Genomic DNA, 57671 nt, shown 5'->3' with positions numbered 1-57671 from the left:
GAGCCTGCAGGACGGCCGTCTGCAAAAGACCATTCTGGCTAAACGCCGCCCGGTGGCCGGTCAGGGCTTCGTGTTCAATCTCGACAAGCCGATGTTCCAGGACCGGCGTGTCCGTGAGGCCCTGGCGATGCTCTGGGATTTCGAGTGGGTCAACGGCCAGATCATGCGCAACTTCTATGTGCGCGAACAAACCTACTTCCCGAAGAGCGAGATGGCCGCTACCGAGCTGCCCGACGCCCAGGAGCTGAGCCTTCTGGAGCCCCTGCGCGGGCAGATCCCGGACGAAGTCTTCGATCAGGTCTGGCGCGCACCGAAGACCGACGGCAGCGGCTACATCCGCGACAAGCAGCTCAAGGCCCTCAAGCTGCTGGCCGAGGCCGGCTGGCACGCGAAGAACAACCGGCTGGTGAACGCCGCCGGTCAGCCGCTGGAGTTTTCCTTCCTCGACGGCCAGGGCGGTTTCGAGCGGTTGGTGCTGCCGTACAAGCGGGTGCTGGCGCAGATCGGCATCACCCTGAATTTCCGTCGCGTGGACTCGGCGCAGTACATGAACCGATTGAACGCCCGGGACTACGACATGATCGTGGTGACGCTGCCGAGCAACGGCAATCCGATCCTCTCCCCCGGCCGCGAGCTGTACAACCTGTTCGGCTCGCAAAGCGCGCGGCAGGTCGGCAGTTCCAACGCCATGGTGCTGCGCAATCCGGCGGTCGATCGCCTTATCGATGGTCTGGTGGCGGCCAACAACCGCAACGACATGCAGCACTACGCCCGCGCCCTGGATCGGGTGCTGCTCTGGGGTTTCTACATGATTCCAAACTATTACTCCCAGGGCACGCCAGTGGTGTTCGCCAACCGCTTTGGCCGGCCGGCAATCGAACCGATCTATGACGTCGGTCTGGAAAGCTGGTGGGAAGTCAGCCGCGTGCCGCTGACCGATGCGCAGATGTCCGCACAGCTGGCGACACACAGCAACAGCGCTAATAGCCGTGCCGCACCAACAACGGAGGGCCAGTGACATGCTCGCCTACACCCTGCGTCGACTGCTGCTGATCATTCCCACGCTGCTGTGCATTCTGGTGGTCAACTTCCTCATCGTGCAGGCCGCCCCGGGCGGTCCCGTCGAGCAAGCCATCGCCCGGGTTCAGGGCATGGGCCCGGCGGGCGGCATCGGTGGCGGCGGTGGCGAGGTCGCGGCCACCGGCGGCATCAGCCGGGGCGCCCAAGGCCTGGACCCGGAGGTGGTCGAAGCGATCAAGCACCAATACGGTTTCGACAAACCGCTGCACGAGCGCCTGTGGCTGATGCTCACCCATTACGCGCAGCTGGATTTCGGCAGCAGCTTTTTTCGCGGCGCCACGGTGACCGGGTTGATCCTGCAAAAGCTGCCGGTGACCCTATCCCTCGGGCTCTGGGCGACGCTGATCACGTACCTGATCTCGATCCCGCTGGGCATCCGCAAGGCCGTGCTGCATGGCAGCCGCTTTGATGTCTGGAGCAGCACGCTGATCATCATCGGCTACGCCATCCCGGCATTTCTGTTCGCCATTCTGCTGATCGTGGTGTTTGCCGGCGGCAGCTACTGGAGCTGGTTTCCGGCCCAGGGGCTGTTCTCGGACGACTTCGCCAGCCTCTCGCCGCTGGGCAAGCTGCGCGATTACCTCTGGCATTTGGTGCTGCCGGTCAGTGCGCTGGTCATCGGCGGCTTCGCGACCCTGACCATCCTCACCAAAAACAGCTTCCTCAACGAGATCGGTCGCCAGTACGTGGTCACCGCACGGGCCAAGGGCCTCAGCGAGCAGCGCGTGCTCTACGGCCACGTGTTCCGCAACGCCATGCTGCTGGTGGTGGCGGGCATTCCCCAAGCGCTGATCGAGGTGTTCTTCGCCGGCTCGCTGCTGATCGAAACCATCTTCGGCCTCGATGGCATCGGCCGCATGAGCTACGAAGCGGCGGTGTCCCGGGATTACCCGGTGGTCTTCGGCACGCTGTTTCTGTTCACCCTGTTCGGCCTGTTGATCAAGCTGGTGGGCGACCTGTGCTACACGCTGGTCGACCCGCGCATCGACTTTTCCGCGAGGAGCGCCTGATGTTCGAGTTTTCCCCGCAAAACCGCCGCCGCATCGCCAACTTCAAGGCCAACCGGCGTGGTTGGTGGTCGCTGTGGCTGTTCGTGGCGCTGTTGGTCATCTGCCTGTGCGGCGAACTGATCGCCAACGATAAGCCGTTGATCGTCCGCTATCAGGGCGAGCTGTACTTCCCGGCCGTGCATCAATACCTGGAAACCGACTTCGGCGGCGAACTGCCCTTCGAGCCGGACTACTCCAGCGATTACGTGCGCAAACTGATCGTCGACAAGGGCGGCTGGATGCTCTTCGCGCCGATCCCCTTCAGCTACGACACGGTCAATTACGAACTGCGCGAGCCCTCGCCCAGCCCGCCCAGCGCGCGCAACTGGCTGGGCACCGACGATCAGGCCCGGGACGTCATGGCGCGGGTGTTGTTCGGCACCCGCGTATCGATTCTGTTTGCGTTGGCGCTGACCGCCATCAGCACGGTGATCGGCGTGTTCGCCGGGGCGATTCAGGGCTATTACGGCGGGCTGGCGGATTTGATCGGTCAGCGCTTGCAGGAAGTCTGGTCGGGGCTGCCGGTGCTGTACCTGCTGATCATTCTGTCGGGCTTCGTCGAGCCGGACTTCTGGTGGCTGCTGGGAATCATGTCGCTGTTTTCCTGGCTGGCGCTGGTCGACGTGGTCCGCGCCGAGTTCCTGCGCGGGCGCAATCTGGAATACGTCAAAGCCGCCCGCGCCCTGGGCCTCAGCGACGGCGCGCTGATGTGGCGACACATTCTGCCCAACGCCATGACCAGCACCCTCACCTACTTGCCGTTCATTGTGACCGGCGCCATCGCCACCCTCACCGCGCTGGATTTCCTTGGCTTCGGCATGCCCGCCGAAAGCGCGTCCCTGGGCGAACTCATCGGTCAGGCCAAACGCAACTTGCAGGCGCCGTGGCTGGGCGTCACGGCGTTCTGCGCCCTGGCGCTGATCCTCACGCTACTGGTGTTCATCGGCGAAGCCTGCCGTGACGCCTTTGACCCACGGACTTGAGCGCTGCCATGACTGACCCTCTGATCCAGATCCGCAACCTGCGCGTGGCTTTCAACGGCGCCGAAGTGGTGCACGGCCTCGACCTCGACATCCAGCCCGGCGAGTGCCTGGCGCTGGTCGGTGAGTCCGGTTCGGGCAAATCGGTGACCGCGCACTCGATCCTGCGGCTGCTGCCGGCCAGATCCGTGAGCACCCAGGGCAGCATTCGCTACAAGGGTGTGGACCTGCTGCACGCCAGCGACAAGGTGCTGCGGGGGCTGCGTGGCAACCGCATCGCCATGATCTTTCAGGAGCCGATGACCTCGCTGAACCCGTTGCACACTGTGGAGAAACAGATCGGCGAAATCCTCGCCATGCACAAGGGCCTCAAGGGCAAGGCCGCCCGCGAGCGCACCCTGGAGCTGCTCGGGCTGGTGGGCATTCAGAACCCGCCGCAGCGGCTCAAGGCCCTGCCCCATCAACTGTCCGGCGGCCAGCGCCAGCGGGTGATGATTGCCATGGCGCTGGCCAATGAACCCGAGCTGCTGATCGCCGACGAGCCCACCACGGCGCTGGACGTGACGGTGCAGCTGAAGATTCTCGAACTGCTCAAATCCCTGCAACAACGGCTGGGCATGTCGCTGCTGCTGATCAGCCATGACCTCAATCTGGTCCGGCGCATCGCCCAGCGGGTCTGCGTGATGCGCGCCGGCGAAATCGTCGAGCAGGCGGATTGCCAGACGCTGTTCGCCGCTGCGCAACACCCCTACAGCCGCCTGCTGATCAATGCTGAACCCGACGGCGAACCGGTGCCCGGCGAGCACACCCAGACCCTGCTGTCGGTGGACGCGCTGAAGGTCTGGTTTCCCCTGCCCAAGCCGTTGTTGCGGCGCGAGCGGCAGTACATCAAGGCGGTGGACGGGGTGAGTTTCGAGCTGTTGAAAGGCCAGACCCTGGGCATCGTCGGCGAGTCCGGCTCGGGCAAATCGACCCTGGGCCAGGCGATCCTGCGGCTGATCGATTCCGAAGGCAGCATCCGTTTCGCCAACAAGGAGCTGAGCCTGCGCAGCCAGCAACTGATGCGGCCGTTGCGCAAGCGCATTCAGGTGGTGTTTCAGGACCCTTTCGGCAGCTTGAGTCCGCGCATGACGGTGCAGCAGATCATCGCCGAAGGGCTGCTGACCCACGGCATCGGCACACCGGCCCAACGTGAACAGACGGTGATCCGCGTGCTCGGCGAAGTCGGTCTCGACCCGGAGAGCCGCCACCGTTACCCCCATGAATTCTCCGGCGGTCAACGCCAGCGGGTGGCCATCGCCCGCGCGCTGGTGCTGGAACCGGAGCTGATCTTGCTAGACGAGCCCACTTCCGCGCTGGATCGCACCGTGCAAAAACAGATCATTGCCTTGCTGCGGGATTTGCAGATTCGTCACGGCCTCAGTTATCTGTTCATCAGCCACGACCTGGCGGTGGTTCACGCCCTGGCCCATGAGGTGCTGGTGATCAAGGACGGCAAGGTGGTCGAGCAAGGCCCGGCGCGGGTTATCTTCGGTCATCCGCGCCAGCCCTACACCCAGGAACTGCTGCGCGCCTCCGGGCTGGATTTCGGCGGACGGGCGTGAGCCGACATACCTTGCGACACCTACTATAATGCCCGGCCACGGCGTATCATCCCGCCCCCACGATTTCCTGCTCTGGTGCCTGTCATGACTGCCCTCCCGCTCACCTCCGAACGCCGCGGCTGGTCGTTCTGGTGGAAACCCCTGGCGTTCCTGCTGGTGGCCGCCATCGGCTTGTACTACGTCAAGTGGTCGCCGTATTACCTGAAATCCTTCATCGCCGCCGACACCCACACCATCGGCGGCTCGATCATCAACGACAACCCGGCCACACCATGGGCCGCCGCGCTGGCCTACGCCCAGGTCTATTTTCTGGCCATCTGGAAGGCCGCCGTGCTGGCAGTCATCCTCGGCTCGCTGTTGCAGGTGCTGATTCCCCGGGACTGGCTGCTGAAGATGTTCGGCCGCGCCGGACTCGGCTCGACCATTCGCGGCGGCCTGTTCGCCCTGCCGGGCATGATGTGCAGCTGCTGCGCGGCGCCGGTGGCTGCGGGCATGCGCAAGCAGAACGTGTCGGTGGGCGCGGCGCTGGCCTTCTGGATCGCCAACCCGGTGCTCAACCCGGCCACGCTGGTGTTCATGGGCTTTGTGCTGGGCTGGGGTTTCACGGCGCTGCGACTGGTGGCGGGCCTTGTGCTGGTGATCGGCGTGTCCCTTATTGCACAACGCATTTCCCGCCCGGAAGCCGTGCCGGAGCAGGCGCTGGAGGCCGTGGCCAATGCCGAGCGGCCAGAGGAAGGCAGCCTGCTGGTGCGCTGGGGCAAGACGATTTGGCAGTTGTTCTGGACGACGATTCCGATCTACGTCCTCGCGGTGCTGATCCTCGGCGCCGCGCGGGTCTGGCTGTTCCCTCACGTTGACGGCGCGATGGGCAACAGTCTGTTGTGGCTGGTGCCGCTGGCGATTGTCGGGACATTGTTCGTGATCCCGACGGCGGCCGAAATCCCGATCGTGCAGACGCTGCTGGCGTTGGGTCTGGGCACTGCGCCGGCGGTGGCGTTGCTCATGACCCTGCCGAGCGTGAGCTTGCCGTCGCTGTTGATGCTGCGTAAATCCTTCGACGCCAAGGTGCTGGTGATCGTGGGGGTGCTGACCATGCTGGTCGGGGTAATCAGTGGGCTTGTTGGCGCTTTGCTTTTGTAAGGCTTAGATCAAGATCAAGAGCGCCTGCCTGGGGGCAGACTGTTTCGCCTTCGGCGAGTTACTTTTAAAAAGCACTAAAAGTAACCAAAAGTGCCTGCTCTCGGCTGGGCCCGACTTCGTCGGGTTCCCTCACTCCGACGACGCTCCGTGGGCCCGCGCCGAACGGACATCCATGTCCTGACGGCGCTCTCGCGGCATCCATGCCGCTCGGCCCACTCCGCGTCGTCTGCGTTCGGCCTGCACCCAAGTCGCGTGTTGCGGTGTCTAGGCTCTTTGCGTTTGAAGATCAAGAGCGAAGGCAAAAGCAAAAGCTTCCCGGCTAAAGCCGGTCCCACTGAAAGCACCGCGTACGCATCGTAGGACCGGCTTCAGCCGGGAAGCCCTTGATGGGCTTTTGATCTTCGTACACAAAATGCCCAGTCACCGCCAATCGCGACTTGGGTGCAGGCTGAACGCAGGTCTCGTGGAGTGGGCCGAGCGGCATGGATGCCGCGAGAGCCGCCCCCCGCCATGGATGGCGGATGGCGGCGGGCCCACGGAGCGGGACCGGAGTGAAGGAACCCTGAGGAACGAAGGGCCAAACCAGGAGCAAGCACCCTTGGTTACTTGGGGTGCTTTTCCAAGTAACTCGCCGAAGGCGAAACGTCTGCCCCCAGGCAGACGCTCTTGATCTTGATCTTGATCTTCAACCGCGGTAGTTCAGTTTCCGCTGTTTCAGATATTCGACAACCGCCCTCTGATCTCCGGAAAACTCGATCCGGGGATTCTTGCTGTCCCGCTGGAACGCATACATCGGATCGTAATACTCGCTCAACATCCCGCTGATCCAGCCCCGGTGCAGATCCACCGCCCCGCTGCGCGCCTGCTCGGCCAAAGCACTGTCCATAATCGCCGCCAGCCGCTGATAACGCTCACCGCCCAACCGCCGAACGATACTCGACAGACTCTGCTTCAGCCGCTCGGCGTAGGCCGCAAAGCCCGTTTCAACGCCCTGCACCGCAACGAACTCCGCACACAGATCGGTCACATAATCCTTCAGAATCCGCTCGACGCGACTCTCGAAACTGTCCTCCAACCACACCAGCGGCGCGTCCTGCATGATCCGGTACAACTCAAGGGGCACCGCACGACTGCCGACGATCCGCCCTTCATCCTCGACCACGAACTGATTCACATGCCGCGCGCGCTTTTTCAGAATATCCACGGCGAGCAGGTTCTCGAAATCGATCTGCCCCGGCTGCGGCGTCGCGTGTTTGCCAAAGCTCGAACCGCGATGGTTGGCATGGCCCTCCAGATCGAGACCGTTGTCGAGTTGCTGCAGCACCTCGGTCTTGCCACTGCCAGTGAGCCCGCCAATCAGCACGAAATCGCACTCGGCCACGGCCTGATCCGTCACCTCAATCAAAAAGCTGCGCATCGCCTTGTAGCCACCGATGACCCGGGGGTACTCGATACCCGCCTCGCTCTTGAGCCACTGCTGAGTGATCTGCGAACGCAGGCCGCCACGAAAGCAATACAAAAAACCCTCGGGGTGGTTGCGGGCAAAACTGGCCCACGCATCGACTCGCGCCTGTTTCACGTCGCCGGACACCAGCGTGTGGCCCAACTCGATGGCGGCCTGTTGACCGTCCTGCTTGTAGCAGGTGCCGACCTTCTGCCGCTCGACGTCGTTCATCAGCGGCAGATTGATCACGCCGGGGAATGCGCCCTTGGTGAATTCCACCGGCGCGCGGACATCCATCATCGGCACGTCGCTGAGGAAAATCTCGCGCAGGTCGACGCTGTTGTCGCGCATCAGAACACCTCGACCGCGAGCGGCTGTCGCTCGACCAGTTCGCCGATCGGCGCAAGACTCAGGCCCAGTTCATCGGCCATGGCCAGGAACGCCGCCTCTTCAGCGGGCTCCACGGCAATCAACAGGCCGCCGCTGGTTTGCGGATCGCACAGCAGCAACTTCTGCGCCTCGGTCAGGGGGCCGATGCGCTCGCCATAGCTGTCGTAATTGCGGTGGGTGCCGCCGGGGATGCAATCCTGCTCGATATAGAAGTCGACGCTGCCCAGACGCGGGACGGCGGCAGCGTTCAGCCGTGCAGTGACCTGACTGCCGTCGGCCATCTCAACCAGATGCCCGAGCAAGCCGAAGCCGGTGACGTCGGTCATCGCGGTGACGCCGGCCAGTCGGGAGAAACGGCTGCCCGGCTTGTTCAGCGTACACATCACGTCACGGGCCAGGCCGATGTCTTCGTCGCGCAGCAGGCCTTTTTTCTCGGCGGTGGTGAGGATGCCGATGCCCAGGGGTTTGGTCAGGAACAGCTTGCAGCCCACGGTCGCGGTGTCGTTGCGCTTCATGAAGCGCTTCTCCACCAGGCCGGTCACGGCGAGGCCGAAGATGGGCTCCGGCGCGTCGATGGAGTGGCCGCCCGCCAGTGGAATGCCCGCCGCGTCGCACACCGCACGTCCGCCACGAATGACTTCGCGGGCAATCTCCGGGGCGAGCACATTGACCGGCCAGCCGAGAATGGCGATGGCCATCAACGGATCGCCGCCCATGGCGTAGATGTCGCTGATGGCGTTGGTCGCGGCAATGCGGCCGAAGTCGAACGGGTCGTCGACGATGGGCATGAAGAAATCGGTGGTGGACACTACGCCCTTTTCGTCGTCGATGGCATACACCGCTGCGTCATCGCGCGATGCGTTTCCGACCCACAGGCGCGGGTCGAGGTTCTGCGCGCCGCTGCCGGCGAGGATGGTTTCCAGCACCTTGGGCGAGATCTTGCAGCCGCAACCGGCGCCGTGACTGTATTGGGTAAGACGAATCGGGTCGGTCATGGGAAGCCCCTGAGTTTCAAGGCGCCGAAGTCTAACAGACGCGCCAGTGGGTTGAAGAGTGGCTGGATGGTTGGACACGCGATTGTCGTGGGACCGGCTTCAGCCGGGAAAGCATCGGATGCCACGCCGCAAAACCGAGGGTGTCCACACCGGCCCCTTCCCGGCTAAAGCCAGTCCTACCGTCAACACCGCGTGCTGTCAGCAGGACCGGCTTCAGCCGGGAAGGCGCCAGCCTCAGCGCTTCGCCATACGCCGTGCCGTGAGCACCTGCGCCAGCATCAGCGCGCCGACGCACAACAGTGCTTCGCGCAGGCCGACCACATGGGCAGCGAAACCAATCAGCGCCGGCCCCAGCAGAATCCCGCAGTAGCCGATGCCGGTGATCACCGCGATCGCCAGCCCCGCCGGCATCGCGGTCTGTGCACCGACCACCGAGCAATACACCGGAAACGTGTTCGACAAGCCCAGCCCGATCAGCGCAAAGCCCAGCAGGAACAACGGCCACGGTTCCAGCAGGATCGCCATGGCAAACCCGACCATCACCAGCAGCCCGCCGCCGATCAGCAGGTTCACGGCGCCGAAGCGGTTCCTTAACCAGTCTCCGGAAAAACGCCCGGCCGCCATGGTCAGGGAGAACACCGCGTAAGCGCCGCCAGCCACCGACACATCGATCTGGTGCATGCGGTTCAGGAACACCGCGCTCCAGTCGAGCATCGCGCCCTCCACCAGCAGCGCGATGAAGCAGAGAATCCCGACGATCACCACGTGGGGGGTCGGCCAGGCGAAGGGCGCTGAGGGATCATCCGCGCCGTGGGGCACCAGGTAGCGCGCGTGCCACAACAGCATCCCGCCGATCAGGGCCACCACCACGGCCACGGCCAGCAACGGCGACGCGCCCAGCCACAGCAGCAAGGTCATCAACAGCGCACTGCTGATGCCGCCGAGGCTGAACAACCCGTGAAACCCCGACATCATCGGTCGCCCGTGATCGCGCTCGACCATCAGGCCCTGCACGTTCATCGCCACGTCGATACTGCCCAGCCCGGCGCCGAACACGGCGAGGGCCACTGCCAGCGCCGGCAGTGAAGACAGCGTGGCGAGCAGCGGCAACATGCAGCAGATCAGGGTCCCGCCGATCATCGAGACAAACCGGCACCCCTTGCGCGTGGTCAGCATGCCCGCCAGCGGCATCGTGAGCATGGAACCGAGGCCGAAGCACAACAGCAGCAAGCCGAGCTGGGCTTCTTCAAGCCCGGCGCGGTCGCGAGCGAAAGGCACCAACGGCGCCCACGCCCCCAGGGACATGCCGGACAGCAAGAACGTCAGGCGATAACTCCACAGATGAACGAAGACAGGGGGACGAACGGATTGAGCGATAGACACAAGCAACGACCTGAACAGGTCTGCGCGAGCGGCAGACGGTGAATAAAAAAGCGATCCCTCGCTGAACGCATTCCTTCGTAGGACCGGCTTCGGCTGGGAAGACGCCGGCCTGTACACCCTCATTTCCAGGGCGTTACCACTGGCGCTTTCCCGGGTGAAGCGGGTCCCAAAGAGGCGCGATTACATCATCGGTGCCGCCATGCTGACCACGCGCAGCGCCAGGCCTTCGTAGGCGTCCAGCGTAATGGTGAATTCACCTTCTTCGGTCAGGTCGCCTTCGACCCGCTCGTTGATGATGTCCACCACCGGGCCCGGCGCGATGCCCGGCAGGTGCAGGGTCTCGACGATGGCTTCGGCACTGAAGTTCAGCGCGGTGATCTGCGTGCCCTTCCCGGCTGGCAGTTCGTGAACCATGATCAGCAGCCCCGGGTGCTCGACGTCCGGAATCAGAATCTGCCGGCTCGCGGCGATGTCGTAGGCACGGCGCACCGCCAGCAGTTTTTTAAGCTGCGAGGCGAACGAATCCGGGCGCTTCAACTGCTCAGGGAGGCTGCCGTACAGCGCGCGAGCACGGGGCATGCCGCCTGCGGAGACTTCGCAGTCCGGGTCCATGTCGACCAGGTCATAGCCCCCGCGATGGATCCAGCGGGTATCGCCGTCACCCATCAAGTGCTCCACCTGCTCGGCCGGCAGCGGCAACGCGCCCACCAAGTCCCAGCCGGACAACGCGAACACGCCCGGCTGCATGGCGTTGAACATCACCAGCAGCAAGTGGATGTGCTGGATCTTGTCGATGTCGGCGGCGGTCATGCTGTCCAGCTCGCGAATGCCCAGCGCCGCGGTGATGATGCTCGCCGTAGTGCACGACACGCCGTTGGTGACGAACTTCAAGTTGTAAGGCGCGTGCTCGCCCGCCAGACGTTCGTACATCTCCTCGCGAATGTGCTCGCGCAGGATGTTGCCCGGGAACGTCTGGCCCTGATACAGGTACTGATCGTGGGCGTGCAGGGTCCAGAAATGCACCAGTTCCAGGGTCAGCTCGTCGTGGTTCTGCAGCGCGTGAATCAGCGATGCGGGGTCGATGCCGAACTCGTGCACCTGACGCAGCATCAGCCGCAGAAACTCGGTGCGACCGGTCAGCAACGCATGCTGATAGGCCGGGCGGGTGACGAAGTCATAGGACAAGTCGGCACCGCCGTGGGACATCGACGCGATGTCGTCGATGGTCAGGTTCAGCTCCTGAAAGCTGAAACCGCCCGCCTTGCGAATCGCCCCGGCGAGCAACTGGTTGCCGGTGATCGACAGCGGATGGCTCTCGGACCACGCGGTGCCATCGGCCTTGCGCTCGACGCCAAGGAAACCGTTGGCATCCAGACGCAACACCCGCGCGCCCATAACGTCAATGGCGTGCAGGGCGTCGCCGATGATCATCTGCTGCGCGGCAAAACTCGGGTCGAGCCAGTTCAGCGACGGCTGGCCTTCCTTGAAGTAATGCAGGTAGACCCAGCGCCGGTCCTTGCCGTCAACGCCAGTGACCACTTGGGTGGCACTCCAGTCGGTCTCTTTCACACCGGGCTCGAAGAAGATCACCCGCTGCAACTGGCCGACGATGTAGTGCTTGTCGCGCAGGGCATCGACGGTGGCGGGCAGCAGGTTGACGGCATCGCGGCCGGCCGGGACGTCCGGCAGCAGCGACCAGTCTTCCTCCTTGATCTCCACCATGTGATAGAGGCCCGGGTACTCTTCGTAAGCCATTTCGGCCAGGCCGAAATCCGCGCCCTTGCCGGTGTGGGACGGGATCACGTCATCCACGACGATCGCGTTGTGCGCGGCGGCGATGCGGCTGAGGTTGAGAAACTGGGCGTCGGTGCCGAGGTCCGAATCCACTTCGAAGCTGATGCGGTCGAAGTTGCCGTCGATGCTCGGGGTGCGCTCGCGGCCTTTCAAACCGCCGGAAGCTTTCAGCGGACCGTTATGAATGCCCTGGATGCCGATTTCGGACAGCGCGTGCCAGAGTTGCTCATCGCCCAGCGCTTCGAGCACCGAACTGCCATCGCGGGTAATGATCGACGCCGGGTAGGCGGTGAACCAGACCGAGCCGATGGCCGAAGCGTCCCTTGGACGGGCCTGGGCGTAAGGCCGCTGCCAGAGACGGCCCTGGCCGCCATACAATTTTGCGCGTTGCTTTGCGGCGTTGAGCATCGATTGCTCAACCAGCCATTCCACGTACTGCTTGTCCGGGGTGGTCATGTGTTCGGGGTTCCATCTTCAAGTGGATGGGAGCGGCGGCCAACGGCGCTGCGAGCGCTGTGCGGACCGTCCTGCCTGTGGGTATCCAGGTTTATGCCTAACTCTAAGAGCACCCTGGCGCGCAAACGTTGCATCGGTTGCTATGCCATGGACTGCCGCGCTGGCTAAAATCCACCCGCGTGCGTCCGCACCGCCAGCGCTGTTCAGGGGTTTGCGTGGAATTACACATCGTTATCGAGGGCCGCAAGGACCTCGCCCATCAAGTCTACGAACAGCTGCGCGACAGTATCGTGTCCGGCCGGCTGGCGGCGGGCGTGCAATTGCCGCCCAGTCGCCTGCTGGCGGCACAGTTGGGGTTGTCGCGCAAAACCATCTCCGACACCTACAGCCGGCTGACCTACGAAAACTACCTGGTGGGCAAGGTCGGCAGCGGCACGTTCGTCAACGCTTTGAGCGCCTCTTCCGCACCTCGGCCGGCACCTTCGCAGCTGGCCAGCGCCCACATCGTGGCGAAATGGGAATGTATCTCCCTGCCCCTGCGCCACCCTACCCGCGCGGGCACCCTGCGCTACGACTTTCTCGGCGGCGCGACAGCAAAAACCCAATTCCCCCATGACGAATGGCGGCGCTGCGTGCATCACGCGGTGCGGCAGATGTCCACCGAGCGCGGCTTTTACAGCCAGCCCGAAGGCCTGCCCGCCCTGCGCGCCGCGATTGCCGGGCACATTGCCTTCGCCCGCGGCGTCCGCTGCGGGGCCGATGACGTGGTGGTGTGCAATGGCGCGCAACAGGCCCTGGACCTGATCGCCCGCGTGCTGATCGAACCCGGCAGCCGCGTGGCGATGGAAGACCCGGGCTATACGCCGGCGCGGCTGCTGTTTGCTGCCCAAGGCGCCGACGTCGCCAGCGTGCCGGTCGACAGTGAAGGCATCATCGTCGACCAGATTCCGGACAACGTCTGCGCCATCTACGTGACCCCGTCCCACCAGATGCCGCTGGGCATGCCCATGAGCCTGGCCCGCCGCCACGCCCTGCTGGAAAAGGCGCGGCGAATCGGTGCGATCATCATCGAGGACGATTACGACAGCGAATTCCGCTACGAAGGGCGCCCGACTGACTCATTGCAGAGCATGGACGAGCACGGCGTGGTCGCCTACGTCGGCACCTTTTCGAAAACCCTGCTGCCGGAATTGCGCCTGGGTTACGCCGTGCTGCCGGCGGCGATCGTCGAAGCGGTGATCAAAGCCAAGCAACTGACCGACTGGCACACCTCGACACTGCCGCAATGGGCCCTGAGCAAATTCATCAGCGAAGGCCTGCTCAACAAACACATCCGCCGCTGCCACAGCACCTACGCCGGGCGCCGCGAGCGCATCCTGTCACGCATCGCCGGCGACCTGTCGCCCTGGCTGGAAACCATCCCGTGCACGGCGGGCTTCCACATGGCCGTCATGCTCAAAGCCTCCCTCGATCCGGCGATCGACCTGCACCTGCTGGTCGAACGCGCGCGGGACAAGGCCCTGGGCCTCCACCCCCTCCACGGTTTCTACAGCGACGCGACACCGCGCGATGGCTTGATGCTGGGATTCGGCGCCATCGACCTCCTCGACATCGACCCCGCGCTGGACCGGTTGCGGGATCTGCTGATGGGGTTTGGTTAACCCGGTAAGTCGAGAACGCTCACCCCGCCCCTTCCCGGCTGAAGCCGGTCCTACTAAAGCAGCGCGTGCATTCAATAGCAAAGGACGCGGAGCGTCCCGGGATGCATACCGGTCGATCAAAAATCGATGGCGCCTCCACCGGCCCCTTCCCGGCTAAAGCCGGTCCCACTAAAAGCAGACCCCGCACACCCCGTAGGACTGGCTTCAGCCGGAAAGCTTTTGATCTGCTATTGATCTTCCTACGCAAAAGGCTCAGTCACCGCCAATCGCGACTTGGGTGCAGGCTGAACGCAGGTCTCGTGGAGTGGGCCGAGCCGCATGGATGCGGCGAGAGCCGCCCCCCGCCATGGATGGCGGATGGCGGCGGGCCCACGGAGCGAGACCGGAGTGAAGGAACCCTGAGGAACGAAGGGCCCAACCGAGAGCAAGCACCCTTGGTTACTTGGGGTGCTTTTCCAAGTAACTCGCCGAAGGCGAAACAGAGGCCGTTAGGCCGACGCTCTAGATGTTGATCTTGATCTTGAGCGCGATCTTGATAAGCCCCACCACCTCCAGCCGCGATTGGATTGAACTTCTGCCCCATACATCTGCCGACTACACAGCTGCCGGACACACCGTCCGCTGAGAAATGGAGGCTTATACATGCCAGACGCAAACGGCAAAATCCGCTACGCAGTGGTCGCTGGAGGCTGGATCTCCCAAGGCGCCTTCATGCCCGGACTCGAACAGACCGACAACTCCGTCATGACCGCCCTGGTCACCGGCGACCCGGTCAAGGCCGACAAACTGGCGGAACTGTACGACCTCAAGAGCTACCACTACAACGAATTCGACACCCTGCTGAAATCCGGCGAAATCGACGCCATCTACTTGGCAACCCCCAACTTCCGCCACCGCGAATTCGCCGTCCCCGCTTTGAACGCCGGCATCCACGTGCTGCTCGAAAAGCCCATGGCCGCCAACGAAGAAGACTGCCTGGCCATCGCCGAAGCCGCCAAACGCTCGGGCGCCAAACTGATGGTCGCCTACCGCCTGCACTTCGAGCCCGGCACCGTCGAAATGGTCCACCGCGTACGCGCCGGCGACCTCGGCGACCTGCGCCTGTTCACCGCGACCTTCGCCCAGACCACCGACCCGGCCAACCACCGCATGCAGAGTGGCTTCGACGCCGGTCCCGTGGCAGACATGGGCCCCTACCCGATCAATGCCGTGCGCAACCTGTTTGCCGCCGAGCCGATTGAAGTCCACGCCGTCGGCATCAAAACGCCGGGCCGTGAAATCAACACATTCGACACGGTCAACGTCACGCTGCGCTTTGCCGAAGAACGCCTGGCGACCTTCACCGTCAGCTACAGCCTGCCGTCCACCGAGCGCTTCCAGCTGATCGGCACCAGGGGCGAGTTCGAGGCGTCACCGTGCTTCGGTTTCGGCGAAGGCGTGGCAATTGGTTACCGGGCCATCATCGACGGCCAGACCACTGAGCACACCCACCCGGTGGTCGACCAGTTCGGCGGCGAAACCCAGTACTTCTCCGACTGCATCCTGCAAGACCGCGAGCCAGAGCCGGACGGCGACGAAGGCTGGCGCGATGTGCGCGTGGTCGAGGCCATCGAGCGCGCGCTGACCACTGGCCAGCCGCAGAAGCTCGAGCCACTGCCGGAGCGCCCGGGCATCGGCATCGAGCAAGCTCGTCGCCTGCCACTGGCCAAGGTGCCGGAATACATCAATACCGACGAGCCGAATGCATGATCGTGCGGATTGATCACGCGTGGCCCCACGTCAATCAGGCATGGCTTCACGCCGCACGTTGATCACAACTCAAAGCCCGGCTATTTTGATGGCCGGGCTTTGCTCGGCAGCTCATTGCCGCGCGCCTTGCGGCTGAAAAAATGCAGTTGTATGATGACTGTCGACTTTTGCGACGAGCCCTTCAGCCCGTTGCCGCTACGCTTCAAACGATCTCGAATTCCCCATCAGGCGCCACGCCTGATCGATTCGCCCCAAAAATAACAGGAGAAGCAGATGCCTACCGTTCTCGGTCAGAACTTCATCGGCGGCGCCCGCAGTGGCCTCGGCGAAGCACGCCATAAAAGCCTCGACGCCACCACTGGCGAAGCACTGCCTTACACCTTCCATCAGGCCACCGACGCGGAAATCGACGCCGCTGCCTCGGCCGCCAAAGACGCCTTCCTCGAATTTCGTCAACTGAGCCCGGCGCGCCGCGCTGAGTTCCTCGATGCCATCGCTGACGAACTCGACGCCCTGGGCGATGACTTCGTTGCCCTCGTTTGCCAGGAAACCGCGCTGCCGGCCGTTCGTATCCAGGGGGAGCGTGGCCGTACGTCCGGCCAGATGCGCCTGTTCGCCAAAGTCCTGCGCCGCGGTGATTTCCTGGGCGCGCGCATCGATCAAGCGCTCCCGGATCGCAAACCCCTGCCACGTGTCGACCTGCGTCAGCAGCGCATCGGCGTTGGCCCGGTGGCCGTGTTCGGCGCCAGCAACTTCCCGCTGGCCTTCTCCACCGCCGGCGGCGACACCGCTTCGGCACTGGCCGCCGGTTGCCCGGTGGTGGTGAAAGCCCACAGCGGCCACATGGCGACCGCCGACCTGGTGGGTAACGCCATCGTTCGCGCCGCCGAGAAGACCGGCATGCCAAAAGGCGTGTTCAACATGATCTTCGGCAGCGGCGTCGGCGAAGGCCTGGTCAAGCACCCGGCCATTCAGGCCGTCGGTTTCACCGGCTCTCTGCACGGCGGCAACGCCCTGTGCAAACTGGCGTCCGAGCGTCCACAGCCGATCCCGGTGTTCGCCGAGATGTCGAGCATCAACCCGGTGGTCCTGCTGCCTGGCGCCCTGACGGCACGTGGCACCGCCATCGCCGGCGAACTCGCGGCTTCCGTGGTCATGGGTGCAGGCCAGTTCTGCACCAACCCGGGCGTGGTGATCGGCATTCGCTCCCCTGCCCTGACCGCCTTCACCGAGCAACTGATCGAACACATGGGCGGTCAGGCCCCGCAGACCATGCTCAACGAAGGCGGCCTGCGCAGCTACAGCAGAGGCGTGGAAAAACTGCTGGCGCACAAAAGCGTCACGCACCTCGCCGGCAAGCCGCAGGAAGGCAAGCAGGCCCAGGCTCAACTGTTCAAGGCCGACGTCAGCATGTTGCTCAACGGCGACGAGTTGCTGCAGGAAGAAGTGTTCGGCCCGACCACGCTGCTGATCGAAGTGGCGGACGACGCTGAACTGAAAGCCGCACTGCTCGCCCTTCGCGGCCAATTGACGGCCACGCTGATTGGCGAAACCGCTGACCTGCAGAAGTACCAGTGGCTGGTGCCGGTGCTGGAAGAGAAAGTCGGCCGCATCCTGGTCAATGGCTACCCGACCGGTGTTGAAGTGTCTGACGCCATGGTTCACGGCGGTCCTTACCCGGCGACCTCCGACGCGCGCGGTACCTCGGTAGGCACCCTGGCCATCGATCGTTTCCTGCGCCCGGTCTGCTACCAGAACTACCCGGACAGCCTGCTGCCGGCCGCTCTGCAAAACGCCAACCCGCTGGGCCTCAAGCGCCTGGTGAACGGCGAGTGGAGCACTGACGTCATCGCGTGATGATGGGGCCTGATTCGTCAGGTCCGACGCGCTGGGTCTGATGCCTTGGACCCACGAAAACGGCGCGGCCCTGTGAGGGCCGCGCCGTTTTTTTTGCCCTGTGACACGCCTGGAGCGTTGGCACGGCTGGATTTAGCTATGAATGGAGGGGTTAGTCTGGTGGATAAAAAGCAGATTGAAATGGCCAGTCAGAGCGGTGAAGCGTCAATGTGGCAGGCTGCTAAATGGCTGAACCGGCCGAGCCGCTGCCAAATCTCTACTGACCACAGGTTGGAGGTTTTCACTGACCTCCAGACCGATTTCTGGCGTGAAACCCATTATGGGTTCATTCGAGACAGCGGACATTTCCTAGGGTTTGAGATCACTGGAGGTTTCACCGCTCAAGTCAGAGTGAATGCCGATTTTCGTGAGCTCTATGACCAGGCGGGAATCATGGTCAGGCTTAATGAGGAGACCTGGCTCAAGGCAGGCATCGAATATAACGATGGAATGCCCATGATCAGCAGTGTGTTGACACGAGGCACGTCGGACTGGGCGCCCAGCCGCTTTCCTGGCGACCCCACCGATTTCTGGCTTCGGGTGACCGTTTCCGGCGGAGTGCTGCGCTTGCAATACTCCACAGACGGACTGACTTGGCCGCTGCTCAGACTTGCTCCCTTTCCAGAGGCGGAACGCTACACGGTAGGCCCTATGTGCTGCACACCGGAGCGGCAAGGCTTGAGGGTACAGTTTTCCGAATGGTCGCTGAGCCCACCTCTCGGGCGAGACCTGCACGATTTGACCTAGCCAATCCGCCAGCCAGGCCAGTCAGGCGCCTGGCCGACCCGCATCCCGCCCCTCTCTCTGTGGACACCTGAACATGAATGAAGAACTGAGCATCCTCGATCTGCTGGAAGGCACCGGCAAGGCCGTCGTCAAAGGCGCGCTGATCACCACCCAATACACCGGTACCCTCGAAGACGGCACCGTGTTTGATTCCTCCTGGGCGCGCGGCAAGCCGTTTCAGTGCGTGATCGGCACCGGGCGGGTGATCAAGGGCTGGGACATCGGGCTGATGGGCATGAAGGTCGGTGGCAAACGCAAGCTGTCAGTGCCGGCAGCGCTGGCGTACGGCGAGCGCTCGATGGGGGCGCACATCAAACCCCATTCGAATCTGATCTTTGAGATTGAATTGCTGGAAGTGCTGACGCGGGATGATTGAGGTGGTTTGCGAGCGATATTCATCCGACGCTTTGCGGTATGGCAACCGACGCATTCCCGGCCAAAGCCGGTCCCACAGTTTGTGGTCGCCAACAGTTAGATTGGTTGCACGCAATGCTTTCAGTGGGGCCTGCCTTCGGCCCCACCATTTCGGACCTACGCTTTCATCAAGACCCGGGCCAGTTTCTTGGCCAGCTCTTCTTCCTTGTAGGGCTTTTGCACGATCAGTTTCGGGTCGACGTCGAGGATGTCGATATCGGCGAAGCCGGTGATGAACATGATCGGCAGTGCCGGGTGGTCACGGCGGACAATTTCTGCCAGCTCGCCACCGGTCATGTTGGGCATGGCGAAGTCGGTCAGAAGCAGTTCGATGCCGGGGTCGAGCTTCTTCAGCGCTTCGTCGCCGCTGTCGGCTTCGACCACCGAATACCCCAGCGACACCAGCATCATCGAGGTCACCGACCGCACGGCCGGGTCGTCGTCGACCAGCAGAATCGTGCGGTGCTTGTCATCGGCGTCGGCGCGGCCGGGCATGTCGGACGCGCTGACCACCGGGACCGCCATGCGGGCAACGCTCGGGAGATACACCCGCAGCGTGGTCCCGGCGTTTTCAGCGGTGTCGATGCTGACGCCGCCACCGGACTGCTTGGCAAAACCGAACACCTGCGCCAAGCCCAACCCCGACCCCTTGCCCACCGCCTTGGTGGTGAAGAAGGGTTCGAAGGCCTTGGCCAGGACCTCCGGGCTCATGCCGCAGCCGGAGTCGCTTACCGACAACACCACATACGCGCCGGGCTCCGGATCTTCGGGACGCTGAGGCAGGCGATAGACCATCTCGTTCCAGGTGCTCAGGCGCAATTGCCCGCCCTGGGGCATGGCGTCCCGGGCGTTGATCGCCAGGTTGAGGATGATCATCTCGGTCTGCGTCGGGTCCACCAACGCACTCCACAGGTCCTCGGCCAGTTCGGTTTCCACCCAGACGCTGCCGCCCAGGGCACGACCGAGCAGCTCGCGCATGCCGTCGATGGTGTCGTTGAGGTTCAGAGCAACGGGCTCCAGACGCTGGCGACGGGAGAACGACAGCAGCTGACTGGTGAGCTTGGCGCCCCGCTCGCCCGCTTCGCGGATGTTCTGCAAGCGCTGCGGAGACTTGGTAAACACGCCTTTTTCCAAGTCCCGGCTGAGGAAATTCGCGCTGGTCAGGATCACCGTCAGCAGGTTGTTGAAGTCGTGGGCGACGCCGGCCGTCAACTGGCCGACCACCTCCAGCCGCTGCATCTGCTGCAACGCGGCCTCGACGCGTTCGCGCTCTTTGATCTGATCGCGCAGACGCTTGTTGGTCGCCGCCAGTTCGTCCACCACGGCGCGCTCGCCGGTGATGTCGCGGACCGCGGCGTACATCAGGCCGTCGTCCGGCACGATGGTCCAGGACAACCAGCGGAATCCCCCGTCGGCGTGGCGCATGCGGTTGACGAAACGAGTCGAGACATGGCCTTCGGCAATACTGGCGGTCTCGCGCAGCGTGGCCGCCAGATCATCCGGGTGAATCAGCTCGCTCAACGGCTGGCGACCGACCTCGTCGCGGCTCCAGCCGAGGGTCGACTCCCACGCCGGGTTGAGCGCGATCGGCGTCATGTCGAAATGCAGCACGCCGAGCAACTCCCGGGACAGCTCCCAGGTGCGGTCACGCTCGCGGGTTCGCTGGACGACGCGTTCGCCGAGAATGTCGTTGAGTTGATGCAGCGCCTCGGTGGCGTGCTTGCGTTCGGTGATGTCTTGGATGACGCCGGTAAAGCGCACGCACTGGCCATCTTCGAAAAGCGAGCGGCCGTTGGAGAACACCCAGCGCTCCTCGCCGTCGTCGGTGATCAGCCGGTGCTCGATCTGGAATGAGGTGTCCACCGTCAGCGCGGCCATGACCTTGCTGTGCAAGTGATCGCGGTCGTCCGGGTGACAGAGCAGAAACATGAGGGCCAGGCTGACGGTGGTGTCGGCGCCAACGCCATAAAGCGCTTTGCAGCGCTCGTCCCACAGCAGCGTGTCGGTGCGCGGATCGTAGGTCCAGACGCCCATGTCGGCCGCTTCGATCGCCAGGTGCGCGCGCACTTCCGCCACTTGCAGCGTCTTCTCCGCATACAGGCGCTTTTCCCGCTCCTGCACCTCCGACACCGCGCGCATGACCGCCTTGGGCAGCATTTTCATGTTCTGCTTGAGGACGTAATCGATGGCGCCCATGCGCATCATCTCGACCGCATGCTGCTCGCCGAAAATTCCGGAGAGAAAAATGAACGGGGTCTTCGGCGCCAGGCGCAGCGCGCTGTTGAGCACGTCGGCGCCGGACGAGCCGGGCAACAGGTAGTCGCTGAGAATGAGGTCAAAACGCGCGGCGGCCAGCTCGCGCTCAACGTCCTGATGGTTGTAGACCAACGTGGCGTCGATCTTCAACCCGCTGTTTTCGAGGGTGAGCAGAATCAGCTCGGCGTCGAGCGAACTGTCTTCGACCAAAAGCAATTTAAGCTGCGATAACGACATGGATAAAAGTCATTGTTCCAGTAAGGGCTTGCGCGAAGCGGGTTTACGCAGGCCAGCAGAAGCCGGATTCAGGAGCCCGGGCGGCGTGCGAGTCGCAGGGAACCCGGTGGTGGCTCGTTCAATACTGCCCAGAACACGCCAAGGTCCGAGATCGCCGAGACAAATTCCTTGAATTCGACCGGTTTGACCACGTAAGCGTTCACACCCAGCGAATAGGCGCGATCCAGGTCGGGTTCTTCGCGCGAAGACGTCAGCATCACCACGGGAATGCTGCGCAGTTCCTCGGTTTCGCGAATGAGCTTGAGCACTTCAAGGCCATCGACTTTCGGCAGTTTCAGGTCCAGCAGCATCACCGCCGGATTGCCGACCACACGATCATGATGGTGGTTGCGGCGCAGCAGGTAATCAAGGGCTTCGGCACCGTCGCGCAGCACGATCACTTCATTGGCCAACTGGCTGCGTTCAAGGGCGACGAGCGTGAGCTCGAGGTCGTTGGGGTTGTCTTCCACCAGAAGAATGGGCTTTAGCACTGGGCGTCTCCTTCGACACTCAAAGAGTTACGGTCAAACCGCGCTTGGGCAGCGCAAAGTAAAAAGTGGCGCCATGGCCCAGCTGGCTATGGGCCCACACGGTGCCGTCATGGCGTTCGATAATCCGGCGGACACTGGCCAGGCCAATGCCGGTGCCTTCGAATTCCTCCATGCGATGCAAGCGCTGGAACACGCCAAACAACTTGCTGGCGTAGGCCATGTCGAAGCCGACGCCGTTGTCGCGGATGTAGACCACGATCCTGTCGTCTTCCTCGTAACTGCCCACCTCGATCACGGCCGGGTCCTGTTTACGGGTGTACTTGATCGCGTTGGACAGCAGGTTGCGCATCGCCAGGTGGAGAAAGGCGGCGTCGGCGATCACCACGGGCAACGACTCTAGGACTTTCCACTCCAGCGCGCGGCCTTCGTAGTCGGGCAGCATTTCCCGGCGAATCGACTCGACCATGGCATTGAGGTCGACGTCGGAAAAGCGCATCGCCGACCGGCCCATCTGCGAAAAGCTCAGCAGGTTGTCGACCAGCGTACCGGCGAACCGCGCCGAATCACTGATGTTTTCGAGGAAGCGGACGCCTCGGTCGGACAGCTTGCTGCCTTCAATGTCGCTCAACAACTCAGCGTAGCCGGCAATGTGGCGCAACGGCGCGCGCAAATCGTGGGACACGCTGTAGGAAAATGCTTCGAGCTCTTTATTGGATTTCTTCAACTCATCGGCCAGGGCAGCCATTTCTTCAGCCTTGCGCAGGACGATGCCCAGCACCGCCGCACGCAGCTCGACCACGGCCTCGCAATCCATGTCGTCCCAGGGCCGGGAAAACCCACGCACCGTCTGCTGCCACATGGCGAAGCTGTGGCGTGGGCTCAGCGACCCGCTCGGGGTGACACTTTTTTCCAGTTTGCCGGCCCAGTTCACGACACGGGTCTGTTCGGGGCGGAACCAGATAATGAAGTTGGAATGCAGCTCGGAGATCGCCGTCGCCAGCACACCGCTGACCGATTTGGCCAGCACCGGCAGCTCGGGGATGTCGCGACTAACGTTGTCGGAGCGGAAGACCTCGTGGGGATCGCGACCGCTCAACCAGCCGGCGAGCTTGACGATCTGTTCGCGCTCGGGGGTTTCGCCGTAGACATCGACGCTGGCGCCGGAAATCACCGCCGCGCCGCTCGCACCGACAAAACCCAGCAACACGTCAGGCATGGCGCGCAGGCCGCCGGTCACGCTGTCGAGGTCGGCCATCGCCGCGAGCATCTGCACGATCTGCCGACGCAGGCTGAGCATGCGCTGGTTGTCGGCGTGGGCTTCCTTGCTCTCGAGCTGCAGGGACAAGACGCTGCCCAGCAACTCACACGCCGTGCGGGTCTGGAAGCTGACCCGCCGCGGCGTGGCGTGGTGGCAGGAAATCAAGCCCCATAACTGCCCGCGCACCACGATGGAGATCGACATCGAGGCCATCGTCTGCATGTTGCGCATGTACTGCAGATGCACGGGGGATACGCTGCGCAACGTGGCGAAGGTCATGTCCAGCGGCGCGCCCGTCAGCGGGTTGTAAGCGGGTATCAGCGGTGATGCCTGGTAGTCGACGTCTTCGATCACACGGATACGGTTGGCCAGGTACATCCTTCGAGCTTGGGTCGGTATGTCGGACGCCGGGAAGGTCAGGCCAAGCATGCTCTCATAGCCCTGATCAGCCACTTCGGCGTTGACTAGGCCGTTGCCGTCGGCGTCGAAGTTGTAGGCAAGAATCCGGCCGAAACCGGTGATGCGCTTGACCTCGGCCACCGAACGCTGGCACAGCGCTTCAATGCTTTCGTCAACGCTCATCTGGCTGATGAACCCGCGAATCAGCGGGTACACATTGCCATAGGCGGTGCTCATGTCGCCGGCCGGCTCGAACTCGGCCATCAGCACCTGATCATGACGATGCACCATTATGGTCATCGGCTGACCGGCTCTTGAGCCCTGCAGAAAGCGCACTTCACCCAGGTGAAAGGGGTTTTGCTCTTCATCCGGCAGCGCCCGCAAGCGCTCGAGCAGCAATTCGTGTTCGGCGAACACATTGGAAAGCGCCACGCCAATCAACGACTGTGGATCAAGGCCAAGCCAGTCACTGACATTGGCGCTGACCTGAATGACCGTCGAGGCCGCTTCATTGATGACCAGCAAAAAACCCTGAGGCTGAATGCTTCCGGGGATCTGGATCGGTTCCTGGGCGCACTGGTCTATCGCGCTCTGGAGGAAATCGTCGGTGAGGGTCAAGGTTTGGCTCCTTCAACCTTCAGCGTTTGGGCAAACGGCGTCGGCAATATGTGCCCCGGAGGGCGGCACGGGTGGGAATGGCGCTCACGGTAACAAAAACCGGCCCGGTCAAATACTCCGAATTGGGTGTTTACGCCAAAAAAACCCACCCATTCGCGTCAGGAATCGAGCATCGCGCGCACTTTCGACAAAAAATCCGCCAAGTGGAAAGGTTTCAGGACCATATCCATCCGTTCGCCCAGGAAATCCTGCCGATTGAGCGCGTTCTCCGCATAGCCGGTCATGAACAGCACCGGCAGATCCGGACGCCAGACACGCCCCCGCTGCGCGACCTCGCGACCGTTCATCTCAGGCATTCCGACATCGGTCAGCAGCAGGTCGATGGTGGCGTCGTTTTCCAGACACGACAGTGCCGTGGTCACATCCGCCACCGGGGTGCAGCGATACCCGGCATCGGTGAGCACTTCATTGACGAACATGCGCACCGACGCCGTGTCTTCGACGATCAGCACATGCTCCCCTGCCCCCGGCGCCGCCACGGCAGCGGGCTGCTGAGGTTCGACGCTCTGTACGTCTGCCGCCGGCAGCATCAGGGTCACTTCGGTGCCGTGGCCGACGACGCTGCGAATCTGCACGTCGCCCCCCGACTGCCGGGCGAAACCGTAGATCGTCGACAGGCCCAGGCCGGTGCCTTGGCCGATGGGCTTGGTGGTGAAAAAGGGGTCGAACACCTTGTCGATCAGGTGGTGCTCGATGCCGACGCCATCATCGCGCACGGTCAGGGCAATGTAGGCACCATCCGCCATGCGCGAATGGCCCTGGGAATAGGTTTCGAAGGTGCTGATCCAGATATTGCCGCCCGCCGGCATGGCGTCACGGGCATTGATCACCAGATTGAGCAAGGCGCTTTCCAGCTGGCCTGCGTCGACCATGGCCACAGCGCTGCGCGAGGTCAGCTCAAGGGTCAGGGAGATGCCCTTGCCGATGGTGCGGCCGAGCAAGTCCTCAAGGGAGCGCACGTACTGATTGACGTCGGACGCGCGGGTGTCGAGGGGCTGCTGGCGAGCGAAGGCCAGCAGACGGTGGGTCAGCGCCGACGCGCTTTTTGCCGAGGCCAGTGCGGCATCGGCGTAGACCAGAACCTTTTCCGTGCGGCCGTCTTCGGTGCGCTTCTTGACCAGCTCAAGGCCGGTGACGATGCCGGTCAACAGGTTATTGAAGTCGTGGGCGATGCCGCCGGTGAGCTTGCCGATGGCGTCCATTTTCTGCGCCTGCAGCAATTGCTCTTCGGTCCGCGCACGCTCGGCCACTTCGTGGGCGAGCCGACTGTTGACCGAGTCCAGCTGCTGCAAATGCGACTGTTCGCGGCGGCGGTGCTCGGTCACGTCTTCGATGAACACCAGGCTCATGCCGGTGACCCGGTACGGCGAAACCTGCCATTCGGTCTCGCGCAGTTCGCCCTTGACCCGCATGCTCAGGGTGCCCATCCAGCGCTCGCCCGTCGCCAGCGCCTCACGCAGCCCGTCCAGCGCAGAGCCCTGATCTTCACTGAAGCTGCGCAGCACCGAATGGTCCCCGGCGTCCTGCCCGAGCAACTGAGCAAAGGCGTGGTTGGCTTCGTGGACTTTCAGGTTGCCGTCCATGACCGCGATCGGGGCCGAGACGTTAGCGAAAATCTCGCGAAAGCGTTCTTCGCTGTCGCGCAGGGCGTGCTCGGTGTCACGCACCCGCAACAGCGTGCGCAGTGTCGCCAGCAGCACGTCGGGGTCCACCGGGTGCACCAGATAGGCGTCGGCGCCCGCTTCCAGTCCGGTGACGATATCGCCGGTCTGGATCGATGCGGCCGACACATGCACCACCGGCAAAAGGGCCGTCCGTGGTGCAGCGCGGAGCTGGCGGACAATGTCGAAGCCGCTCATGTCGGGCAGGTTGACGTCGAGAATCAACGCGTCCGGCAAGCGCTCTTCAAGCAGCGCGAGTCCTTCGGTGCCGGTGCCCGCCTCCGACACCACGAAACCCTGACGCTCCAGGCGGCGACGCAGGGCATAGCGGGTCGCGGTGTTGTCATCGACGATCAGCAGCCGGGTTTCAGGCTTCATCGGCAGGCTCCTGAGTCAGCGCCAGCGGAATCACCACATAGAATGTCGAGCCCACACCGGGCTCGCTGTCCACACCGACGCGGCCACCGAGCAATTCGGCGAAGCGTTTGCACAGGGACAAGCCCAACCCTGTTCCGCGCAGGCGTTTTTGCAGCGGCGAGTCGACCTGAATGAAGTCTTCGAACAGCGCGCCATGAAGTTCCTGGGGGATGCCGATGCCGGTGTCAGTCACGGCAAAGCGAATCGAGTCCTCGGACTCCAGCCGCGCCGACACGCGCACTTCACCGCGCTGGGTAAATTTCAGGGAATTTGAAATGAAGTTGCGCAGGATCTGCGCGAGCTTCTGGTCATCGGTATAGAGCCGTGGCAGGCCCACCGGCTCTTCGAAGATCAGGTCCACGGCGGAGGTGTCGACGATGGGCCGAAACATGCCGCGCAGTGCCGAAAACAGATCGAACATGTCGAACCACGCCGGCGAAATGCTGATCCGCCCCGCTTCGATCTTCGCCAGGTCAAGGAGGTCGTCAACCATGTCGCTCAATTCGCGGGCCGCCGTACTGATGAACGCCACCTGCTTGTGCTGTTCCGCGCCCAGCGGACCGTCCAGCTCGTCGGACAGCAGGCTGGCGATGCTGAGGATCGAGCCCAGGGGCGTGCGGAACTCATGGCTCATGTACGACAGAAAACGGCTCTTCAGGTCCGACGCCTCGCGCAGCTGGTCGGCCTGATCTTCAAGCTCGGCGTACAGCGCAAGCACGCCCTGATTGGTTTCATCGAGCTCGGCACGCAGCGAGTCGGTTTCAGCGCGCAAGCGTTCCAGCTCGCGTCGGGTCTCGATTTCGACCCCGGCTGAGCCCTCAGGGGTCTCGCGGGCATTGTTGTCAGTCATCGAGCGTCTCCAGAGCCATTACCAAGACCGTTACATCGTCCCTGCCCCGGTTGTAATCACGCTGCAATACCGCTGCAATCACCGCCGGGTGTCGGTACATCAGACCTGGATAGTCGCGAAGATTCCAACGCGATTGCAGGCCATCACTGAACATGATCAACAATTGCCCGGTGCACTCGGTGTAATCGATCGGCGCAGTCTTGCGGTACTGCAGGCCGACGATGCCGGGGTGCGAGGGGATGCCGCGGGTTTTGTCCTGGCCGATCAGCGACGCACCGATATTGCCGATACCGATGAAGCGCAGCTGGCCCGTCGCGCCATCGAACTGCGCCAGCGCAGCGGCACCGCCACGGCTGCCGCGCATGTCGAAGTGCAAGTCATCCAGCAGCACCCCGGGGTCGGCAAAGGGGTTGCGAATGAACGCGCGGGCGCCCGCCATGCCGGCGTTTTCGGCTTCCGGGCCGTGTCCCAGGCCATCGATCATCATGATCGAGACCTGCTGGCCCTTGATCGCGACTTCCCAGACATCGCCGCAGGCCGGGTCATCGTGCAGCGAATGTTGCGCGATGCCCATGCGCAGGTCCTTCACCACGCTTTTGCGCGGGAAGAAGCGCGCCAGCAGCACGCTGCCACGGGGGTCGCTGTGCACGTCGAAGACTTGCGCCTGACGCAGCACCGAACCCAGGCCAATGCCCTGGGTGCCACGGGTGGAGAAGCCATCGGCCATGCAGTTCTGCACGTCGAACCCCTTGCCCCGGTCGATTGCGATCACCTCAACGCCTGCCGCTGCACCCGAAACGTCGCCCGGCAGCGCGCGCACGTGCAGCTCACCGCTCTGCGCATGCTTGAGGATGTTGCTCGCCAGTTCAGTGACGACCAGCGCCACCCGGCCGCAATCGGCCTCGTCGAAGCCTGCCTGTTCGGCCAGCTTCTGGGTCGTGCGTCGGGCGTGACCGACCTGACTGACGTCCTCCACGGACAAGACCTGGGTCAGGTGGCTGTGCAGGTTCAGGTCCATTTACAGATCGTCACGCGGGTGCCGGCGCCGGGCGCGGTGTCCAGCTCGAAATCGTCCACCAGGCGCTTGGCACCGGTCAGGCCAAGCCCCAGGCCGCCGCCCGAGGTCCAGCCGTCGGTCATCGCCAGTTTGAGGTCAGGGATGCCGGGGCCTTCGTCACGAAAGGTAAGACGCAGGCCGACGCGCAGGCCGTCCTCGACAATCTCCCAGTCCATGTCACCGCCGCCGCCATAGACCATGGTGTTGCGCGCCAGCTCGCTGACCGCTGTGACCAGTTTGGTCAGGTCGATCAGGCGCATGCCGCATTCCTGGGCCAGCTTGCGCGCGGTCTGCCGGGCCAGCACGACATCCTGCTCGATGCGAATGGGTTGAGTGCCGCTGCTGCGCACGGTCATTGGGAATAGGCTCGCTCGCGCAGCAGTTTCATGCCGCGCTCGACGTTCAGCGCTGTGCTGACGCCGGGCAGGGTCATGCCCAGTTCGACCAGGGTGATCGCCACCGCAGGCTGCATGCCGACCAGCACGGTCTCGGCGTCCATGATCCGCGACAGGCCGGAGATCATGCCGATCATGCGGCCAATGAACGAATCCACCATGTCCAGCGCGGAGATGTCGATCAGCACGCCGCGGGCCGAGGTGCGGCTGATGCGTTCGGACAGGTCGTCCTGCAGTGTCAGGGCCAGTTGGTCATGCATGTCCACTTGGATGGTGACGAGCAGAAAGTCGCCCATCTGCAAAATCGGGATGCGCTCCATGGGCTCATACCGCCTTGGTGAGGGTGACGCCCAGACGGCGCAGGGCCAGTGCGAGGGCATCGGCCAGATTGGCTTTGGTCACGACGCCTTGCAGGTCCAGACCCAGGTGCACGATGGTCTGGGCAATCTGCGGACGCACGCCGCTGATGATGCAATCGGCGCCCATCAGGCGGATCGCGGTCACGGTTTTGAGCAAATGCTGGGCGACCAGGGTATCGACCGTCGGCACACCGGTGATGTCGATGATGGCGATTTCAGCGCCGGTGTCGACGATGCGCTGCAACAGCGATTCCATGACCACCTGGGTGCGTTGCGAATCCAGCGTGCCGATCATCGGCAGCGCCAGAACGCCGTCCCACAGTTTGACCACCGGCGTGGACAGCTCGAGCAGTTCTTCCTGCTGACGCTTGATCACCGCTTCACGGGACTTCTGATAGGTGCGGATGGTGTGCAGACCCAGACCATCGAGCAGCTCCGACATCTGCAGCACTTGCTCGGCAATCAGCAACGGCTGATCAGCGAAGGCATTTTGCAGTTCGGTGAAGAGCGGGCCCTTGAGGGCGAAGATGAAACTGGCGGTCTGCTGGGAATCCTGACCGGCCAACGCGCGCTGACTGGACAGTTTTTCCAGAAAGTGGCGAACGTCATCCCATTCGGTGGTGGTGATGTTGGCGGAGCCACCCTTCTCCAGCGTCGACGTCAGCAGGCGCAGGAAGTCGGCAACTTGCTGGCGGATTTCCTCGGGCTTGAGATTGCGCGTCGCACCGCTGGCTTCCAGATCGGCGTGCCATTGAACGGCCAGCTGGGATTCGGAGCGCTTGAGCGCGTCTACGGTGATTTGTTGCAATGCTGCCATGAGGGTGGCTCCAGTGAGTGCAGGTCGAGAATTAGAATTAGTCGACGTGAGCAGGCCTGTGAAATACGCGAAAGGGTCAAAAAAACGGCGCAGAACGTTGCGCGGCAGGTTGTTGCAAGGTGTGGACCAAGAAGCTGTCTGACCCTGGGATTGCAGCCGCCGCAGCGGGCGTGCACCGGGCAGACGAGATACGCCTGCCGCGACTAGGTGTCAAGGTAACATCACCCCGCTTTCTTTGTTTCTTTATCAGCGTCGTCCTTGCGGACTTAGAAAACGCTGTCGACGACCTGCACGTAGATCGAAAACGCCCCCAGCAAAAACCAGAACACGGTGAACAGCCACGGCGTGCGCATGGAAAACATCAGCGACTTGCGATAGCCCTTCTCGCTGGACTCGTGTTCGCTGAACAGCGGCGAGTCGTCGTACGCCAGGCCCATGGCCGGCTGGCTGCTAAGCAACTGGGCCTGCTTGAAATGCCAGTGATCGATGATTTCGTACGCCGCGCGAATGCCCGGCCAGGCGTGCATGGAGCTGATCAGCCCGAGCAACGTCAGAAAAGGCGGCACCACCAGGGTGAACATCTTGCCCCACTCCGGATTGAGGTTGGCCATCGACGAGGCGAAGGCGATCACCAGAAACGATTGCGCAGACAGGTAGGCGTTGGTGCGGTTGGACAGGATGGCCGTCTCGTACTGGATTTCCTTGCGGTAAAAATTCAGCCGGTCTTTGGGTGATCCGAACAGCATGGCGTCGGCGACCTGATCACTCGCTGCCTGCTCCTCGGCAGCCGGGTTGCTGCTGGTAATGATGATCGGTGTTTCGATGTCACGGCTCACGAGGATGCCTCCTGCAAATTGAATATGGGACCGGCTTTAGCCGGGAAGCTTTCAGCAATCGTAGCCTCACTTCAAAGACCCGGACGCCCGCGCCATGCAGCGAACCCGCCGCTCTTCGACCCGCTGCGCAAACCAGGCCGTGGTCAGCTTGCGGGTGATCTTGGGACTTTCCAGCACGATGCCCGGCAAAATAGCCCGTGGCAGCGGTTTGCCGGCGGCCTCGTCGGCCATGGCAAAAATCTTCCCGTACAGCTCGGTCTCTTCGAAGGCCAGTGTTTCGCCCTTCTCCAGTTGGCTGCGGATGGTCGTGTTGCGCATGTCCAGCTTGGGGTAAAGGCTGCGCACCGCCAGTTCGGTCTGCCCAAGCGCCGGGCCGAAACCGTAGCTGATCAGGTCGCCGTCCAGCGCCAGACGCTTGCCGGACACACGCGCCACCGCACTCTGGAACGCGGCATTGCGGCTGGCGTACCAGCCGGCGTTAAAGTCGGCGAAGCGATACAGCGGTCTGTCGTAGCTGACCGGATAACCGAGCAGATGGGCGATGCCGAAGTACATGCCACCTCGACGGCTGAACACTTCATGGCGAATCGAGCCCTCGACCGGATACGGATAATCCCGGGCCTGCCGCTCGGCGAATTCGATGCTGACCTGCATGGGCCCGGCGGTATGGACCGGGTTGAAGTTGCCGAACAATGTACGACCCAGCGGGACCATGCCGATGAAGTCATCGAAAATGGCGCTCAGGTCTTTTTCAGTGCGGGCGGCGCTGAGGCGTTCGTTAAAGGTTTTGCCGGTCGAGGAGCGGATGTCCAGGGCGCTGCGCACCAGCAGATTGGGGATGTGCGCCTTGCTGGCGCGACGGTCGATTTCGTCCTGGGCGATTTTGCCCATTCCCGGAACGGCCGGGTCGACCTGAAAGTTGGATTCCTGCTCGGTCACGGCCAGCACGGAACAGAGGTTCTCAACGCTGGGGTTGATCTTCTGCACGTCAAACGCGCGTTGAATGTCCTGGGCCCAGCCTTGGCGGTCGGCGACGCGGGCGGGCAAGAGCCGCACGATTTCACTGCGTACCACCGAGGGATCCGGCGCGGGTTCCTGATGGCGTTGCGAGCTGCAACCGACCAGCAGCGTCAGCAGGATCAGGCTGGCTAGGGCGTGGAGGTGGCGGCTGATTCCATTCACGGTCATGACTTCTCGGTGGTTACTCAAACGGGGTGGCGCGGTATGGACAGCGGGAAGCGCTGCTGATTCAAACAGGCCGTGTGCCAGCAGGACCGCACAACCGGTGGGACTGGCTTTAGCCGGGAAGGCGTCAATCATTACACTGCAAAATCGAAGTTGTGCACACCGGCCTGTTCCCGGGTGAAGCCGGTCCTACTGCCAGTATCGCGTTCAGTCTGTGCAGCGGCAGTGGTTCAGTTCTCGGGTAGGTATTACTCTCAACCACCCACCCCTCCAAGAAGGAAGCCCGAATGTCCAGCACAGCGCTCATCGTAGTTGATATCCAGAACGACTACTTCCCTGGCGGTAAATGGCCGCTGGTTGGCGCCGACGCCGCCGCGGACAACGCCGTCAAGGTGGTTCAGGCGGCCCGCGACGCCGGGGATCTGATCGTCTTCATCCGCCATGAGTCCGGTGCCGACGCGCCCTTCTTCACGCCTGGTTCCGAGGGCGCCAGGCTGCACCCCAAAGTCCTGAACCTTGAGCACGAGCCGGTGGTGCTCAAGCACTTCCCCAATTCGTTCCGCGACACCGGGCTGCAGGCGCTGCTTGAAGAAAAAGGCATCGAGCACCTGGTGATCATCGGCTCCATGAGCCACATGTGCATCGACGCCACCACCCGAGCGGCGGCGGACCTCGGCTACACCGTCAAAGTGATTCATGACGCCTGCGCCAGTCGTGACCTGGAGTTCAATGGCGATGTAGTGCCGGCCGCCCAGGTCCACGCCGCGTTCATGTCCGCACTGGGCTTCGCCTATGCCGAGGTGCTGAATACCGAAGCTTATCTGGCCTGATGAAGGAGAAAACAATGAGCGACAAGAAAGCCGACATTCTGGTCTGGGGTCCGATGCATGCCTCGCTGATGCACCACCTTGAGCGCGATTACAGCGTGCACAAACTCGCCGACATCCACGACATCGACGCCTGGGCCAGCCAACACGGGGCCAAGGTGCGCGGCGTCGTCACCAGCGGTGTGTTCGGCACCGACAATGCCGTTCTCGATCGGCTGCCGAACCTGGAAGTGGTCAGCAGCTTTGGCGTCGGCTACGACGCGGTGGACACCGAGTATCTGGCGCGCCGTGGTATCAAGCTGAGCAACACGCCCGAGGTCCTCAATAACGCTGTCGCCGAAACCGCCATGGCGCTGATGCTCTGCGTGTCCCGCCGCATCAGCGAAGGCGAGCGCTTCGTGCGGGCCGGTCAGTGGCCCAACGGCAAGTTCCCCCTCGGCAATGACCTGTGCGGCAAGACCTGCGGCATCGTCGGCCTGGGCAAGATCGGCAAGACCATCGCCAAGCGCGCCGCCGCGTTCGAAATGAACATCGCCTACTTCCGCCGTGGCCGCGCCTACGACGATGTGCCCTACCGGCACTACGGTGACCTTCGGGACCTGGCCCAGGACTCGGACTACCTGATCGTCATCGTCCCCGGCGGCCCGGACACCCAACACCTGATCGACGCCGACGTGCTTCGAGCCCTCGGTCCCAAATCATTCCTGATCAACGTCGCCCGCGGCAGCGTCGTCGACGAGAAGGCCCTGGTCGCCTCGCTGATGGCCTCGGAAATCGCCGGGGCCGGCCTCGATGTGTTCGAAGACGAGCCCAACGTGCCCGCCGAACTGTGGAAGCTGGACAATGTGGTGCTCACGCCGCACATCGGCTCGGGGACCTACGAAACCCGCCAGGCCATGGCCGACCTGGTGTTCGCCAACGTCAGTGGTCATTTCGACAAGGGCACGCTGGTCACCCCGGTCGAGCTGTAACCGATGCTTCACGCGCAGGCCCGACGATGGAACCGTCGGCCTGCTCCCATGGCGGTTAGCCCTCCTGCACACCTTCCCCGTGGACTGGGTGCGCCGTACCGTAAGTCAGTGACTGAACATCGACGCCAACTTTTCTGGATAATGCCGGTCGAACTGCCCCTACCCGCATTCCAGACACCTGAACACGCATTCCGGTCGAGAAAGCCCGATCGAGAGAGAAGGAGAGCCCTGTTTGAATATTGCCGGCGTCATTTTTGACTGCGACGGAACCCTGGTTGACAGCGAACGGCTGGCCGCCGGCCTGCTGCGCGACATCCTCAACAAGCATCAAGTGTTGCTGAGCGTCGACGAAGTGCTGCAACGCTTTCGTGGCGTGCAGTTTGCGCTGTGCCTGGAAGGCCTGTGCCGCGATTATCCATGGCTGCCAAGCGACGAAATCGAACCCGAATTCCGCGCGCGCACCCTGCCGCTGCTGCAGGAACGCCTCGAAGAAATGCCCGGCGCAGTCGAATTCGTGCGCAACCTCTCGCTGCCCAAATGCGTGGCGTCCAACGGCCCGCGCAGCAAGATCGAAACCTGCCTGAGTACGGTCGGCCTGCTGGACGTGTTCCACGGCCTGATCGTCAGCGCCTATGAAGTGCAATCGTGGAAACCGTCCCCGATCCTGATCGAACACGCCGCCGAACTGCTGGGCCTGCCGCCCAATCAGTGTCTGCTGGTGGAAGACAGCATTCCGGGCGTTGAAGCAGGACTCGGCGCCGGCGCCCAAGTGGCGGGTTATGGCGACACGGATTTCTCGGCGTTCATGGACAACGCCAACTTTCATCGCGTCAAAGATTTCGGCGAATTGAAGGAATTGGTACAGCGCATCAGTTGATCGACCGGCCATCCATCCGATCGGCCCTTGTTCATCCCCGGCTAACTCGATACTGTACATAAAAACAGTATCGAGAAAATCCATGCAGCTGATCGACAAGCTGAGCATCCTCGCCGACGCCGCCAAGTACGACGCCTCCTGCGCCAGCAGCGCCGCACCCAAGCGCAGTTCCGAAGGCAAATCCGGCCTCGGATCGAGCACCGGCATGGGCATCTGCCACAGCTACACCCCCGACGGGCGCTGTGTCTCGCTGCTGAAAATCCTCCTCACCAACTTCTGCCTGTACGACTGCCAGTACTGCGTGAATCGCCGGTCCAGCGACGTGCCGCGCGCACGTTTCAGCCCGGAAGAAGTGGTCACCCTGACCATGGACTTCTACCGCCGCAATTGCGTCAGCGGCCTGTTTCTCAGCTCCGGGATCATCCGCTCGGCCGACTACACCATGGAACAGCTGATCCGCGTCGCCAAGCTGCTGCGTGAAGAGCATGAATTCCGTGGCTATATCCACCTCAAAACCATCCCTGAAGCCGACCCTGCGCTGATCGAAGAAGCCGGTCGCTATGCCGATCGCCTCAGCGTCAATATCGAGCTGCCCACCCAGCTGGGCCTGCAAACCCTGGCACCGGAAAAGGAAATGGGCTCGATCAAGCAGGCCATGCAGACCATTTACACCGGTCAGCAAACCGTGCTCAACGAGCCGCGTGCGCCGAAATTCACGCCCGCCGGGCAAAGCACGCAGATGATTGTGGGCGCTGACGAAACCGATGACAGCACCATCCTGCACACCGCCGAATCCCTGTACGGCGATTTCCGCCTCAAGCGCGTCTACTACTCGGCGTTCAGCCCGATTCCGAACAGCCCGAAGAGCGTGCCCCACGCTGCGCCGCCACTGATGCGCGAGCACCGCTTGTATCAGGCTGATTTCCTGCTGCGCAGCTATGGCTACAGCGCGAACGAACTGCTGCAAGGCCCCGGTCATCTGGCCCTGGACATCGATCCGAAACTCGCCTGGGCGCTGGAGCATCGCGACATCTTCCCGCTGGACCTCAACCGCGCGGAGCCAGCGATGATCGCGCGAATCCCCGGCATCGGCATTCGCACCACCAAACGTCTGGTCGAACTGCGCCGCCAACGTCGCATTCGTTACGAAGACCTGACCCGGCTGCGCTGTGTGCTGGCCAAGGCCAAGCCGTTCATCATTACCAGCGACTACCATCCGCGTCAGGCCGAGAGCTCGAGCATCGATTTGCGCGAGCAACTGCGCGACAAACCGCAGCCGCAACAGATGGCGCTGTGGGGATGATCATTCTTGATTGCGCCGACTCATTCGACACCTGGCGGCAGCAGGCGCGCTGGCTGCTGAGCCACCAGATCAACCCGGACCAGGTGAGCTGGAGCGTGCAGCAGGACGCCGACCTCTTCGCCAGCGACGCCGATTACCCGGACGAGCCCGGCCCGTTTCGCGCGCGCATTCCCCTCGAATTGCTGGAACTGCTGCAGAACGCCGCGCAGTTCTGCGGCGACCAGCGCTGGACGCTGCTCTACGAAGTGCTCTGGCGGGTCAGTCACGGTGATCGCACGGCCATGCTGGCCGGCGACAAACTGGGCAGCGAACTGCACCGGCGCTTGAAACAGGTCAGCCGGGAAGCCCATCACCTGCACGCGTTCCTGCGCTTCGTGGCGCTGCCGGTGATCGACAATGCCGAAGACGTTGCGGCCAAGGCGGCGTTGCTGGAGATGTCTTGCCTGCCGGAATACGTCGCGTGGCACGAGGCCGCCCATGACATTCTGCGCACCGCCAGCGAGCACTTCATCGGGCGCATGGGCCGTCATCGCTGGATGATCGCAACGCCCAAAGACGGCGTGTTCTATGACGGCAAGCAGCTGATTCATCAGCCTGAATGCCCGGAAGCGTGGCAATCCCTGGCACGCAATGCCGATGATCCCCACGGCAATCTGTGGCTGACCTACTACAGCCACATCTTCAATCCGGCGCGGCTCAATCCGAAAGTCATGCAGGGTCATTTCCCGGCGCGGTTCTGGAAGAACTTGCCAGAGGGGCCGTTGATCCCGGCATTGATCAGCGAGGCGCGTACCGGCGGGCAGCGTGATGGTCAGGCGCGGGAGATTGCCGAGCGGCGCGGCAAAGTGATTCGGGGCAAACCCGCGGGGGCCTCACCCGCTTCAGAAGCCCCTTAAGCTGCGCGAGTCGGTCTGAGGTTTCCGCGCAGCGTTATTGATCGAGGCTGCTGACGGGATCAAATTCACGATGGGCGGCGGTCTGCATCCCGGCGGTGCCGAGGGGCGTACCCAACGCAGTGCCGAAAAAGCGCACGGCTTCGGTGCTCAGGTCGCGGTGAATGCTTTCTCGGTTGACGCCGATGGCATCGGTACACAGGCCCGGTTGGGTGGCCCGTTGCTCGTCATCACAGGGCGCCATGAACACAAAGTGCCCTGCGCCGGCAAACAACTTGAAATCCGAGACATCGGGGAGCTTGCGGGCCAATGCTTCAGCGTTCTTGTCGATGGCGAGCAATTCGTCGCCGTCGCCGCTGTACAGCAACACCGGCACGTGCACCTCAGCCAAGGTCTGCCGACCGAACATCAACCCCAGCGGCGCCATCAGCATCAATGCCCCCACGCGGAGATCGGCTTGGGCGTGCAGGTCGTCACGGTCTGCCACCAGTTCGCCCTGGGTTTTGCAGGCGTCACGGTCCTGGGGGCGCTCGGTGCAGTAATGGCGCAGACGCTGCAGATCAGGCTGGGCGCCGGCGAGAATCAACGCCGTTTCGCCGCCCGCCGAATAACCGATCACCCCCACCCGACGCGCGCTGATGTACGGCGACAGCATCGGGTCGATCAGCGCGGCACTGATGGCTTCGGAGATTTGCAGCGGGCGACCATAAAGATTGCTCAGGCTGCCCAGGCGGCTGTGGTCCATGTAGTTGTCGCCCGGATGAAACACTGCCACGACGACAAAGCCCTTGCGCGCCAATGACGTCGCGAGGTCGTGCTGCGCCAGCGGCGTGCCGGTGTTGCCGTGGGACAGCATCAGCAGCGGGAAACGACCCATGGCAATGGTGGCGTCTTCCGACGCTTCAATCGGATACCCCTGAACGCGGGTGACGTGCTCATCGTCGGTGGACGGGTAAAAGGCATAGGCGTGCATGGGCCGGGAATCCAGCGGATCGAGAAACGTCAGCTCGTGAAAGCCCACGCTCCAGCTCTGCAGCTCGCTGGCCTGCACCGAAAACAGGCTGCCCAGCAGGCTGATCATCATCACTGCACAAAGACGCATCATTGCAATGCCCCTCACCTTATCAATCCATCCCTGCCGATTCAGACGCTCAAGGCCTGAGGGCCCGTAAAAACGGCGTCTGTCGCTATCTGACCCGCGGGGTTCGATAACATTCCGAAACGTTTGAGGATCAAGGGTGCACAAGGCGGGCCAAGCTCGATGAATGAAAGACAGCGGCCGCCGTTTGACGCAGAACAGACCGATTGGGCCGGCATTCTACGGTGCTGCAACGAGATTACGCGCAAAGATCTCATAAAGCCTGTCGCGGGGCTGAATGACAGGACGCAAAAGCCGAGGGGGACAAAGCCGAGTGACAAGCCGAGGGGACTGATTTATTTACAGCGCTCCACCGCAAATCAATCTGTCCCCTCGGCTGCTGAGGTTACCTGACCGGGAAGGTCGCGTGTATCCCTGCGGGTTGGTCGGGTCAGGCGAACAGCGTTTCGCTGATGTTCTTTTAAACCGAGGGGGACTGATTTATTTACAGCGCTTCACCGTAAATCAATCTGTCCCCTCGGCTGCTGAGGGTTTACCGACCGGGAAGGTCGCGTGTATCCCTGCGGGTTGGTCGGATCAGGCGAACAGCGTTTCGCTGATGTTCTTTTGCGCGGCGGCCATGGCAGCGGCACGCGGCTCCTCACCATAAGCCAGGCCTTCGGCCACAACGAATTGCAGGTCGGTGACGCCGATGAAACCGAACACCACCTTGAGCAAGTCATCATGGCCTACGCCGCTCGGCAATCCCTGATGCAGACCGCCAGTGGTCGAAACGACGATCACTTTCTTGCCCTTGCACAGACCTTCCGGGCCCGCCTCGGTGTAACGGAACGTGCGGCCTGCCACACAGATCCGGTCGATCCACGCCTTCAACTGGCTCGGGATGCTGAAGTTGTACATCGGCGCACCGATGATCACCACGTCCGCCGACAGAAACTCCGCCAGCGTCGCTTCGTTGGTCTCCACGTCCAGCGTCTGCGCCGCATCGCGGCCCTCCAACGGCGTCCCGGCAGCAGCCAGCGTCGCGCCGGAGAAATGACTGAGTGGCTCATTCGCCAGATCGCGGTACACCACCTGAGTGTCCGGGGCAGAAGCGGTGAAAGCCTCCACGACACTGCGGCTCAACTGACGCGAAGCGGAGTGATCGCCGAGGATGCTGGAATCGATGTGCAAGAGTTTCATAAAGTGCTCCCAAGGTGAGAATCGCCGCCTGGCGATCAAGTGGCGTCATCCTACCTTGCGAGGTAATAAGTGATTAGAGGGTTGAAACGCGATAGATCGTCTCACATACAGGACAATCAAAAGATCGAGCATCGATGCTGGTTTAAAGAATGCTAAAAAACCTGACATTCATAGTGTTCACACCGGCCCCTTCCCGGCTAAAGCCGGTCCTACAAACACCGCGTGCATTCAGCAGGACCGCCGCCGACGGTAGGACCGGCTTCAGCCGGGAAGCTTCTGATCTGCTTTAAAGCGCTTTTGATCTTCATGCGCAAAAAGCCCAAACACCGCCAATCGCGACTTGGGTGCAGGCTGAACGCAGGTCTCGCGCAGTGGGCCGAGCGGCATGGATGCCGCGAGAGCCGCCCCCCGCCATGGATGGCGGATGGCGGCGGGCCCACGGAGCGAGACCGGAGTGAAGGAACCCGACGAAGTCGGGCCAAACCAGGAGCAGGCACCCTTGGTTACTTGGGGATGGTGCGACTTTCGACTTTTCCAAGTAACTCGCCGAAGGCGAAACAGTCTGCCCCCAGGCAGACGCTCTTGATTTCAAAGAACCTTGATCTTTATCTTGATCTTGAAAAACCCGGGGACAGATTAATTTACGGTGAAGCGCTGTAAATAAATCAGTCCCCTACAGCTTGCCGGCCAGCTCACACGCCTCCCGATCCGCCTTCGCATTCAACCCAAAATCCTCCGCCAGCAAATCCACCAACCCCCGCACCGACGGCAACAACCCCCGGCGAGACGGAAACACCGCATGAATCAACCCGCTTGGCGGCCGAAACCCCGGCAACAACTCAACCAGCCGCCCCTCATGCAACGAATGCCGAACCATAATCTCCGGCATCTGCACCACCCCCACCCCCTCCACCGCCGCCCGGTGCAACGCATCCAGATCCGACGACACAAAGCGTGGCTGATGGGCAACCTCGATCCGCTCACCACCCGGCCCGATCAACGCCCAACGGTGCTCACGGTTTGCCGGCGCCAGATCCATACTCGGCAGCCCTACCAACTCCTGCGGCGTTCGAACCACCTTACCCTCCAGCAGCGACGGACGAACCACCAACCGCTGATGGCTTTCGCCCAACACCTTCATCACCAGATTCTCGTCCTCCAGCGGCGGAAAACGCACCCTCAGCGCGATGTCATAGCCCTCCCCCAACACATCCACCCGTCGGTTCGTGCTCTCCACCTGAACCTGCACTTTCGGGTGCAGCACCATAAACTTGACGATCGTGTCGCTCACCCCCATCGCACCCAGCGCCGGTGGGCAACTGATGCGCACGATGCCCTGGGGTTCGGACCTCGACTGCTCGACTACCTTCTCCGCCGCATCGGCCTCCACCAGCATCGCCACGCAATGACGGTAGTAATCCAGCCCCACCTCGGTCACCGTGAACTTGCGCGTGGTGCGCTGGATCAGACGTACCCCGAGCCGATCTTCCAGTTGAGCGATGCGGCGGCTGAGCTTGGTCTTCGGTACGTCGATCTTGCGCGCGGCGGCGGCGAACCCCTTGTTCTCGACCACCTGCACGAAGTAGTACAAATCGTTGAAGTCGTACACGGTATGCCGCTCGCCTGGCCGAAAGGGTCCGCGATTGTCGCAGGTTGCAAATGGGCTGTCCTGCGCGGCGGCGGACAAACGATCCGGCCAGAAAAACATCCGTTACGCACCTTGACCTTGCCAGAAGGGCAAGGTTGATCCTTACTGGCAATCGACTTACCGGAGTGTCCACGATGCCCAGTCCCGCAACATTCGATCTGCCTATCGCCGGCATGACCTGCGCCAGTTGCGCAGGCCGGGTCGAGCGCGCGTTGCGCAAAGTGCCCGGCGTCCAGGTCGCCACGGTCAACCTCGCCAACGAACGCGCCCACGTCGAAGTCAGCGGGCAGATCGACCCCGCCGTGCTGGTGGCGGCCGTCGACAAGGCTGGCTACAGCGCCAGCCTCGAACAGGATTCAGCCGTCCAGCAGGCCGACCAGCGCCAACGCCACAACACCGAGCGCTGGCAACTGATACTCGCCATTGTCCTGGCGCTGCCGCTGGTGGTGCCAATGCTGCTGCAGCCGTTCGGCGTCCACGGGATGCTGCCGGCGTGGTTGCAGTTTGCCCTGGCCACCCCCGTACAATTCCTCCTCGGCGCGCGCTTTTACGTCGCCGCCTGGAAAGCCGTGCGCGCCGGTTCCGGCAACATGGACTTGCTGGTCGCGCTGGGCACCAGTGCCGGATATGGGCTGAGCATCTACCAATGGCTGAGCGCTGCGCCCGGGACGATGCCGCACCTGTATTTCGAGGCGTCGGCGGTGGTGATCGCACTGGTCCTCCTCGGCAAATACCTCGAAAGCAGCGCCAAGCGCCAGACCGCCAGCGCAATTCGGGCGCTGGAGGGATTACGCCCTGAACGCGCGATCAAGCGGGTGGACGGCCAGGACATGGAGGTCGCCATCAGCACACTGAGCATCGGCGATCAGGTGGTAGTAAAACCCGGCGAGCGCTTCCCGGTGGATGGCGAGGTGATCGAAGGCCAGAGCCACGCCGACGAAGCCCTGATCAGCGGCGAGAGCCTGCCGGTCCCCAAGCAACCCGGCGACAGGGTCACCGGTGGCGCGATCAATGGCGAGGGCCGCCTGCTGATCAGCACTCAGGCACTGGGCGCAGAAACCGTGCTGGCGCGCATCATCCGCCTGGTGGAAGACGCGCAGTCAGCCAAGGCGCCGATCCAGAAACTGGTCGACAAGGTCAGCCAGGTGTTCGTGCCGGTGGTCCTGCTGATTGCCCTGGCGACGCTGGTCGGCTGGCTGATGGCCGGCGCGTCGCTGGAGGCCGCGGTGATCAACGCCGTCACCGTGCTGGTCATCGCCTGCCCCTGTGCCCTCGGGCTGGCCACGCCGACTGCGATCATGGCCGGCACCGGCGTGGCCGCCCGCCACGGCATTTTGATCAAGGACGCCGAAGCCCTTGAACGCGCCCATGAAGTCACCACGGTGGTCTTCGACAAGACCGGCACGCTGACCTCGGGCACGCCGCGCATTGCCCACATGGCCGCCCTCGACGGTGATGAAAACGCCCTGCTGCAACTGGCCGGTGCGCTGCAGCGTGGCAGCGAACACCCGTTGGCCAAAGCGGTGCTGGACGTGACCACAGAACGCGGCCTGAACCTGGGGGACGTCAGCAACAGCCGCGCGCTGGCCGGACGCGGTATCGCCGGCACCCTGGACAGCCGCGAACTGGCGCTGGGCAATCAGCGCCTGCTGCAAGAAAGCGGCTTGCTGCAAGAAAGCAACTTGACCGGAGTCGACCTGTACGGGCGGGCTCAGGCCTGGGAAGCCGAAGGCCGCACGCTGTCCTGGCTGATCGAACTGAGCCCGCAGCGTCAGGTGCTCGGCCTGTTTGCCTTCGGCGACACGCTCAAGCCCGGCGCGGTTGAGGCCATCGCGCAACTGACCGCCCGGCACATCAGCAGTCACCTGCTGACGGGAGACAATCGCGGCAGCGCCAGGGTCGTCGCGCAGGCGCTGGGCATCAACGACGTGCACGCCGAAATATTGCCCGCCGACAAAGCCGCCACCGTCGTGGCCCTGAAAAAAACCGGCGTAGTGGCGATGGTCGGTGACGGCATCAACGACGCCCCTGCCCTGGCCGCTGCCGACATCGGCATCGCCATGGGCGGCGGCACGGACGTGGCCATGCACGCCGCCGGCATCACCCTGATGCGCGGCGACCCGCGGTTGATCCCGGCCGCGCTGGACATCAGCCGCAAGACCTACGCAAAGATCCGGCAAAACCTCTTCTGGGCCTTCGTCTATAACCTGATCGGCATTCCGCTGGCCGCGTTCGGTCTACTCAATCCGGTCCTGGCAGGTGCAGCCATGGCCTTGTCCAGCGTCAGCGTGGTGAGCAACGCCCTGCTGTTGAAAACCTGGACACCCAAAGACCAAGCCAACGACGAACCTATAGACGCCCCCAACTACAAGCCCAACGACACGGGAGACGCTTCATGAACATCGGACAAGCCGCCAAACGCAGCGGCCTCAGCGCCAAGATGATTCGCTACTACGAATCCATCGGCCTGCTCCCTGCCGCTGCCCGCACCGACAGCGGCTATCGCTTGTACGGCCCGGACGAGCTGCACACCCTGGCGTTCATCAAACGCTCGCGGGATCTGGGGTTTTCCCTGGAAGCGGTCGGCAAACTGCTGACCCTGTGGCAAGACCGCGGCCGTGCCAGTGCCGACGTCAAGGCGCTGGCCCACCAGCACATCGCCGAACTCAATCAGAAAATCGAGGAATTGGCCGGGCTGCGTGACACCCTGCAGAACCTGGTCAGCCACTGCCAGGGCGATCGCCGCCCGGACTGTCCGATTCTGGCGGACCTGGCGTCGAATGGAGGTCGCGCCCATGGGTAACCCACGCACTCGTATACCCCTAACCGCCCTTCAGGAACATGCCGATGCAGATTGAAGACGTCGCCGCGTTCTGCCTGAATCTTCCCGGCGCGCGGGAGGATTACAAATGGGGCGGCGTCAGGGTCTTCTCCATCGCCGACACCAAGATGTTCGCGGTGATGGGCCTGGCCGGGAACGACCTGTTGTTCAAGGTCGGCGCCGAGCTGTTCCTCGGCTACGTCGACCGTCCGGGCGTGCGCCCTGCGCCTTACCTGGCCCGCGCCCACTGGATCACCCTGACCTACCCGTTCGCCATGGGCGAAGACGAGCTAAAGGAAGCGCTGATCCGCTCCCACCAGTTAGTAGTCGGCAAGCTGTCGAAGCGCCGCCAGGTGGCGTTGAAACTGTAAACGGGTCCATCCAGCGTTTCTGCAAGCCATTCAATACAAGTGGCGCGAAATCAGGCGACCGCCGAACAGCAGCCGGTCGATCCAGAACAATTCGTGCAGCAGCACAATCAACCAGAACACCAGCTGGTACGAAAACTTGCGGGTCTTGTGGCGGAACACTTGCTGGGCCAGCAGCGCACCCGGCCACCCGCCCAGCAGTTCGCTCACGTGCAGCAGCTTTTCCGGCGTCCGCTGGCCGCCGCGCTGGGCCTGCTTCTTGTCCCAGCCGTAAAACCCAAAGGCGACAACGCTCATCAGCCCGTAAATCGCCGCCGGCAGCCAGCTGCCGCCGCGGGTCCAGTAGGTGACGACGCCGTAGACCGGCAAGCCGCACAGCAACAGCATCGCCAGCAGCTTGAGTTTCAGAAAGCGCACGGCGACAGGCTTGGCGGCGGCCGAGCGCCCCGGGTGTTGCGATTCGGAACGTTGAGTCATCGGAAGATCAGCCCTGCACACTGGACCAGTCGACCCAGCCGAATTGCCAGGTCGCGAGAATCAGCAGACCGAAGGCGATGCGGTACCAGGCGAACACGTCGTAGCTGTGGGTGGCAATGAACTTGAGCAGGCCGCGAACGGCGATCATGGCGAAGATGAACGCGGCGATGAAGCCGATGGCGAACACCGGAAGATCATCGGGCTGGAACAGGTGGCGGTATTTGTACCCCGAGTACACCGAAGCCGCGATCATGGTCGGCATCGCCAGAAAGAACGAAAACTCGGTGGCGGTCTTGCGTGACAGGCCGAACAGCAGCCCGCCGATGATGGTCGAGCCCGATCGCGAAGTACCCGGAATCATCGCCAGGCATTGCGCGAAGCCGACCTTCAACGCATCCACCCAAGTCATCTCATCCACGGTTTCGGCGTGAATCACATGCTCGCGGCGCTCGGCCCAGAGCATGATGAAGCCGCCGACCACCAGTGCAACGGCCACTGTGATCGGGTTGAACAGGTATTCGTGGATCAGATCGGAAAACAGCACCCCGAGCACCATGGCCGGCAACACGCCGACGATGAGGTTGGCGGTGAAACGCCGGGCTTCGGGCCGGGTCGGCAGCCCGGTGACCACGTCGAGGATCTTGCGACGAAACTCCCACATCACCGCCAGGATTGCCCCCAACTGAATAATGATATTGAACGCCATCGCGCGCTCGCCGCCAAAACCGATCAGGTCCGCAACGATGATCTGATGACCCGTGCTGGAAATTGGCAAAAACTCCGTCAGCCCTTCTACAACCCCAAGTATCAGCGCCTGTGCAGCGGTCCAAAGATCCATCATTCCCCCGGCTGGAACCTGCTCATGGCACGGCTCTCTTGATATGTATTACAAACTGTTGCGCGAACGATAAACGGTCAAACGTTAAAAAAGCATGAACGTTACAGCGCTCTGCCTCGGGCATGAGCGCGGCGATGCTAGCAGACCTTTCTGACGAACGCGCTAGCATGAATACTGGCGCGAAGGCTTTGACGTTTACCCCATCGTCGTTACATTGCCTCTATGAACCCGACGTGCTGCCCGGGATGTTTTTCTACCGCCTTTTCAGATGCTTCCGACGCATCATCGCGTCCCACCTCGGGCGATAAAGCGCCTACAATCGCCGACCCGTTTTTCCACCGTCTCTTCAGGAGTTGCCATGTCAGGGCTTGAGCTGTTTGCCGCTGCACTCGGTGTCATTGCCGTCTGGCTGACAGTCAAACAGAACCCATGGTGCTGGCCGATCGGTCTGGTCATGGTGTTGCTCTACACCTGGATCTTCTTCGACGTGAAGCTCTACTCCGACATGCTATTGCAGGTGGTGTACGCCGGGCTGCAGCTGTATGGCTGGTGGCAGTGGACCCGCCGTGGCGCGGCAGACAACGGCCGCATCGTCACCTCGCTGGGCAGCGGCAGCCTGTTGCTCAGCCTGGTCGCCGGCGCCGTGGTCAGCGTTGTCCTTGGCGCGGCCATGGCCCACTTCACCGACGCCGCGCAACCCTGGCTCGACGCCACACTGACCGGTTACAGCCTGGTCGCGCAGGTCTGGATGGCGCAAAAGCGGGTGCAGTGCTGGCCGCTGTGGATCCTGCTCGACGTGATCTTCGTGGGCCTGTTTCTCTATAAAGCGCTGTACCTCACCGCGGGTCTGTACGCGCTGTTCACCCTGCTCGCCGTGCAGGGCTGGCGCGACTGGCGCGCCGACCCCGCGCTGGCGCGTTGACCGGGATGAAAGTGCTGGTACTCACAGGGCCCGAATCCAGCGGCAAGAGCTGGCTGGCGGAAGAGATTCAGCGGCAGTTCGGCGGCGTACGGGTGGGCGAATACGTGCGGCAGTTCATCGATGAGGTACAGCGGGACACCTGCTACGCCGACATCGACGTCATTGCCCGGGAACAACTGGCCCGTGAGGACGCCGCGCGGTCGCTTAAACCGTCACTGCTGATCCTCGACACCCATTTGCTCAGCAACGTCCTCTGGAGCCGTGCGCTGTTCAACGACTGCCCGGCGTGGATCGAAACCGCCCTCGCCGAGCGCCACTACGATCTGCACCTGCTGCTGTCCCCGGAGGGGGTCGAATGGGTCGGCGACGGTCAGCGTTGCCAGCCAGACCTGGCCGAGCGCCAGGCATTCTTCGAGGCCAGCCGGCAATGGCTGGTGGCCCACGGGCAGCCTTTCGAGGTGATTGGCGGGAGCTGGAGCCACCGCAGTGAGCAAGCACTGCAGCGGGTCAGCCAACTGATCAATGACTGAGAGCCTGCACGCCGGAGGTGAACGCCGGCGGATGCATCGCTCAAGGCCTGATCAACGAATCTGATGCTTGTGCAGCAGGCGATAGAACGTTGGCCGAGAAATACCGAGCACTTTGGCGGCCACGCTGAGGTTGTCGCTGTGACGGGTCAACACATCACACAGCGCTTGCCGTTCCGCCCGGGACTTGTACTCATCCAGAGTGGCCATGCTGGTGCTGATCTCTTCTTCGCCCAGCAGCCCCAGGTCGAACGCTTCGATCTGCCGCCCTTCCGCCAGCACCAGCCCGCGACGCACCCGGTTCTCCAACTCCCGCACGTTGCCGGGCCAGTCGTGCTTGCCCATGGCAACCAGCGCGTCCTGACTGAAATTGCGTGCCCGCCGGCCGGTTTCCCGGCTGTAGAACTGGGCGAAGTGATTGGCCAGCAACGCCAGATCACCGTGCCGCTCGCGCAACGGCGCAGTGCCGACCTGCAACACGTTGAGCCGGTAATACAGGTCTTCGCGAAACCGCTTCATGCGAATCGCCGCTTCCAGATCGACGTGGGTCGCCGCCAGCACGCGCACATCCACCGGGACACGCTCCCCCGCCACTTCAATGTGCCGATCCTGCAGGAACCGCAGCACATTCGCCTGGACCTCCAGGGGCAAATCGCCGATCTCGTCGAGAAACAGGGTGCCGCCATTGGCCTCTTCAATGCGCCCCGTCCTGCGCTGGCGTGTTGCGTCTCCCACGTCGGCGGTGCCGAACAACTCTTCCTGCAGCCATTGCTCCGACATCGCCCCGCAGTTAACCGAAATGAAGGGTTGCTCGCGACGCTGGGACTGAGCATGCAGCGTACGTGCGATCAACTCCTTGCCCGTCCCGCCTTCGCCACGGATCAGCACCGGTGATTCGGTGGGCGCCAGCTTGCTCAGCAATCGGCGCAACTCGCGCATCGGCCGGCTTTCCCCCAGCAATTGCTGGCCAGGGTTCTCTCCAAAGGGGGCGCCTTTGCCATAACCGCCACCGCCGGCAACGCTGGCGCTTTTGGCACGCAGCCGCGCCATGCCGTAGGCGCGCCCCAGCGTGATCTGCACGCGGGCGACGTCGAAGGGCAAGGTATGGAAATCGAAGAACCACTCACAGACAAAATCACCGATGTGCTCACGGCGCAGGTCCTCGCTGGTCAGCACGGCGATCCATTCGGTGTTGCTTCGGGAGATAAGTGACTTGACCACTTCAGGGTGTTCGAAATGCTCGGGCAGCAGGCGGATGAGGCCAACGTCACAGGGACGCAACGCGGCCTCTTCAAGGGTGCAGCTGTCAACATCCCACCCGGCAATGCGCAGGCCGGGGACCAGTTGCAGACATTCCTCGCACGGTTCGACGATCAGCAGGCGGCGTATGGAGGCCAGATCATGCATGTGAGTTTCCTTGGCGCCGGGGTCGCGTAGTGATCCATGGAGAAAACATTCTTATAAACAGTGCCTTGTGAAGGCCGATTGACACCATAACAAGGTTTCTGACGCCCCCTTGGATCGATTCTGTATAAGCCTAAGATCGAAACGTGCTTAGCGTTTACGTACACCATCAAGCGCGCTTGGCAGTGAAGAACCTGGCCTCGCAGGAGTTTGGCTCAGGCGCGGCAAGGAAGCGCGGCAAAAGCGCTGCTTAAAATAAATCAAGAAATTTCAAAAATGGGTGTGACTCAGCCCTGGGGGACGGTCATCAGTACAAGTAGCAACACCAGACGCCACCGAGCGATACGCCCGCCGCCGGTGCACAACGTACACGGGCACTTTGAGGACAGTCCATGAACGCCCCCTTGCGCTTCAACGATGCTTTGCTGATTGCCGGTCACGCCTTTGAACCCTTCCAGTGCGTGGCCTGGGCCCCACAGGATGGCAACGGCGAACTGAGCCTCACCGTCATCGATCGCACCAGCACCCGCATTGGCCGCAAGCAGATCCCCAGCAGCGCCTATTCCGATCCGAAGCAACTGGCGCAGTTTCTCGAACAGGCCCGGGCTGAAATCAGCGGCGAAGGCTACAGCCTCGAGCCGTGGACCATGCCCGCCTGAGACCCGAACGACGACGTGCGCTCAGCACTCGTCGATGTGGCGGTAGTCAGCGTTGAGTTGCACGGCGATGTCCCGGGCGCGGCCCAGCCGTATGGGCCCACGCTCGATGTCGATCAGCAGCACGGGGCCGCTGAACAAGGGAAGCGGCTGCGCCGGTCGTGTTGATAGCGCCGGTATGTCCTTGACCCGCCCGTCCGTGAGAATCAGCACCCGTTGCTGTTCCGCCGGGCAGCGCTTGTGCCGTTTTGCGGACCAGTCAGCCGCCTGATTGATCGCATCCCACAGCGGCGTGCCGCCCCCCGCACCCAATGCATCCAGCCACGGTTGCAACCCGGCGCTGGCTTTCAGGCCCTGATGCTGCCAGCGCGCGCCGGCGCCGCTGGCGGTGAGCAAGGCCAATCTGGCGCGCTGCCGATACGCATCATCGAACACCCCCGCCAACAAACCCTTTGCCTGACTCAACGCGTGATTGCGCCGGGTCGATGCCGATGCGTCGACGATCACCAGCCAGAGCTGCTCCGGCCGGCGACTGCGGGGCTGATGCACCAGATCGCTGCGAACCCGGGGGCGGCCACGGAGCAAGGTGGGCAGCCAGGCAATCGCGCCTTCTGCACCCGCGCGGGCCGCGCCGTTTCGGCCGCCGCCCAGTGCACCCGGTCGAGGGCTGGCATTCGCCCCCTTCGGCAGACGGGGGCGAATGCCTAGGGCTTTTTTGGCCAGTGGGGCACTTCTTTGCGGTGACCCGTCTGCACGGTGCGGGCAGGCAACTCACCCCAACTGCCCTCGCCTGTTTCCGGCGATTCAGGTTGCGGCGGAGCACCGTCATCGGGTTTCGGCGGGGTTTGTTGTGATGGCGCAGGCGGCTGGGATTGCGGTTGTTGGGGCGGTTGCGGTTCGCGACGACGGTGACGCAGTGCAAAGTCGGCCACGGCGTCGATGTCCTCCTCGGCGATATGCGCAGCGCCGCGCCAGGCAGCATGGGCACGGGCCGCGCGCAACCAGACCAGGTCCGCTCGCATACCGTCGACCCCGGCGGCAAAACAGCGCTCGGTGATCAGGCCCAGACTGGCATCATCCAGTTCAATGCTCGGCAACAGCCCCCGGGCGCTTTCACAACGGGTCTGCAACGCCAGCTGTTGCGGGGCCCATTGCTGACAGAAGGCTTCGGGCGCGGCGTCGAAATCCAGCCGACGGCGAATGATCTGCCCGCGCTGTTGCGGCATTGTCTGCCCGCTCAACGCCACGTTCAGGCCGAAACGGTCAAGTAGCTGCGGGCGCAGTTCGCCTTCTTCCGGGTTCATGGTGCCGATCAGCACAAAGCGCGCCGCGTGGCGATGGGAAATGCCATCGCGCTCCACCAGATTGACCCCGCTGGCGGCGACGTCCAGCAGCAAGTCGACCAAGTGGTCCGGAAGCAGGTTGACTTCATCGACGTACAGCACGCCGCCGTCCGCCTTGGCCAGGACCCCCGGGGAGAACGCCGCGCGGCCCTCGCCCAACGCGGCGTCAAGGTCCAGCGTGCCGACCAGGCGTTCTTCCGTAGCGCCCAGGGGCAGTGTGACGAACTGACCGCTGGCCAGTAAATCCGCGAGCCCTCGGGCCAGGGTCGATTTGGCCATGCCCCGCGGGCCCTCGATCAGCACGCCACCGATTTTCGGGTCGATGGCGGTCAGGCACAGGGCGAGCTTCAGGTCATCGGCACCGACGACGGCGGCCAGGGGGAAATGAGGGGTGTCGGTCATGTTCGATTCTCGTCAAGCCGCGGGGCAGTCATGTGGTTCAAGCCGGTCAGGCGCCTTTGCAGACTGCCCGGCAGGCGCTCTTCCAGGGTCATGACTCTTCGATGTCCAGCAACAGGTTCTCCAGCGCTTCGCGGTACTCGCCCGGTTCCTGCCACAAGCCGCGCTGCTGCGCTTCGAGCATGCGCTCGGTCATGTCCCGCAACGCGTCAGGATTGTGCTGCTGGATGAAATCGCGGGTCGAGGCGTCCAGCAGATAGGCATCGGCCAGCAGCGCGTATTGGTGATCGTCGATCAGCTCGGTGGTGGCGTCGAAGGCGAACAGGAAATCCACCGTCGCCGCCATCTCGAACGCGCCCTTGTAGCCGTGGCGTTTGACCCCTTCGATCCACTTCGGATTGGCCGCCCGCGAGCGCACCACCCGGTTGAGTTCTTCCTTGAGCGTGCGGATCTTCGGCAGATCGGGCTGGCTGTGGTCGCCGTGGTAACTGGCTACTTTTGCGCCGGACAGGCTTTCCACCGCCGCCAGCATGCCACCCTGGAACTGGTAGTAATCGTTGGAATCGAGCAGGTCGTGTTCGCGGTTGTCCTGATTCTGCAGCACCGCCTGGACCTGGCTGAGCCGCTTGGCAAAACCGTCACGGGCGGGCGTGCCTTCGTCGCTGCCGCCGTAGGCATAGCCGCCCCAGTTCAGGTAAACCTCGGCGAGGTCGTCGCGGCTCTGCCACAAGCGTCCGTCGATAGCGTTCTGCACCCCCGCGCCATACGCTCCGGGCTTGGCGCCGAAGACGCGCCAGCCGGCCTGCTTCGCCGCTTGCTCGGCATCCAGGCCGTCACGCAGCAATTGCTCGCGCTCCTGGCGCACGCGGGCGGCCAGCGGGTTCATGTCATCGGGCTCGTCCAGTGCTGCAACGGCCTGCACCGCCGCATCGAACAAGCGGATGAGGTTGGCGAACGCATCACGAAAGAACCCGGAAACCCGCAGGGTCACGTCAACCCGAGGCCGATCAAGCAGGCTCAGGGGCAGGATTTCGAAATCATCGACGCGCTGACTGCCCGTCCCCCACACCGGCCGCACGCCCATCAGGGCCATGGCCTGGGCGATGTCGTCACCGCCAGTGCGCATGGTTGCCGTGCCCCAGACCGAGAGCCCGAGTTGACGTAAATAATCACCATGGTCCTGTAAGTGCCTCTCCAGCAACAGGTTTGCCGACTGGAAGCCAATGCGCCAAGCGGTCATGGTCGGAAGATTACGGACGTCCACGGAGAAGAAATTGCGCCCGGTGGGCAGCACGTCCAGCCGTCCGCGACTGGGGGCGCCGCTCGGGCCGGCGGGGACAAAGCGTCCGCTCAGCGCGCCAAGGAGGTTGGCCATCTCGGCCGGACCGCACGCGTCAAGGCGCGGAATCACTACCTCATGCAGAGACTCAACAACCTCCGACAAGCCTTTGTTTTCAAAGCTATTAATCACATCGAATCCAGCGGCAATCTGCTGAATCATCTGCGCAGCCAGCAGCTCCAGTCGCTCGCGGGTGTCACCCGTGGTACGCCAGGGTTCAGCGCTGACCTCATGTAATACCTGAGGTTTATCGCCGGTCCACGGCGCGCCGAGGTCACAGTCCAGCGGGTCGAAATCCAGCGCCAGCGCCTGACTCAAGGCGCGCAACAGGCTCGCCTGACCGCCGCGACCATCACCGCGAGGCACGCGCACCATCGCCAGCAGCGTGTCGATGCGCAGCCGGCCCGTGGGCGACTCGCCAAACACGTGCAGCCCGTCGCGGATCTGCGATTCCTTCAGGTCACACAGATAGGTGTCCAGACGCGGCAGCCACACGGCGGCGTCTTCGTCGCTATCGGCATCCCCGTCCATCGACAGTTCGCGGTCGATATGGGTCTCGCGCACCAGCCTGAGAATGTCTTTCTGCAGCTCACGGGCACGGCGCGGATCGAGCAGTTGCGCTTCGTAATATTCGTCTGCCAGCAGTTCAAGGTCGCGCAACGGACCGTAGGTTTCGGCGCGGGTCAGCGGCGGCATCAAGTGATCGATGATCACCGCCTGGGTGCGGCGCTTGGCCTGGGCGCCCTCGCCCGGATCGTTGACGATGAACGGGTAGATATTCGGCATCGGGCCGAGGATCGCATCCGGCCAGCAGTGCTCGGACAGACCGACGCCTTTGCCCGGCAGCCACTCCAGATTGCCGTGCTTGCCGACATGGATGACGGCGTGGGCGCCATAGCGTTTGCGCAGCCAGAAGTAGAACGCCAGGTAACCGTGGGGCGGCACCAGGTCGGGGTCGTGATACACCGCGCTGTGGTCCACGTTGTAGCCCCGCGCCGGTTGAATCCCGACGAAGGTCATGCCGAAACGCAAGCCGGCAATCATCATCCGCCCGTCGCGGCACATGGGATCGGTGTCAGGAGCGCCCCATCGCGCCATGACCGCATCGCGATTGGCCTCGGGCAATGCCTGAAACGCGGCCAGGTACTCGTCCATGGCCATGCTCTGGTGGCAGGGCCGCTGATCGAGGCTGTCCGGGTCATTGGTGACGCCGCCGAGCAAGGCATGAATCAGCGCTGTGCCCGATTCAGGCAGACCCTCGACCGGGTAACCCTCGGCCTGCATGGCGTTGAGGATGTTCAGCGCGGCGGCCGGCGTGTCGAGGCCGACGCCATTGCCAATGCGCCCGTCGCGTGTCGGGTAGTTGGCGAGAATCAGCGCCACACGCTTGTCAGTGTTGGCCGTACGGGCCAGCAGCACCCAGCGCCGGGCCAGTTCGGCGACGAAATCCATGCGTCCCGGCTGGGCGCGGTAGCAGACCACGTCGGACTGGCTGCGCTCGCTGTGCCAGGCCAGGTCCTTGAAGCTGATCGGCCGGCTGATGATGCGCCCGTCCAGTTCCGGCAACGCGATGTGCATGGCCAGATCCCGGGAGCCCAGGCCCTGGGCGCTGGCCTGCCAGGCCGGTTCGTTGTCCTGGGCGCAAATGGCCTGTATGACCGGGATATCCCGGCGAAACGGCCGCACGTCCGGCGCTTCCGGACTGGATTGAGCAAAGCCGGTGGTGTTGAGAATAACCTCGCAATCCACCTCATCGAGCCAGTCCTGCAGCGCGGTCATGCAACCGGCTTCCTTGAGGCTGGCGACCGCAATCGGCAACGGGTTCAAGCCCTGGGCCGACAAGCGCTCGCAGAACACATCAATGAAACCGGTGTTCGCCGCTTGCAGGTGGGAGCGATAGAACAGCACCGCAGCCACCGGCTGGTCCGCGCGCCAGTCGGCCTGCCAGCGAGCCAGGTCGGCGTTGGGGTTCTGCGGGTGATAAATCACGGTGCGCGGCAGGGTTTGCGGCTCGGCCCAGGGATAGTCACCGCCCAGCCAGCGCGTGGCGATGAAGCTGAACAGCGATAGAGCGTTGTGCTTGCCGCCCTGGCGCAGGTAGTGCCAGAGCCGCTCGCGGTCTTCGGCGGATTCGGTGCTCAGGCCGCTTAGCTCGGGGTCCGGCCGATCACAGCCGGGCACCAGAATCAGCTTGACGCCCTTCGCCGCCAGCTCCACCAACCGCTCGACGCCGTAACGCCAGTAGCCGATGCCGCCGTGCAGGGAAATCAGGATGACCTTGGCGTGGCGAAGCACTTCGTCGACGTACAAATCCACCGAGGCATGGTTCTGCACCTGCATGGGATTGGCCAGGCGCAGGCCCGGGTAATCGTCCGGCAGTTGCTGCGCGACTTCAGCCAGCAACGCCAGGTTTGAGTCGGCGCTGCACAGGATCACCAGCTCGGCGGGCGTCTGGCCCAGGTCAGCGATGCTGTCGTCGGGAACGAAGCCGCCGGGCTGTGTACGCAGCAGGTGCATGGTTAGCCTTTGATCCCGGAAACGGCAGCGCGCAATTGCGCTTCAAGAACACCCGCGTCCAGCTCCTGGCCGATCAGCACCAGGTGGGTTTCGCGGGTTTCGTCTGACTTCCAGGCGCGGTCGAAATGCTTGTCGAACCGGGTGCCGACGCCTTGCACCAGCAGGCGCATGGGTTTGCCGGGAATGGCAGCGAAGCCTTTGACCCGCAGGATGCCGTGCTGGACGACGGCCTGGGTCAGCGCGTCGAGCAACAGCGATTCATCGGCCTGGGGCAGCGTGATGGAGATCGAGTCGAAGGCGTCGTGGTCGTGATCATCCGGATCGTCGCCTTCGTGGTGATCGTGGTGGGTCTTGCGGCCATCGATGTGCAGCTCGGACTCAGCGCCCAGGCCCAGCAACACACTGATCGGCAGCTGGCCCCGGTTCGCTTCGACGATCTTCACCGCTGGCGGCAGTTCTTCGGCGACTTCAGCGCGGACGGCGGCCAGTGCGTCCGCGTCGAGCATGTCGGCCTTGTTCAGCACGACGAGGTCGGCGCTCGCCAGTTGGTCGGCGAACAGCTCATGCAACGGCGATTCGTGGTCCAGGTTCGGGTCGAGTTTGCGCTGGGCGTCGACCTGATCCGGGAACGCAGCGAAGGTGCCGGCGACCACGGCCGGGCTGTCGACCACGGTGATCACGGCGTCGACGGTGCAGGCGTTGCGGATTTCCGGCCACTGGAAGGCTTGCACCAGCGGCTTCGGCAGGGCCAGGCCCGAGGTTTCGATGAGGATGTGATCGAGGTCGCCGCGACGGGCGACCAGTTCCTGCATCACCGGGAAGAACTCTTCTTGAACGGTGCAGCACAGGCAGCCGTTGGCCAGTTCGTACACGCGACCGACGGCTTCTTCTTCGGTGCAGCCGATGGTGCATTGCTTGAGGATGTCGCCATCAATGCCCAGTTCGCCGAATTCATTGACGATGACGGCGATGCGACGGCCTTCGGCGTTGTCGAGCATGTGCCGCAGCAAGGTGGTTTTGCCCGAGCCGAGAAAGCCGGTGACGATGGTGACGGGGAGTTTGGCCAGTGTTTTCATCGGTTGCCCTCAGGCATGCGGCGGGGCAACGAGGACGAAAACAGCGCAGGCCGGCAGAAACAGAAACAGGCTCGCGGTTCGATTCGCCACCGGATCACCCCGCCCGGTTGTAGTGGAATTCCTCGGCCGCTCGCAGGCGGTCCGATTCGAGGCAGGTCTCCTGGCTCACGGCGGCCGGTCGCTGACAGGCATCGTCAGGCGACTGGCATTCATTGCGCCTTCCCGCTCGCGCAGTGGCTGTGCAATGAAGCGGTCCGTTTACAGTTGCGGGGGCAGCTGCGGCGTGAAACCGCATTCCCTTCTTAGCGCCGGTGGCTTTCATAAAAGCGGCCGGCGAACCTCAAGTGCGCAAGGCTACGCAGTGACCGCAGGCCGGTCAATCGCGCCGTTGCAATGATTGCCGCGCCAATTGACGCACCGATCGCTGCATCGATTGACATGCCGACTGACGGGTCGATTGACGCGCCAAACAGCCCGTGGTCTCCTACACACCTTGTTACGGGTGCCCTTCACAGGGTGAAACGGGAAACCGGTGCGTGCAGACCTTCGGGTGTGCATCAGTCCGGTGCTGCCCCCGCAACGGTAAGCGAGTGAAGAGTCAGATCCACTGTGTCCACAGCGATATGGGAAGGCGATTCTTGAAGGCGCGACGGCTGTGAAGGCTGTTGCATGTGCCCCTCGCGAGCCCGGAGACCGGCCCGACAACGTCATATAACAACCCGCGGTGGGCGGGCGCTGTTGAGCACTGCGGGCATTGGCCTGCGGTGTCTTCGCGTCTTTCCGTCCGCTGAATCCACATCAGAGGGAAGCGCCATGTCCACCAGCACACCCCGCCAGACGTCCGGCACCACCACACACACCACGACGGCCGTTGCGAGCACGCAAAGCCAGCGCCTTGTCGCCGCCGCCAGCGCGATGTTTCTCGGTGCGTTTCTGGTGTACTTCGCCGGCTTCTCCCACATCGATGCGGTGCATAACGCGGCACACGACACCCGTCACAGCTCCGCCTTCCCTTGCCATTGAGACCCGCCGCCATGTTCAAGCGAATCGCGCAAACGGCCGGGTTCACCGGACTGCTGGCCGCCCTGTTGTTGACGTTGCTGCAGAGCTTCTCGGTGGCGCCGCTTATTCTGCAGGCGGAGACCTACGAGAAGGCGCCCGCCGTCGAGATGCATGAGCACGCCGACGACGCCATGGCGGCTCATGTCCATAACGAAGAAGCCTGGGAGCCGGAAGATGGCTGGCAGCGCGTGCTGTCCACCACCGGCGGCAATCTGGTGGTCGCGGTCGGTTTCGCCTTGATGCTGGCGGCGCTGTACACCCTGCGCACGCCGGCAAGTACGCGCGAAGGGGTGCTGTGGGGGTTGGCCGGTTATGCGGTGTTTGTGCTGGCGCCGACCCTCGGTTTGCCGCCCGAACTGCCCGGCACCGTCGCGGCGGACCTGACACAGCGGCAGATCTGGTGGGTCGGCACCGCTGCGTCCACGGCTGCGGGCCTGGCGCTGATGGTATTTGCCAGACACTGGCTGCTGAAGGTCATGGGCGCGGTGATTCTGGTGGTGCCGCACATGGTCGGCGCGCCGCAACCGGCGGTCCATTCAGCACTTGCGCCGGAAGCCCTTGAAGCGCAGTTCAAGATTGCGTCGCTGCTGACCAATGCCGTGTTCTGGATTGCCCTGGGCTGGATCAGCGCCTGGCTGTTTCGTCGCAGTGAAACGCCTGCGGCGCACACGGGTTTGAACCCCGCGCTGTGACGGTGAATGACTCGTGCGAACGACCGCTGTGGGTGGTCGGCCTGGGCTGCCAGCGCGGATGCTTAGCGCTGGAGCTTCGGCAACTGATAGAGGATGGTTTGCGGGAGTGTCAGCTGGCCCCGGCAGACATTGCTGCCCTGGCGTCGATTGATGGCAAAGCCGATGAAGCGGGGTTGCTGGAACTGGGTCATGGGCTGGGCCTGACGGTAGGGTTCTTCAGCGCAGGTGACCTGGCGGCTTACGAGGATCAGCTCAGCCATCGATCCGAGATCGCCTTTGAACGCACAGGTTGCTACGGCGTGGCGGAAAGCGCCGCGTTGGCCATGGTGACGCGGTTGACCGGCTCGCCGGCGACATTGGTCATCCCCCGCCGAAAAAGCCCCCACGCGACATTTGCATTGGCAACCGCAACCGGCAGGGCGAGCGCAACCTCTTAGGACCGGCTCAAATTGTAGGACCGGCTTTAGCCGGGAAAGCATCAGTGGTCATACCGCAGATTTTTGATGGCGTATCCGAAGGCCCCTTTACGGCTAACGTCAGTCCCACGGACACACCGCGGACCCTCGTAATTGGATGGACTCGCCCAAGCCGAGGCGTCAGTAGCGCCACGGTGGCATTCTTAAGAAGCCAACGACAGCGAGGGCGAGCCCATGAAAAAGCATACGATCAAAAGT

The 57671-nt window shown here is 63.1% G+C and carries 48 protein-coding genes, 2 pseudogenes and 2 riboswitches (1 of these 52 running past the window's edge); of the genes and pseudogenes, 24 read left to right on the top strand and 26 right to left on the bottom strand.

Features of this window, described 5'->3' with window-relative positions:
- The 5 genes from SLW74_RS12770 to SLW74_RS12750 form a co-directional block, all read left to right on the top strand.
- Nucleotides 1-1018, top strand: the 3' portion of a protein-coding gene (locus SLW74_RS12770) for an extracellular solute-binding protein (RefSeq protein ID WP_410929083.1). The gene continues 923 nt to the left of window position 1, outside the view; only the last 1018 of its 1941 coding nucleotides appear in the window; its start codon lies off the left edge, out of view; the stop codon is at nt 1016-1018.
- A gap of 1 nt (nt 1019) precedes the next feature.
- Nucleotides 1020-2090, top strand: coding sequence for a microcin C ABC transporter permease YejB (locus SLW74_RS12765; RefSeq protein ID WP_410929082.1), 1071 nt, complete (start codon nt 1020-1022; stop codon nt 2088-2090).
- Nucleotides 2090-3112, top strand: coding sequence for an ABC transporter permease (locus SLW74_RS12760; protein WP_410929081.1), 1023 nt, complete (start codon nt 2090-2092; stop codon nt 3110-3112). Before SLW74_RS12765 ends, SLW74_RS12760 begins: the two co-directional genes overlap by 1 nt.
- An 8-nt stretch (nt 3113-3120) precedes the next feature.
- Entirely contained in the window at nt 3121-4713 is a 1593-nt protein-coding gene (locus SLW74_RS12755) for an ABC transporter ATP-binding protein (RefSeq protein WP_410929080.1), read from the top strand.
- An 84-nt stretch (nt 4714-4797) separates the two neighbouring features.
- Entirely contained in the window at nt 4798-5853 is a 1056-nt protein-coding gene (locus tag SLW74_RS12750) for a permease (RefSeq protein WP_410929079.1), read from the top strand.
- Nucleotides 5854-6538: 685 nt separating this feature from the next.
- Here SLW74_RS12750 and mnmH read toward each other — a convergent pair.
- The 4 genes from mnmH to treS form a co-directional block, all read right to left on the bottom strand.
- Complete coding sequence (gene mnmH, locus SLW74_RS12745) at nt 6539-7648, bottom strand: tRNA 2-selenouridine(34) synthase MnmH (protein ID WP_410929078.1); 1110 nt, start codon at nt 7646-7648, stop codon at nt 6539-6541.
- On the bottom strand, nt 7648-8682 hold the full coding sequence (gene selD / locus SLW74_RS12740) for a selenide, water dikinase SelD (protein ID WP_410929077.1): 1035 nt from the start codon (nt 8680-8682) through the stop codon (nt 7648-7650). Before selD ends, mnmH begins: the two co-directional genes overlap by 1 nt.
- A gap of 234 nt (nt 8683-8916) precedes the next feature.
- On the bottom strand, nt 8917-10065 hold the full coding sequence (locus SLW74_RS12735) for an MFS transporter (protein ID WP_296312103.1): 1149 nt from the start codon (nt 10063-10065) through the stop codon (nt 8917-8919).
- A 180-nt stretch (nt 10066-10245) separates the two neighbouring features.
- Nucleotides 10246-12315, bottom strand: coding sequence for a maltose alpha-D-glucosyltransferase (gene treS, locus SLW74_RS12730; protein WP_410929076.1), 2070 nt, complete (start codon nt 12313-12315; stop codon nt 10246-10248).
- A 215-nt stretch (nt 12316-12530) separates the two neighbouring features.
- Here treS and SLW74_RS12725 point away from each other — a divergent pair, with 215 nt between their 5' ends.
- The 5 genes from SLW74_RS12725 (at nt 12531) to SLW74_RS12705 (ending at nt 18783) form a co-directional block, all read left to right on the top strand.
- Complete coding sequence (locus SLW74_RS12725) at nt 12531-13976, top strand: PLP-dependent aminotransferase family protein (RefSeq protein ID WP_410929075.1); 1446 nt, start codon at nt 12531-12533, stop codon at nt 13974-13976.
- A gap of 642 nt (nt 13977-14618) precedes the next feature.
- Nucleotides 14619-15725 (top strand): Gfo/Idh/MocA family protein, encoded by a 1107-nt coding sequence (locus tag SLW74_RS12720; protein WP_410929074.1) that lies wholly within the window; start codon nt 14619-14621, stop codon nt 15723-15725.
- Nucleotides 15726-15998: 273 nt separating this feature from the next.
- Complete coding sequence (locus SLW74_RS12715) at nt 15999-17582, top strand: aldehyde dehydrogenase (NADP(+)) (protein WP_410929073.1); 1584 nt, start codon at nt 15999-16001, stop codon at nt 17580-17582.
- A gap of 207 nt (nt 17583-17789) precedes the next feature.
- Nucleotides 17790-18368: a DUF1349 domain-containing protein gene (locus SLW74_RS12710; RefSeq protein WP_410929251.1), complete on the top strand. Its 579-nt coding sequence runs from the start codon at nt 17790-17792 to the stop codon at nt 18366-18368.
- Nucleotides 18369-18441: 73 nt separating this feature from the next.
- Nucleotides 18442-18783, top strand: a complete 342-nt coding sequence (locus SLW74_RS12705) for an FKBP-type peptidyl-prolyl cis-trans isomerase (RefSeq protein ID WP_065991456.1) — start codon at nt 18442-18444, stop codon at nt 18781-18783.
- A gap of 155 nt (nt 18784-18938) precedes the next feature.
- On the opposite strand, the gene SLW74_RS12700 is transcribed toward SLW74_RS12705, so the two are convergent.
- From SLW74_RS12700 to SLW74_RS12650, 11 genes are all read right to left on the bottom strand, one after another.
- A complete protein-coding gene (locus SLW74_RS12700) occupies nt 18939-21314 on the bottom strand; it encodes a hybrid sensor histidine kinase/response regulator (protein ID WP_065991455.1) in 2376 nt (791 codons plus the stop codon).
- Nucleotides 21315-21382: 68 nt separating this feature from the next.
- Complete coding sequence (locus SLW74_RS12695) at nt 21383-21844, bottom strand: response regulator (RefSeq protein ID WP_065991454.1); 462 nt, start codon at nt 21842-21844, stop codon at nt 21383-21385.
- A gap of 19 nt (nt 21845-21863) precedes the next feature.
- Complete coding sequence (locus tag SLW74_RS12690) at nt 21864-24119, bottom strand: ATP-binding protein (protein ID WP_410929072.1); 2256 nt, start codon at nt 24117-24119, stop codon at nt 21864-21866.
- A gap of 158 nt (nt 24120-24277) precedes the next feature.
- Nucleotides 24278-26218, bottom strand: a complete 1941-nt coding sequence (locus SLW74_RS12685) for a response regulator (RefSeq protein ID WP_410929071.1) — start codon at nt 26216-26218, stop codon at nt 24278-24280.
- Entirely contained in the window at nt 26208-27107 is a 900-nt protein-coding gene (locus tag SLW74_RS12680; RefSeq protein ID WP_083233199.1) for a sensor histidine kinase, read from the bottom strand. The genes SLW74_RS12685 and SLW74_RS12680 overlap by 11 nt, the downstream gene beginning before the upstream one ends.
- Nucleotides 27100-28125, bottom strand: coding sequence for an ATP-binding protein (locus tag SLW74_RS12675; RefSeq protein WP_410929070.1), 1026 nt, complete (start codon nt 28123-28125; stop codon nt 27100-27102). The genes SLW74_RS12680 and SLW74_RS12675 overlap by 8 nt, the downstream gene beginning before the upstream one ends.
- On the bottom strand, nt 28116-28520 hold the full coding sequence (locus tag SLW74_RS12670) for an anti-sigma regulatory factor (RefSeq protein WP_065991451.1): 405 nt from the start codon (nt 28518-28520) through the stop codon (nt 28116-28118). The genes SLW74_RS12675 and SLW74_RS12670 overlap by 10 nt, the downstream gene beginning before the upstream one ends.
- Nucleotides 28517-28879, bottom strand: a complete 363-nt coding sequence (locus tag SLW74_RS12665; RefSeq protein WP_037010489.1) for an STAS domain-containing protein — start codon at nt 28877-28879, stop codon at nt 28517-28519. Before SLW74_RS12665 ends, SLW74_RS12670 begins: the two co-directional genes overlap by 4 nt.
- Nucleotides 28880-28883: 4 nt before the next feature.
- Nucleotides 28884-29735, bottom strand: coding sequence for an STAS domain-containing protein (locus SLW74_RS12660; RefSeq protein WP_410929069.1), 852 nt, complete (start codon nt 29733-29735; stop codon nt 28884-28886).
- A 266-nt stretch (nt 29736-30001) separates the two neighbouring features.
- Nucleotides 30002-30481: a hypothetical protein gene (locus SLW74_RS12655; RefSeq protein WP_065991732.1), complete on the bottom strand. Its 480-nt coding sequence runs from the start codon at nt 30479-30481 to the stop codon at nt 30002-30004.
- A 156-nt stretch (nt 30482-30637) separates the two neighbouring features.
- Complete coding sequence (locus SLW74_RS12650) at nt 30638-31759, bottom strand: DUF1615 domain-containing protein (protein ID WP_296308949.1); 1122 nt, start codon at nt 31757-31759, stop codon at nt 30638-30640.
- A gap of 284 nt (nt 31760-32043) precedes the next feature.
- Here SLW74_RS12650 and SLW74_RS12645 point away from each other — a divergent pair, with 284 nt between their 5' ends.
- The 5 genes from SLW74_RS12645 (at nt 32044) to SLW74_RS12625 (ending at nt 36630) form a co-directional block, all read left to right on the top strand.
- Nucleotides 32044-32586 carry a cysteine hydrolase family protein gene (locus SLW74_RS12645; protein ID WP_065991448.1) on the top strand — a complete coding sequence of 181 codons (543 nt, stop codon included), beginning with the start codon at nt 32044-32046 and terminating at the stop codon, nt 32584-32586.
- A gap of 14 nt (nt 32587-32600) precedes the next feature.
- Nucleotides 32601-33554, top strand: coding sequence for a 2-hydroxyacid dehydrogenase (locus tag SLW74_RS12640; protein WP_410929068.1), 954 nt, complete (start codon nt 32601-32603; stop codon nt 33552-33554).
- A 232-nt stretch (nt 33555-33786) separates the two neighbouring features.
- Nucleotides 33787-34431, top strand: coding sequence for an HAD family hydrolase (locus tag SLW74_RS12635; RefSeq protein WP_065991446.1), 645 nt, complete (start codon nt 33787-33789; stop codon nt 34429-34431).
- Nucleotides 34432-34513: 82 nt separating this feature from the next.
- A complete protein-coding gene (locus tag SLW74_RS12630; protein WP_065991445.1) occupies nt 34514-35734 on the top strand; it encodes a putative DNA modification/repair radical SAM protein in 1221 nt (406 codons plus the stop codon).
- Complete coding sequence (locus SLW74_RS12625) at nt 35731-36630, top strand: TIGR03915 family putative DNA repair protein (protein ID WP_410929067.1); 900 nt, start codon at nt 35731-35733, stop codon at nt 36628-36630. Before SLW74_RS12630 ends, SLW74_RS12625 begins: the two co-directional genes overlap by 4 nt.
- 34 nt (nt 36631-36664) lie before the next feature.
- Here the strand turns inward: SLW74_RS12625 and SLW74_RS12620 are convergent, their stop codons facing one another.
- The 3 genes from SLW74_RS12620 to SLW74_RS12610 form a co-directional block, all read right to left on the bottom strand.
- Complete coding sequence (locus SLW74_RS12620) at nt 36665-37732, bottom strand: alpha/beta hydrolase family protein (RefSeq protein ID WP_410929066.1); 1068 nt, start codon at nt 37730-37732, stop codon at nt 36665-36667.
- A gap of 570 nt (nt 37733-38302) precedes the next feature.
- Nucleotides 38303-38908, bottom strand: coding sequence for an FMN-dependent NADH-azoreductase (locus SLW74_RS12615; protein WP_410929065.1), 606 nt, complete (start codon nt 38906-38908; stop codon nt 38303-38305).
- A 673-nt stretch (nt 38909-39581) separates the two neighbouring features.
- Nucleotides 39582-40517 (bottom strand): LysR substrate-binding domain-containing protein, encoded by a 936-nt coding sequence (locus SLW74_RS12610; protein WP_369320080.1) that lies wholly within the window; start codon nt 40515-40517, stop codon nt 39582-39584.
- A gap of 173 nt (nt 40518-40690) precedes the next feature.
- Between SLW74_RS12610 and SLW74_RS12605 the strand changes: the two genes are divergently transcribed.
- Genes SLW74_RS12605 through SLW74_RS12595 form a run of 3 tightly spaced genes read left to right on the top strand, consistent with a single transcriptional unit; the run spans nt 40691 to nt 43748 of the window.
- Nucleotides 40691-42955: a heavy metal translocating P-type ATPase gene (locus SLW74_RS12605; protein WP_410929064.1), complete on the top strand. Its 2265-nt coding sequence runs from the start codon at nt 40691-40693 to the stop codon at nt 42953-42955.
- Complete coding sequence (gene cueR, locus SLW74_RS12600; RefSeq protein ID WP_065991439.1) at nt 42952-43359, top strand: Cu(I)-responsive transcriptional regulator; 408 nt, start codon at nt 42952-42954, stop codon at nt 43357-43359. Before SLW74_RS12605 ends, cueR begins: the two co-directional genes overlap by 4 nt.
- A gap of 44 nt (nt 43360-43403) precedes the next feature.
- The gene (locus SLW74_RS12595; protein WP_410929063.1) at nt 43404-43748 is read left to right on the top strand and encodes an MmcQ/YjbR family DNA-binding protein; all 345 of its coding nucleotides are present in this window, start codon (nt 43404-43406) and stop codon (nt 43746-43748) included.
- A 30-nt stretch (nt 43749-43778) separates the two neighbouring features.
- On the opposite strand, the gene SLW74_RS12590 is transcribed toward SLW74_RS12595, so the two are convergent.
- Together SLW74_RS12590 and SLW74_RS12585 are read right to left on the bottom strand one after the other, a co-directional pair.
- Nucleotides 43779-44222 (bottom strand): DUF1294 domain-containing protein, encoded by a 444-nt coding sequence (locus SLW74_RS12590; protein WP_410929062.1) that lies wholly within the window; start codon nt 44220-44222, stop codon nt 43779-43781.
- Nucleotides 44223-44229: 7 nt separating this feature from the next.
- Entirely contained in the window at nt 44230-45060 is an 831-nt protein-coding gene (locus SLW74_RS12585; protein ID WP_369305862.1) for an undecaprenyl-diphosphate phosphatase, read from the bottom strand.
- 358 nt (nt 45061-45418) lie between these two features.
- On the opposite strand from SLW74_RS12585, the gene pnuC reads away from it, so the two are divergent.
- Both pnuC and SLW74_RS12575 read left to right on the top strand, forming a co-directional pair.
- On the top strand, nt 45419-45982 hold the full coding sequence (gene pnuC, locus SLW74_RS12580; protein WP_065991436.1) for a nicotinamide riboside transporter PnuC: 564 nt from the start codon (nt 45419-45421) through the stop codon (nt 45980-45982).
- 5 nt (nt 45983-45987) lie between these two features.
- The gene (locus SLW74_RS12575; RefSeq protein WP_369320065.1) at nt 45988-46512 is read left to right on the top strand and encodes an AAA family ATPase; all 525 of its coding nucleotides are present in this window, start codon (nt 45988-45990) and stop codon (nt 46510-46512) included.
- A gap of 51 nt (nt 46513-46563) precedes the next feature.
- Here SLW74_RS12575 and SLW74_RS12570 read toward each other — a convergent pair.
- Nucleotides 46564-47475 (bottom strand): annotated as a pseudogene (locus SLW74_RS12570) (sigma 54-interacting transcriptional regulator); the annotation flags it as partial.
- A 156-nt stretch (nt 47476-47631) separates the two neighbouring features.
- Nucleotides 47632-47916, bottom strand: a pseudogene (locus SLW74_RS12565) (sigma-54-dependent Fis family transcriptional regulator); the annotation flags it as partial.
- 389 nt (nt 47917-48305) lie between these two features.
- Here SLW74_RS12565 and SLW74_RS12560 point away from each other — a divergent pair.
- On the top strand, nt 48306-48572 hold the full coding sequence (locus tag SLW74_RS12560; RefSeq protein ID WP_065991433.1) for a hypothetical protein: 267 nt from the start codon (nt 48306-48308) through the stop codon (nt 48570-48572).
- Nucleotides 48573-48593: 21 nt separating this feature from the next.
- Here the strand turns inward: SLW74_RS12560 and SLW74_RS12555 are convergent, their stop codons facing one another.
- The 4 genes from SLW74_RS12555 to cobW form a co-directional block, all read right to left on the bottom strand.
- Nucleotides 48594-49220 (bottom strand): vWA domain-containing protein, encoded by a 627-nt coding sequence (locus SLW74_RS12555; RefSeq protein ID WP_410929250.1) that lies wholly within the window; start codon nt 49218-49220, stop codon nt 48594-48596.
- 53 nt (nt 49221-49273) lie between these two features.
- Entirely contained in the window at nt 49274-50314 is a 1041-nt protein-coding gene (locus SLW74_RS12550) for an ATP-binding protein (RefSeq protein ID WP_410929061.1), read from the bottom strand.
- Nucleotides 50315-50402: 88 nt separating this feature from the next.
- Nucleotides 50403-54167: a cobaltochelatase subunit CobN gene (cobN, locus tag SLW74_RS12545; protein WP_410929060.1), complete on the bottom strand. Its 3765-nt coding sequence runs from the start codon at nt 54165-54167 to the stop codon at nt 50403-50405.
- A gap of 2 nt (nt 54168-54169) precedes the next feature.
- Entirely contained in the window at nt 54170-55243 is a 1074-nt protein-coding gene (gene cobW / locus SLW74_RS12540; RefSeq protein ID WP_410929059.1) for a cobalamin biosynthesis protein CobW, read from the bottom strand.
- 132 nt (nt 55244-55375) lie between these two features.
- A riboswitch (cobalamin riboswitch) is annotated at nt 55376-55601 on the bottom strand.
- A gap of 125 nt (nt 55602-55726) precedes the next feature.
- Nucleotides 55727-55960, top strand: a riboswitch (cobalamin riboswitch).
- 96 nt (nt 55961-56056) lie between these two features.
- Here cobW and SLW74_RS12535 point away from each other — a divergent pair.
- The 3 genes from SLW74_RS12535 to SLW74_RS12525 are packed head-to-tail and all read left to right on the top strand — an operon-like array spanning nt 56057 to nt 57434.
- On the top strand, nt 56057-56266 hold the full coding sequence (locus SLW74_RS12535; protein WP_410929058.1) for a CbtB domain-containing protein: 210 nt from the start codon (nt 56057-56059) through the stop codon (nt 56264-56266).
- 11 nt (nt 56267-56277) lie between these two features.
- Nucleotides 56278-56997 (top strand): CbtA family protein, encoded by a 720-nt coding sequence (locus tag SLW74_RS12530; RefSeq protein WP_410929057.1) that lies wholly within the window; start codon nt 56278-56280, stop codon nt 56995-56997.
- 2 nt (nt 56998-56999) lie between these two features.
- Nucleotides 57000-57434 carry a cobalamin biosynthesis protein gene (locus SLW74_RS12525; RefSeq protein WP_410929056.1) on the top strand — a complete coding sequence of 145 codons (435 nt, stop codon included), beginning with the start codon at nt 57000-57002 and terminating at the stop codon, nt 57432-57434.
- Nucleotides 57435-57671: the final 237 nt, after the last annotated feature.

This window comes from Pseudomonas sp. W5-36, from assembly GCF_046540455.1.
In the GTDB taxonomy this organism is placed as follows: domain Bacteria; phylum Pseudomonadota; class Gammaproteobacteria; order Pseudomonadales; family Pseudomonadaceae; genus Aquipseudomonas; species Aquipseudomonas graminis_B.
The sequence above is the reverse complement of the archived record's forward strand: the minus strand, read 5'-3'. Positions and strand labels throughout refer to the sequence as shown.

Excerpts from the sequence above, each read along its gene's own strand:
- SLW74_RS12765 (WP_410929082.1), top strand. The coding sequence starts at position 1,020 with ATGCTCGCCTACACCCTGCGTCGACTGCTGCTGATCATTCCCACGCTG.
- SLW74_RS12760 (WP_410929081.1), top strand. The coding sequence starts at position 2,090 with ATGTTCGAGTTTTCCCCGCAAAACCGCCGCCGCATCGCCAACTTCAAG.
- SLW74_RS12755 (WP_410929080.1), top strand. The coding sequence starts at position 3,121 with ATGACTGACCCTCTGATCCAGATCCGCAACCTGCGCGTGGCTTTCAAC.
- SLW74_RS12750 (WP_410929079.1), top strand. The coding sequence starts at position 4,798 with ATGACTGCCCTCCCGCTCACCTCCGAACGCCGCGGCTGGTCGTTCTGG.
- mnmH (WP_410929078.1), bottom strand. The coding sequence starts at position 7,648 with ATGCGCGACAACAGCGTCGACCTGCGCGAGATTTTCCTCAGCGACGTG.
- selD (WP_410929077.1), bottom strand. The coding sequence starts at position 8,682 with ATGACCGACCCGATTCGTCTTACCCAATACAGTCACGGCGCCGGTTGC.
- treS (WP_410929076.1), bottom strand. The coding sequence starts at position 12,315 with ATGACCACCCCGGACAAGCAGTACGTGGAATGGCTGGTTGAGCAATCG.
- SLW74_RS12720 (WP_410929074.1), top strand. The coding sequence starts at position 14,619 with ATGCCAGACGCAAACGGCAAAATCCGCTACGCAGTGGTCGCTGGAGGC.
- SLW74_RS12715 (WP_410929073.1), top strand. The coding sequence starts at position 15,999 with ATGCCTACCGTTCTCGGTCAGAACTTCATCGGCGGCGCCCGCAGTGGC.
- SLW74_RS12710 (WP_410929251.1), top strand. The coding sequence starts at position 17,790 with ATGTGGCAGGCTGCTAAATGGCTGAACCGGCCGAGCCGCTGCCAAATC.
- SLW74_RS12705 (WP_065991456.1), top strand. The coding sequence starts at position 18,442 with ATGAATGAAGAACTGAGCATCCTCGATCTGCTGGAAGGCACCGGCAAG.
- SLW74_RS12700 (WP_065991455.1), bottom strand. The coding sequence starts at position 21,314 with ATGTCGTTATCGCAGCTTAAATTGCTTTTGGTCGAAGACAGTTCGCTC.
- SLW74_RS12685 (WP_410929071.1), bottom strand. The coding sequence starts at position 26,218 with ATGAAGCCTGAAACCCGGCTGCTGATCGTCGATGACAACACCGCGACC.
- SLW74_RS12680 (WP_083233199.1), bottom strand. The coding sequence starts at position 27,107 with ATGACTGACAACAATGCCCGCGAGACCCCTGAGGGCTCAGCCGGGGTC.
- SLW74_RS12675 (WP_410929070.1), bottom strand. The coding sequence starts at position 28,125 with ATGGACCTGAACCTGCACAGCCACCTGACCCAGGTCTTGTCCGTGGAG.
- SLW74_RS12670 (WP_065991451.1), bottom strand. The coding sequence starts at position 28,520 with ATGACCGTGCGCAGCAGCGGCACTCAACCCATTCGCATCGAGCAGGAT.
- SLW74_RS12665 (WP_037010489.1), bottom strand. The coding sequence starts at position 28,879 with ATGGAGCGCATCCCGATTTTGCAGATGGGCGACTTTCTGCTCGTCACC.
- SLW74_RS12660 (WP_410929069.1), bottom strand. The coding sequence starts at position 29,735 with ATGGCAGCATTGCAACAAATCACCGTAGACGCGCTCAAGCGCTCCGAA.
- SLW74_RS12655 (WP_065991732.1), bottom strand. The coding sequence starts at position 30,481 with ATGCTGTTCGGATCACCCAAAGACCGGCTGAATTTTTACCGCAAGGAA.
- SLW74_RS12650 (WP_296308949.1), bottom strand. The coding sequence starts at position 31,759 with ATGACCGTGAATGGAATCAGCCGCCACCTCCACGCCCTAGCCAGCCTG.
- SLW74_RS12645 (WP_065991448.1), top strand. The coding sequence starts at position 32,044 with ATGTCCAGCACAGCGCTCATCGTAGTTGATATCCAGAACGACTACTTC.
- SLW74_RS12640 (WP_410929068.1), top strand. The coding sequence starts at position 32,601 with ATGAGCGACAAGAAAGCCGACATTCTGGTCTGGGGTCCGATGCATGCC.
- SLW74_RS12630 (WP_065991445.1), top strand. The coding sequence starts at position 34,514 with ATGCAGCTGATCGACAAGCTGAGCATCCTCGCCGACGCCGCCAAGTAC.
- SLW74_RS12625 (WP_410929067.1), top strand. The coding sequence starts at position 35,731 with ATGATCATTCTTGATTGCGCCGACTCATTCGACACCTGGCGGCAGCAG.
- SLW74_RS12620 (WP_410929066.1), bottom strand. The coding sequence starts at position 37,732 with ATGATGCGTCTTTGTGCAGTGATGATGATCAGCCTGCTGGGCAGCCTG.
- SLW74_RS12615 (WP_410929065.1), bottom strand. The coding sequence starts at position 38,908 with ATGAAACTCTTGCACATCGATTCCAGCATCCTCGGCGATCACTCCGCT.
- SLW74_RS12605 (WP_410929064.1), top strand. The coding sequence starts at position 40,691 with ATGCCCAGTCCCGCAACATTCGATCTGCCTATCGCCGGCATGACCTGC.
- cueR (WP_065991439.1), top strand. The coding sequence starts at position 42,952 with ATGAACATCGGACAAGCCGCCAAACGCAGCGGCCTCAGCGCCAAGATG.
- SLW74_RS12595 (WP_410929063.1), top strand. The coding sequence starts at position 43,404 with ATGCAGATTGAAGACGTCGCCGCGTTCTGCCTGAATCTTCCCGGCGCG.
- SLW74_RS12590 (WP_410929062.1), bottom strand. The coding sequence starts at position 44,222 with ATGACTCAACGTTCCGAATCGCAACACCCGGGGCGCTCGGCCGCCGCC.
- SLW74_RS12585 (WP_369305862.1), bottom strand. The coding sequence starts at position 45,060 with ATGGATCTTTGGACCGCTGCACAGGCGCTGATACTTGGGGTTGTAGAA.
- pnuC (WP_065991436.1), top strand. The coding sequence starts at position 45,419 with ATGTCAGGGCTTGAGCTGTTTGCCGCTGCACTCGGTGTCATTGCCGTC.
- SLW74_RS12575 (WP_369320065.1), top strand. The coding sequence starts at position 45,988 with ATGAAAGTGCTGGTACTCACAGGGCCCGAATCCAGCGGCAAGAGCTGG.
- SLW74_RS12560 (WP_065991433.1), top strand. The coding sequence starts at position 48,306 with ATGAACGCCCCCTTGCGCTTCAACGATGCTTTGCTGATTGCCGGTCAC.
- SLW74_RS12550 (WP_410929061.1), bottom strand. The coding sequence starts at position 50,314 with ATGACCGACACCCCTCATTTCCCCCTGGCCGCCGTCGTCGGTGCCGAT.
- cobN (WP_410929060.1), bottom strand. The coding sequence starts at position 54,167 with ATGCACCTGCTGCGTACACAGCCCGGCGGCTTCGTTCCCGACGACAGC.
- cobW (WP_410929059.1), bottom strand. The coding sequence starts at position 55,243 with ATGAAAACACTGGCCAAACTCCCCGTCACCATCGTCACCGGCTTTCTC.
- SLW74_RS12535 (WP_410929058.1), top strand. The coding sequence starts at position 56,057 with ATGTCCACCAGCACACCCCGCCAGACGTCCGGCACCACCACACACACC.
- SLW74_RS12530 (WP_410929057.1), top strand. The coding sequence starts at position 56,278 with ATGTTCAAGCGAATCGCGCAAACGGCCGGGTTCACCGGACTGCTGGCC.